The organism is Brucella oryzae, from assembly GCF_041929965.1.
In the GTDB taxonomy this organism is placed as follows: domain Bacteria; phylum Pseudomonadota; class Alphaproteobacteria; order Rhizobiales; family Rhizobiaceae; genus Brucella; species Brucella oryzae.
This window is the reverse complement of the sequence record NZ_JBHEEO010000001.1, coordinates 113758-170098: the sequence shown is the minus strand read 5'-3', so window position 1 is coordinate 170098 and position 56341 is coordinate 113758. Positions and strand designations below refer to the sequence as shown.

Here is a 56341-nt window from a genome sequence, read left to right as displayed (position 1 = left end):
TATGACCAGCATAGAGCACCACAAGACGGTCTGCCATGGTCATGGCCTCCATCTGGTCATGAGTGACGTAGACGCTGGTGGTGCCGAGTGAACGTTGCAGACGCTTGATCTCCACGCGCATCTGCACGCGCAGCTTTGCATCGAGGTTGGAAAGGGGCTCATCGAAGAGGAAGGCCGCAGGCTCGCGCACGATGGCGCGGCCCATGGCGACGCGCTGGCGCTGGCCACCAGAAAGCTGGCGCGGCTTACGCTCAAGAAATTGTTCAATTTCGAGAGCCTTCGCAGCCTTCGCTATGCGACGTTCTATTTCGTCTTTTGGCGTTTTGCGGTTCTTCAAGCCGTAGGCAAGATTTTCGCGGACCGTCATATGCGGGTAGAGCGCATAATTCTGAAATACCATGGCGATATCGCGTTCAGCAGGTTCAACATCGTTGACCACGCGGCTGCCGATGGAAATGGTACCGGATGTAATACTTTCGAGACCGGCAATCATGCGCAGGAGTGTGGACTTGCCGCAGCCCGATGGGCCTACCAGTACCACAAATTCGCCGTCGTTGATCTCCAGCGATACGCCTTTGATGACTTCGACATTGCCGCCATAGCTCTTGCGGACGTTATCAAGAACGATTTTACTCATTACTTTTCCGTTTCAACGAGACCTTTGACAAACCAGCGCTGCATCAACACCACGACGAGGATCGGTGGGATGATGGCCAGAATGGCTGTTACCATGACGTAGTTCCAAGGCGTGGACGCATCGGCCCAATCGACCATACGGCGCAGACCGATGATGATCGTGTTCATCTTGGCATCATTTGTAACGAGCAGTGGCCACAGATACTGGGTCCATCCGTAAATGAAGAGAATGACGAAAAGCGCTGCAATATTCGTCTTTGAAAGGGGGAGCAGGATATCCCGCATGAAACGGAATGGTCCGGCGTTGTCGATACGCGCTGCTTCAACCAGTTCACCCGGAATGGTGAGAAAGAACTGACGAAACAGGAAGGTTGCCGTCGCTGACGCCATCAGAGGCAGGGTCAGCCCGGCATAGGTGTCGATCATGCCGAGATCGACGATCACCTTGTATGTCGGCAGGATGCGAACCTCCACTGGCAGCATCAACGTTATGAAGATCATCCAGAAGAAAAACATACGTAGCGGGAAGCGAAAAAACACAATCGCGAAAGCTGACATGAACGAGATGATGATCTTGCCGACCGCGATTGCCATGGCGACCACGAACGAGTTCCATAAAAGCCGCTCTAGACTGACGCCGACAACGCGCTCCACGCCACCGAAGATAGCCTCGCCGTAGTTTTCGACGAAATGATCGCCGGGCAGCAACGAAATTGGTGGGCGAATGATCTGTGTCGAAGTCATCGTCGAAGCGACGAAGGTATAGTAGATCGGAAAGGCGACGATAATAATGCCTACGATCAGGATGAGGTGGCCGATCAGGTTTGAGACTGGGCGTTTTTCTATCATTGTCGCCTCACTCACGAATAATGTACGCGCTTCTCGACGAAGCGGAACTGGAAGGCGGTCAAGGCAATAACGATTGCCATCAAAATGACGGACTGTGCCGAAGAGGAGCCCAGGTTGAGATTGACGAAGCCGTCGTTGTAAACTTTGTAGACCAGGGTTTCGGTAGCTTTGGCAGGTCCACCACCTGTAACAGCATGGATGATGCCGAACGTATCGAAGAAGGCGTAAACCGTATTCACGACCAGCAGGAAGAAAGAAGTTGGCGCAAGAAGCGGAAATACAATAGACCAAAATCTCCGCGATCCGCGCGCGCCATCGATGGCGGCTGCTTCGATCAATGATTTAGGAATCGCTTGCAAACCCGCAACAAAGAACAGAAAATTATATGAGATCTGTTTCCATGCCGCGGCAACAACGACCAAGCCCATGGCTTGATTGCCATCAAGCAGTGGATCCCATGCAATACCATTGCGCCGCAGTATATAGGCAAAAGTGCCCATCGCGGGATTGAACATGAAGAGCCACAACATGCCTGCAACGGCTGGAGCCACGGCATATGGCCAGATCAGAAGCGTACGATAAAATGTCTTTCCGCGGATGACGCGGTCCGCCGCCGTTGCAAGCAATAATGCTGCGCCCATGGCCAGCAGCGCGGTCAGAATGTTGAAAACTATCGTCACTCTGAATGAATGTAGATAGTTGGGGTCGGCCAGAACGGTTGTGAAGTTAGCAAGTCCCACGAAGGTGGACTTTAGCCCGAACGCGTCTTCACGCATGAAGGATTGATAAATTGCCTGACTGGCTGGCCAAAAGAAAAACACCACAGTCAGAATGATCTGTGGGGCCAGCAGGAAATAGGGCAAGATTTTATTCGGAAAGGTAACTTTCTGCACGGGGAGCTTCCTCGTGGGGCAACAGGGCCGCCCGCCAAGAAGGCAGGCGGCATCGTGTCAATTGGTCAATTATTGCTGAGCTGCGGCAATCGCGTCATTGGCGCGTTTGACACCGTTTTCGAGTGCGGTTTTCGCATCCTGCTTGCCGCCGAGCATGGCTTCGAACTCTTCGTTCAGAATATCGCGAACCTGCGGCAGGTTGATAAGACGAACACCCTTTGAATTTTCAGTGGGTGCCTTGCCCATCATCTGGAGAATAGGTGTTTCACGGCCTGGGTTTTTTTCATAGAAATCCGATTTCTTGGTTTCCTCGTACGCAGCCAACGTCACAGGCAGGTAGCCGGACTTTTCGTGCAGCTTGACCTGAATTTTGGTCTGCGAGAGGAAGTTGAAGAATTCTGCGACGCCTTTGTACTGTTCGTCGCTGAGACCGGCGAAGACCCATAGAGCTGCACCGCCCGGGATCGTGTTCTGCGGACCGTGACCTTCATAATAAGGCAGCTGGCCAATGCCGTAATTGATGCCCGACTTTACAACGTCTCCGAGACCGCCGGAGGATTCGGTCAACATTGCGCATTCACCGGAGGTGAAAAGCTGTTTGGCTTCCGATGTGCGGCCACCGTAACGGAACGTACCGTCTTTCGCGAGGTCAGCAATAGACTGGAAGTGCTGAATGTAAAGCGGTGAATTGATTTCAAGCTTCACATCGGTACCGCCGAGACCGTTTTCATTCGTTCCGTAAGGAACGTTGTTCCAGGCAGCAAAGTTTTCGGTCTGAATCCAGGTCAGCCATGTGGAGGTGAAACCGCACGGTGCCGCGCCGCTGGACTTGATCTTCTTGGCTGCTTCGAAAACTTCCGGCCAGGTCTTTGGCGGATTTTTTTCATCGAGGCCAGCCTTTTTGAAGGCGTCCTTATTGTAATAGAGTATTGGCGACGAGGAATTGTACGGGAAGGACAGCATGGTGCCATCCGGCTTGGAATAATAAGCCACGATGCCCGGTAAATATTGCGACTTGTCGAACTTATAGCCGCCCTTTTCGAGCACCTCGGCAGCCGGGACTACTGCGCCTTCGGCAGCCATCATGACGCCGCTACCGGCATCGAAGACCTGAAGGATTGCAGGCGGCTGCTTGGAACGGAACGCGGCAATGCCGGCATTCAACGTTTCAGGGTAGGTTCCCTTATAGACGGGAACGATCTTGTATTCGCTCTGGCTTTCGTTGAACTCTTTCGAAAGCTCATTGACCATTTCATTGTTGGCACCGGTCATGCCGTGCCACCATGCCAGTTCCGTCTGGGCGAATGCCTGCGAACCGATGGTGAGGGAGAGGGCGCCGGTCAGCGCTGAAGTCGTGATCAGACGGATAAGCATGTTTCCTCCTCGAGTGTGAGAGTACGTGAACATTTGAGCTCCTTCGTAATGGTCTCAAAGTTCCGACATCTGCAATATATTCATTGCACTTATATGAATGCAATTTTTGCCAAAGGATCAACCTTCGAATCTTCCAATGGCAGAATAAATTCGAAAACGATAGCGTTCTAAATGAAAAAAAGTGAAAGGCGGGCGACAATGATGGGGAGAGCATGTGAAAAATAAAACATTGGAGAATACCTCCTAATCTCATTTTCTCACGATGGTTCGAGGTTCTGCGTCCAGCGGATTGACCAATTCATAAGTATCAATTGATTATACGCGCTTCGAATCCGGTCGACGGGTCTTGTCGAATTTTATCTTTAACCGGATCGGATATTGCTCAACTTGCTGACAGGTGAAGTTATGTCGAGTGACGATCGCAGGAAAAGTCGCGTTACGCTACTGGATGTGGCACGCCACGCCAATGTATCGCGCGCGACAGCTTCCCTTGTCATCCGCAAAAGCCCGTTGGTGGGAGCGGCGACGCGCGAAAAGGTGGAAAAAGCCTTAAAGGAATTGGGCTATGTTTATAATATGGGGGCCGCTAGTCTCCGGGTAGAGCGGTCGAATACGGTTGGTGTCATCGTGCCTACCCTCGGCAACCCGTTTTACGGCGAGTTGCTTTCAGGAATAGACAGTGTTGTGGGTGAAGCTGGGCTGGTCGTTCTTCTGGCAAACAGTCACGAGAATTTCGCCAACCAAAGCACTCTTATGCAACGCATGCGTGAACATGGCGTTGACGGCGTGATCATGTCGCCGACAGCAGAAACTGCACCGGAATTCATCGAACAAGTCGCTGACTGGGGCTTACCCGTGGTGCAGGTCCTACGTCATGTGAGTGATCGAATCGACTATGCAGGCGTTGATTACGCGGGTGGGATGCGGCAGGCGGTCAATCATCTTGCCAGGCTTGGGCATAGGACAATCGCATTTGCTGTGCACGGTCCGGTTCATTCCGCATATCGCGAGCGCGTGGAGGGGTTTCGCGATGCGATGCAGCAACGAGGCCTCGACCCCGAAATGATTGTTCGCTTTCCGCATACGATGCCGGAAATTGCCAAAGCTGCTCCGATACTCTTTCAGGAAGGTCGTGAGCCGACAGCGGCAATCTGCTTCAATGACGTGATTGCGTTAGGCCTTTCGGCTGGCCTTTATGATTGCGGGAGAAAAATAGGTGAGGATTTTTCTCTGATAGGCTTTGATGATGTAAGCGATGCCGAAGCGACGCGTCCGCGCTTGAGTTCTGTATCAACTCGGCCTGTTACAGTGGGCCAGAACGCTGCTAGATTGCTTCTATCCCGTTTGGCAAACCCAAAAACCGAAGCGCAACGGATTGTTAGTGAAACATATCTGCAGGTAAGGCAGTCCTGCGGTCCGGTAAAAGCGTCCGTCATCTAGTCCGAATTAATGATTGACGAACGAGGTTAAACGCATTTAGATCGATCTAAATTTATTGCCGCCAGGAGGAAAAGTCGGCATAGTTCGTGTACCGGGAGGTTCAGCATTGTATAATTTCAACTTCGCGCCTGTTTTCGCGTCGATGGACAAGCTGCTTGTCGGCGCATGGCAGACAATTGAGCTTTCCTGCGCTGCTATGGTGCTGGGCCTCATCGTCTCGGTTGTCTGCGCGGTCGGCAAGACGTCTGGACCAAAGCCGGTTCGCTTTATCATCGACACCTATATCGAAATTATCCGTAACACACCGTTTCTGGTGCAGATTTTCTTCATCTTCTTTGGGTTGCCGTCTGCCGGTTTGCGATTATCGCCCAACAGCGCGGCGCTTCTCGCGCTGGTGGTGAATTTCGGCGCCTACGGCACGGAAATTATTCGCGCCGGTATTGAATCTATTCACAAAGGCCAAGTGGAAGCGGGGACCGCGCTCGGTCTCTCCAAACTGCAAGTCTTTCGCTATGTCATCATGAAACCGGCCTTGCGGACGGTTTATCCGTCACTGACCAGCCAATTCATCTATCTGATGCTGACCTCTAGTGTCGTTTCGGTCATATCGGCGAATGAGCTTGCGGCTGCCGGTAACGATCTGCAATCCGCGACTTTCGCGAGTTTCGAGGTCTATATCGTTATCACGCTCATGTACCTTGTCATGTCCATCGGTTTCTCGGCCATTTTTGCGCTGATCGAGAAGATGGCATTTAAATATCCGTTGAGCCGATAGGAGCGGGCCATGATCAGACCTTTCGGCTGGAACGAATTCCTCATTATCGTCTATGCAGCGCAATGGACTATCGCTCTTTCCGCTATTGCTTTTGTCGGTGGGGGAATCGGTGGGTTGCTTGTCGCGCTGATGCGAGTCTCTGATGCTCGCGTTCCACGTTACGTCGCACTCGGCTTCATACGGCTGTTTCAGGGTACGCCGCTTCTGATGCAGCTATTCCTGGTGTTTTTTGGCCTGAATATTTTTGGTCTGGGTATCAATCCGTGGATTGCTGCGACGATTGCACTGACATTGCATGCGAGCGCGTTTCTCGGTGAGATTTGGCGCGGTTGTATCGATGCAGTGCCGCCTGGCCAACGTGAAGCAGCTACGGCGCTGGGGCTACGCTACTATAACCGCATGCGCTACGTGATCCTGCCGCAGGCCGCTCGCATTTCTGTCGCGCCGACCGTGGGCTTTTTAGTGCAACTCATCAAGGGCACGTCGCTTGCCGCGATCATCGGTTTCACAGAACTGACGCGACAGGGACAGATCATCAACAATGCGACGTTCAGCCCGTTCATGGTGTTTGGCACAGTAGCGGCTGTCTATTTTGTCCTTTGCTGGCCGCTATCTATTTTAGCGCGTCGCATGGAAACGAGGTTTTCTCGCGCTACAGCTCGGTAACTGGGGGGGCTTGGGAAAGACGAACGGCGCTTCCGACTGAATGTGGCACGATACTGCATCAGCGAATTTGCCGAGATAATGAAACGATGCCGGTGAGGAGATCGGCTATTAATAGGGAAGGAATAAGCATGACTATCACCAGACGTTTGGCAATGGCCTTGATTGGTGCGGGAGCTCTCGCGACGGTGTTGGCACCGACAGCTTTTGCACAGACTGTTGACGGCATTAAGTCTGCCGGAAAAATCAAGATCGGTATGCTGGTCGACTTTCCGCCGTTTGGCATCATGAACACTAGCAATGAACCGGATGGCTATGACGCCGATGTAGCAAAGCTGCTGGCGAAGGAACTGGGCGTTGAAGCTCAGATCGTACCGGTTACCGGTCCAAACCGGATCCCATATCTGCAGAGCGGGCAGGTCGATGTTCTAGTTGCCTCGTTGGGCATCACCGAGGAACGCGCCAAGAGCGTTGACTTCTCGCAGCCCTATGCGGGCATTTCGATCGGCGTGTTTGGGCCAAAAGATATTGCTGTTGCAAAGCCGGAGGATATTTCCGGTAAAACCATCGGCGTCGCGCGCGCGTCCACACAGGACACAGCAGTAACTAAGGTAGCACCACAGGACGCAAACATTCGTCGCTTCGATGATGACGCAAGCGCTGTGCAGGCTCTGCTCTCGGGGCAGGTTGAGCTTATCGGTCTTTCCAATGTCGTGGCTGCCGAAATCGAAAAGGCTGCGCCGGGCCGTTATGAGCAGAAAATTCAGCTCAGCCAGCAGGTGCAGGGTATCGCTGTTCGTAAAGGTTCGACGGAAATGCTCGAATTCGTCAACAAATTCATCGAAAAGGTGAAGAGCGACGGCGAATTGAACAAGATTCATGAGAAGTGGCTTGGTACGCCGCTGCCGGATTTTGTTTCTCAGGCAAAGTAAGCTCTCGAATTTTGTCATGCCCGCCGAATGGACGGGCATGACGACCCAGTCCACGAAAGTGAGTTTCTCGACATGAACCAGATGGCTCAGGGAAGAACGAACCGGCTTCCGCAGGATGTTTCCGATCCTGCAGTACTCATGCAGGGAGTGAACAAGTGGTACGGTAAGTATCACGCACTCAGAGATATCAATCTGACAGTGGCTCGCGGTGAGCGTATCGTGATTTGCGGTCCGTCTGGCTCGGGAAAGTCGACCCTTATCCGCTGCATCAATCAGCTGGAGACCATTCAGGAGGGCCGCATCGTTGTCGACGGCCATGACCTGACTGCAGGTGGAAAGAACGTGGATATTGTCCGACAGGAAACCGGCATGGTTTTCCAGCAGTTCAACCTCTTTCCGCATATGACGGTTCTTGAGAATTGCACTTTGGCTCCGATGAAAGTGCGTGGTGTTTCCAAGTCTGAAGCCGAAAAGACAGCACGCAAATATCTGGAGCGCGTTCGCATTCCTGAACAGGCGGATAAATATCCGGCACAGCTATCCGGCGGTCAGCAACAGCGTGTGGCGATTGCACGTGCACTCTGCATGAATCCCAAGATCATGCTTTTCGATGAACCGACTTCGGCACTTGATCCTGAAATGGTCAAGGAAGTTCTCGATACCATGATCGATCTCGCCAAGGAAGGTATGACCATGCTTTGCGTTACCCATGAAATGGGCTTCGCACGACAGGTGGCAGACCGTGTCATCTTCATGGATCAAGGGCAAATTCTCGAGATGGCGGAACCGGAGGAATTCTTTGGTAATCCGAAGCATGAGCGCACGAAGGCATTTATTGGTCAGATTTCCTGATCATCTCCAATAGTTTAGTAATGGAGTTTGAAGTGACGAACGAAGTTCTGCTCATAGAACCGATGATGCCGCTGATCGAAGAACGATTGGATGCATCATACAAGGTTCTTCGGCTGTACAAGCCGGAAGACAAGGCGGCAATCGACGCAGCCCTCGGCACGATCCGCGCCGTTGTTACCGGCGGCGGAACCGGGCTTTCCAACGAGTGGATAGAACGTCTGCCGTCCCTCGGTTTGATCGCTATCAACGGGGTTGGAACGGATAAGGTTGACCTCGCCTTTGCACGGGATCGCAAAGTGCATGTCAGTACTACACCGGGTGTTTTGACCGATGATGTTGCCGATATTGGTATTGCCCTTATGCTTGCGGTGATGCGCCATGTTGGTGCAGGTGACCAGTTTGTGCGGCAAGGCAAATGGGCCCGCCGGGAAGCATTTCCTCTTGGGGTTAGCCCAAAGGGCAAGCGGGTTGGCATTCTGGGGCTTGGCCAGATCGGAAAGTCGTTTGCACGACGGGCAGAAGCATTCGGTATGGAAGTGCATTACTGGAATCGCTCGCCTGTCGCTGGCACAGACTGGATTGCGCACACGACTCCGGTGGAGCTCGCGCGGGAAAGTGACGTGCTCGCAGTCTGTGTTGCGGCTAACCCATCAACGGCCAATATCGTCAACTCGGATGTTCTCGCAGCGCTTGGAAACAGGGGCTATCTGGTCAATGTCGCCCGCGGCAGTGTCGTTGATGAAGAAGCGCTTCTGGCTGTATTGAATAACGGAATTATCGCTGGAGCTGGTCTTGACGTCTTCGTGGATGAACCGACGATACGCGAAGACTTCCTGACCGCGCCAAATACGGTGCTGATGCCGCATCAGGGCAGCGCAACTCTAGAAACACGTGTCGGAATGGGCGAACTCGTGCTCGTCAATCTCGCAGCATATTTTTCAGGCGATATTCCGCCGACCAAGGTAAACTGAGTTATTCCCATGATTGTCAGACAAGCCTTTTTTGAAGGTGCTATTCATGCTGGGCGCGAGAATGCGTTCAAAGCCTATGTGGCTGATATCCTTATGCCGATGTGGCTTGATTTTCCGGGCATCAGGGAAGTTCGTGTCCTTTACGCTGTCGAGCGCGACGAAGGTGCGCCCGCGTACCCGATGGTTCTCTGGACCAAATATGACAGTAGAGAGACTTTGGCGGAAGCGCTTGCTTCACCTGTTCGATATGCAAGTCGGGAGGCCACGAAGGGCCTCCTGGAAATGTTCGACGGGCATATACATCATCATGTTTTTGATCTCACCCCTGAGGGGTGAGATCTTTCTTGTTTAGGCGCCCCATGTCCGTTCAAGCACATTGATCCAGTTCGCATGAGCCAACTTGACGATGGAAGCATCGTCATAACCGTGTTTACGGAAGGCCTCTATGACGAGCTGAAGATCGCCGACATCGCGAAGAGTAGAAGAAATTGTGGTGCCGTCAAAATCGGAACCCAGAGCCAGATGGTCGATTCCGATGCGGTTGACGATGTAATCAGCATGGCGAACGAGTTCGCTCAGATCGGTATTCGGATCGCGCTTTCCGTCTTCACGCAGGAACGAAACGCCAAAATTAAGCCCGACGAGGCCGCCAGTATCACGAATGGCATCGAGTTGTTTGTCGGTCAGATTTCGGCTTTGCTGGCAAAGCGCGTGAGCATTGGAATGCGACGCCACGAGGGGTGCATCGGAAATTGCTGCGATATCCCAGAACCCTTTTTCGTTCATATGGGAAAGGTCAACCATGACTTTAAGTTCATTGCAGGCGCGAATGAGTGCCTTGCCATGATCCGTGAGACCGGGGCCGATATCAGGCGACGCTGGAAACCGGAAAGGTATGCCGTGGGCAAAAATATTTGGGCGGCTCCAGACAGGTCCCAGCGTTCTCAAGCCGGCCTCATGCAAAACATAAAGGGCATCAAGGTCTTCGCTAAAAGCCTCCACACCTTCGATATGATAGACAGAAGCGAAAATGCCTTTGGCAAATGCATCGCGAATATCGGCTGCCGTGCGGCAGATGCGGACGTTGCCCTCTGACGCTCGTTCGATCTTCAGAAGAATGGCCGACATAGCGAGCGTTGCCTTCATCGCATCCGTCTGGCTTGGCGTTGCGAGGTTGCCATTGGCGTCCAGTTCTCGTGAAGGTGAGGGCACGTATACTGCGCACAGACCGCCGCCGAGCCCCCCTTTCTGGGCACGTGGAAGATCAATGTGCCCGACATTCTCTCCTTCAAGAAAGCGCTTTTCCGGCTCGGAAGCGTCAGATGACCATAGGCGCAGTAGCACGTCGTTGTGGCCATCGAAAACGGGGATCTTCTGTTGTGTCGCCATGGGGAAGCCTTTTCAAATCAAATCCAGGATTTCAGGGCGGTGATGGACCCAAGTGAGAAGAATTGCAAATGCGATTTCGGACGCTTGATATGACTGCCCTGCATGAACAGCGATTCTTTCAAGCAAAAGGTCTCTTTTAGTTTGTCCTCATGCAAACTCTGCATAGGGAATGCAAAATTCTGCATTGGCCCCTGCCTCCGCTGACGTGATAGCGGGAAGCTGGAAAAATGTATCCAGAGATAGAACGCTGTCTATATGGTTCCCGATAACAGGAAGCCTTTCAGAAAGCGTTGCAAGAGGAGCTCTCAATGATTTCAAGACGTGGTTTTCTGGCAGGCGCTGCTGCCGTTCCTTTCCTGTCCTATGCAAGCATTTTGCCTGCAATAGGAGCCGGGCGTCAGGACATTCTGGTTGTGGCCCAGCAGCTCGACAATATGACCAGTCTTGATCCGCATGAGAGCTTTGAAGCTGTCGGCAGCGAAATCTGCAACAACATGTATCAGCGTCTGGTACATCCAAGTCTTTCCAATCCGGATCAGGTGGAAGGCGGCGTTGCTGTTTCCTGGGAAGCCGACGCTGATGGAAAAGCCTTCACCTTCAAGATCGATCCGAATGCAAAATTTGCAAGCGGCGCACAGATCACAGCTGATGATGTTGCCTTCTCGCTGCAGCGCGCGATCAAGATGAACAAGGGCCCAGCTTTCATCATTGGCCAGTTCGGTTTCACGCCTGAAAATGTGGAGAAGAACATCGTTGCAACTGATCCGTCGACATTGACTCTGACGGTTGAGCAGTCAACGTCGCTGCCTTTCCTGCTGTATTGCCTGTCGGCCAGCGTCGCCAGTATTGTTGAAAAGAAGGCCGTTCTGGAAAATGCCTCCGGTGACGATCTCGGTAATGGCTGGCTTCAGAAAAACAGCGCCGGTTCGGGTGAATGGGTTCTCGTTTCCTGGAAGCCGAGCGAAAGCATTATGCTGAACGTTAATCCGCATGGCGCATACAAGGGCAATGTGAAGCGCATCCTTTTGCGTCACGTTGCGGACCCGTCCTCGCAGCTTCTCATGCTCCAGAAGGGGGACGTCGATATTGCACGTAACCTCACTACCGAGCAGCTTCGTGTTCTGGATGGCGATGAAAGCTATAATCTGGTGCGCAAGGGTGTCGGCGGTTTGATGCTGATGTCGCTCAACCAGAGCGTGGAAGTTCTTGCCAAACCGAAAGTCTGGGAAGCAATCAAGTGGGCTGTAGACTATGATGGCATCCAGAAGAATATCGTGCCGCTGAATTACAAGGTTCACCAAAGTCTCGTTCCTGAAGGTTTTCCGGCAGCGCTGAATGAGAATCCGTTCAAGAAGGATATTGCTAAGGCGAAGGCTCTGCTCGCCGAAGCTGGTGTTCCCGATGGCTTTTCTATCAAGATGGATCACTATTCGGCACAGCCGAGCCCCGATATCGCACAGGCGATTCAGGCAAGCCTTGCCGAAATCGGTATCAAGGTAGAGCTGCTGGCTGCTGAAAATCGTCAGGTTCTGACGAAGATGCGCGCTCGTGAACACCAGATGGCATTGACTGTATGGGGGTCGGACTATTTCGATCCGAACACCAATGTCGATGTCTTCTGCAACAATCCGGATAATTCTGATGATGCGAAAACGAAGCCTTTTGCATGGCGCTCGCACTTCCAGAATGAGGATTTCTCCAAGAAGTCTCTTGCTGCGCGTGATGAACAGGATCCGGCAAAGCGCGTGAAGATGTATGAAGATCTGCAGCGCGAATTCATGAACAACAGCCCGTTCATCATCATGATGCAGAAGTTCGAGACGGCCGCCTGCCGCAAGGATGTTACCGGAATGCGTCTTGGCGTCCTGTCCGATTCTCATTCCTATGCAGGGATCGCCAAGGCGTGAAGAAAAGCCTCAAGAACCTGACCGGTATCCTGAGCAGCGTGTTGATCACGCTGTTCGGGTTGATGGTCATTACTTTCATGATCGGTCGTGTTATGCCGGTCGATCCTGTTATCGCTGCGGTTGGTGACAACGCACCTGAGGCTGTTATCCAGCGTGTCCGTGCGGAGATGGGCCTTGATCAGCCGCTCGTGGTCCAGTTTGTGCACTATGTTGGACAGGTGCTGCACGGTGATTTCGGCAATTCCATCCTGACCCGAAATCCGGTGACGCAGGATATCGCTCGCTATTTTCCCGCGACATTGGAACTGGCAACGGCGGCACTTCTTGTTGCGGCGCTTGTCGGCATTCCACTGGGTGTTTGGGCTGCTGTCCGACAGGGTTCCGTTATCGACCAGACGATCCGCGTCATATGCCTTGCCGGTCATTCTGTTCCGGTCTTCATGCTGGCTCTGATATCGCTTCTGGTCTTCTATGCGACGCTCGATATCGCACCGGGACCCGGACGTCAGGACATCATCTATGAGGGCATGATCCCCCACGTTACCGGTCTGCTCACGATCGACAGTCTCCTTGAGGGGGACTGGGATGCGTTCTGGGACGCGGTCTACCATATGGTGCAGCCGGTCCTGATCCTCGCATATTTCAGTATGGCGTATATCACGCGTATGACCCGCGCCTTTATGCTTGATGCGCTCAAGGGTGAATTCGTGATTACGGCACGTGCGAAAGGCCTGTCTCTCACCTCCGTCATCTGGAAACATGCTTTCCCGACCGTTGCCGTGCAGCTGGTGACAGTTCTAGCGCTCACCTATGCAGGTCTGCTGGAGGGGGCTGTCGTGACCGAGACCGTCTTCAGTTGGCCCGGCCTCGGCCAGTATCTGACCGTGTCGCTGATGAATGCCGATATGAATCCGGTTGTGGGCGCTACGCTGCTCATCGGCGTCATTTATGTCGGGCTTAATCTGCTCGCCGATATCCTCTATAAAGTTCTGGATCCGCGTGTCCGATGATATTTGCTAATTTTCATAATTGGGCGCTGGATGAATCGCCCGCCTCCCGCTCTCAGGCGAACTGGGGCAGGCGCTATCGCATCTGGGTGAACCTTCGGGCCAATCCGCTCGCGATGATTGGTCTTTTTATAATCGTCGCTTTCGTCGTCCTGTCGCTGGCCGCGCCATTGCTGGCGCCGTACGATCCGAGTGTTCAGAATCTCGGTAATCGCCTTTCTGTTCCAACTGCGGCGCATTGGTTCGGGACTGATGAACTTGGCCGCGATATTCTTTCGCGCATTCTTTACGGCGGTCGCGTTACCCTTGGGATGGTCATCGCTGTCGTTATTCTGGTTGCGCCGATTGGCCTTTTCATTGGTTGTATCGCCGGGTATTTCGGTGGGATTGTTGACACTGCGTTAATGCGCGTCACGGATGTTTTTCTGGCGTTTCCGCGCTTGATCCTTGCGCTCGCTTTCGTGGCAGCACTTAAGCCTGGCGTTGAGAGCGCTGTGCTTGCAATCGCATTAACCGCTTGGCCCCCTTATGCTCGTCTTGCACGCGCGGAAACCATGACCTTGCGCAAAAGCGACTTCATCGCGGCAGCCAAGCTGACCGGTGCATCGTCTTTCCGTATCATTCTACGCCACATCATGCCGCTTTGCGTGCCGAGCGTCATTGTGCGCATTACGCTCGATATGAGCTCGATCATCATCACTGCAGCAAGCCTCGGTTTTCTCGGAATGGGCGCGCAGCCGCCATCACCGGAATGGGGAGCAATGATTGCCACCGCCAAACGCTTTATTTTCGAGCAATGGTGGGTTGCCACTATCCCCGGCATCGCGATCTTCCTCGTCTCGCTGGCGTTCAATTTCCTTGGCGACGGTCTGCGTGACGTGCTCGATCCAAAGCAGAATTGAGAGAACAGATGCTGGTTGATATCAAAAATCTGCAGATCAGCTTTGAAACGCGCACCAGTCGTTTCGACGCCGTGCGCGGGATCTCCCTTCAGCTCGGTCGTGAAAAACTGGGCATCGTGGGCGAAAGTGGTTCGGGTAAATCTTTGACCGCGCGAGCCCTCATGAAACTGCTGCCGCCAATCGCTGAAGTGAAGGCCGACAAGCTTTCATTCGATGGCATCGACATTCTGTCAGCCACCGAGCGCGGTATGCGTCAGATACGTGGCAAGCGTGCAGGCTTCATCCTTCAGGACCCCAAATATTCGCTTAATCCGGTCAAAACCATCGGCGTGCAGGTAGCCGAAGCGTGGCGTACCCATAAAGGTGGTAGCAAGCGTCAAGCGATGGATGCCGCGGTTGATCTTCTCGATCAGGTCATGATCCGCAATCCGCGTGAAGTGGCAAAGCTTTACCCGCACGAAGTTTCTGGTGGCATGGGGCAGCGTGTCATGATCGCCATGATGCTTGCGCCCGATCCGGAACTGCTCATCGCCGATGAACCAACATCGGCATTGGACGCCACTGTGCAGGCGGAAATTCTGCGCCTGATTGATGACCTGGTCTCTAAGCGTGGAATGGGACTTCTCCTCATCAGCCACGATCTGCCACTCGTGTCGCATTTCTGCGACCGCGTCATGGTCATGTATATGGGCCGGGTCATGGAGGAATTGAAAGCTTCCGAGCTTGTGCGCGCAGAGCATCCCTATACGAAGGGACTTCTCAATTGCATTCCGTCGCTCACACACCCCCGCGATCGGTTGCCGGTTCTCAATCGTGAAGAAAGCTGGCTGAACTCATGATAGTTATTGATCAACTCCGCATCAGCTTCAATGAACGTGAAGTCGTCAAGGGTGTATCCTTCAATGTCGAGAAGGGGGGAAGCTTTGGCATTGTTGGGGAAAGCGGCTCCGGCAAATCGACCATCCTGCGTGCAATGGCTGGCCTCAACGAACAATGGGGCGGCCGTATTGCGTTCGATGGCAAGGACGTTGCCCAAAAGCGTACGCCCACTTTTTTCCGTCAGGTGCAAATGGTTTTTCAGGATCCGTTTGGATCGCTGCATCCACGTCAGACTATTGATCGCATCCTGAGCGAGCTTCTGCTGGTTCATGGGACCGGAAATATAGACAAGCGTATTGAAAAGGTGCTTGACGAAGTCGCGTTGCCCAAGGCAGCACGTTTTCGTTTTCCGCATCAGCTTTCAGGCGGCCAACGCCAGCGCGTAGCAATTGCTCGCGCTCTGATTGCGGAGCCGGAGGTGTTGCTACTGGATGAGCCGACATCGGCGCTTGATGTCTCGGTACAAGCTGAAATTCTTAATCTTCTCGCGGACTTGCGCGCGGAAAAGAATCTCACTTATGTGCTGGTGAGCCACAATCTCGCGGTGATCGCACACCTCTGCCCACAGGTTGGGGTTATGCAGCATGGTGAGCTGGTGGAGCAACTTAGCGCCGAGGATTTGCGTGCCGGGCGAACGGCACACCCGCATACCACAGAATTGCGCGCCCTAAGCGTCAATCTGGAAGAACCTGCCTGACGGAGTTTTCATGTCAACGCGTGCAGACTGGAATGCGGCGTCGCTTGCCGCGAAAGTCTTTTCGAGAAGCTGGGCCAAGGATGAACCGGGCGGCGTCATTATTGGATTCGATCCTGATGGCGTGAAGTTTGCCTATGCGGGCGGGCTCGAAAGCCTGTCTACCGGCGTGCCGTTCACGGCCAATACGGTCGTTCGCTATGCGTCAGTCACGAAACATGCATTCTGTGCGATGGTTCTCAAGCATAGTGACGTTATCGGCCTTGATGATCGGCTGGGCGATCATCTGCCAGAGTTACAAAGCCCGCTTGCGGATGTCACGGTCGGTCGCGCGCTGGACATGACGGGTGGTCTGCCAGATACACGGGAATGCCTGACACTTTTGGGGCTGTCCGTTTATACGGAGACGGACTCCGATCAGCTTCTGGATTATCTGGCCTCACTCAACCGCCTCAATTTCGATGCGGGATCGGAAATTTCCTATTCCAACACAGGCTATCGTCTGGTGGAAGCTGTGCTGGAGCGGAAGGGGTTTCGTTTCAATGATTTCGTGAAGTCGGATATTGCTGCACCTCTCGATGTTTTCATGGAAGCACCGGATGTCTGGAATGATCCGGTTGTAGGTCTTGTTCCCGGTTACTGGAAATCCGGTGAGAAGTGGCAACTCAGTTCCGCTGGCCTGCATATTTCGGCATCTGGTAGCCTGGCCGGCAGTGGCATGGCGCTGACCAAATGGGCGCAGGCGCTCGTCAATGGCGAGGATCCTTTCAAAGGCTTGCTCGATAAGCTGTCAGCCGATCGCCATCTTGCTGACGGACGGATGACCGGTTACGGGCTTGGATTGCGGTGGAACGAAGTGGCTGGCAAGCGCTTTGTTGGACATGGTGGCTCGCATCCTGGCTACAAGAGCTACTTTTTGCTCGATCCAGCCGCGAAAACCGGCATGATTGTTGTTTCAAATCGTGAAGACGCCAACACTTATAAGATGGCGCGCGATTGCATGGCCGCACTCAACGATTTGTCGCTGCCGGAGACCAACTGTACGATTCCTGATGGGCTGTATGTGACGGATAGCGGGCCGTTCTGGCTCGAAATGCGCAACGGTATAGCCAACTGGCTTGATTCCGAGGATACGCTTTACGATATCGGCGATGGCTGGTTTTCCTCCTTGTCATCATCGTCTCCGGTTGAACTTCGTTGGACAGGTGTTGAGCTGGAAGGCGAAATTGGCTATGTGCCTCGTCGATTGAAGCCAGTGGCACCGAACCCGGTGTGCAAGGAACTCGACGGCCATTGGCGGGCATCGCCTTATGGCGCGAGTTTTGATATCAAGGACGGGCATTTGATCATGGGCATAGGCCCCACGCGTCGTGCTATGCCGTTGGAAAATCTCGGCGGGGGGCGTGCGCTCTTCACGTTGCAGGACGGTCCCTGGACCAAGCGCGTCTGTTTGCATAAACTGGATGATAATCGTGTTGAACTGGTTTTAAGCCGCAGCAGGATGATTGAATACGTCCGTTAAATTTGGACATCCGAACGTTATAAATGCGGCGGAAGGGTGACCTTACCGCCGCATCTTGCATTGTGATAACTTTCGGCAACTGATTCCGAATGTGAGGTGATGTGATGCTGGAACGGATGATCGATCAAGGTGTAGGTCGGGAGCCGGCCGACATCGTGCTCAAGGGCGGGCGCTTCTTCGATCTCGTAACCGGTGAGCTTGTCGAAAGTGACATTGCAATCTGCGGTGACCGGATTGTTGGAACTTTCGGCAACTATCAGGGCAACCATGAAATCGATATTTCGGGCCGCATCGTCGTGCCGGGATTTATCGATACGCATCTTCATATCGAATCCTCGCATGTCACGCCGCATGAATTCGACCGCTGCGTGCTGCCGCAGGGTATAACGACTGCTATTTGCGATCCGCACGAGATCGCCAATGTGCTGGGTGCAGAAGGCATCAAGTTCTTTCTCGACAGTGCGCTTGAAACGGTAATGGATATCCGCGTGCAGCTTTCAAGCTGCGTCCCGGCCACGCATATGGAAACATCCGGCGCTGAACTTCTAATCGATGATCTGCTTCCTTTTTCCAATCATCCCAAGGTAATCGGTCTTGCCGAATTCATGAATTTTCCGGGTGTCCTGGCAAAAGATCCCGAGTGCATGGCGAAGCTTGAGGCATTTCAGGGCAGGCATATCGACGGCCACGCGCCACTTCTGCGTGGACTTGATCTCAACGGCTATATTTCAGCAGGCATTCGCACTGAGCATGAGGCGACGAGTGCGGAAGAGGCGCTCGAAAAGATGCGCAAGGGTATGCATGTGCTGGTGCGTGAGGGGTCCGTTTCCAAGGATCTGAAAGCGCTCATGCCGATCATTACCGAGCGGCATGCGCAGTTCTTGGCACTATGCACGGATGATCGTAATCCGCTCGATATCGCCGATCAGGGTCACCTCGATTACCTTATCCGTACGGCTATTGCAGGCGGCGTGGAGCCGGTTGCCATTTATCGCGCTGCCAGCGTCTCTGCAGCGCGCGCTTTCGGCTTTTTCGATCGCGGTCTAGTTGCTCCGGGCCAGCGCGCTGATCTCGTTGTGGTGGACAGTCTTGAAGGTTGCCATGCTGAAATCGTGCTGTCTGCGGGCAGGGTGGTTTCCGAGGATTTGTTTGCGACCCGCAACACCGTTGCTCCTGTTGGGCGCAACAGCGTCAAGGCGCCCAAAGTCAGCGCATCCAGCTTCCGCTCTCATTCCAATAGCGGAAAAACACGTGCTATCGGCATCATTCCCGGCAAGATTATAACGAAAAGCCTCGAATTCGATCTTAAGGTTGGACTGAATGGCGTTGAGCCGGATTTTGAAAAAGATGTCGTCAAGATTGCTGTTGTCGAACGTCATGGCAAGAATGGGAATATTGCTACCGGCTTCGTGCATGGTTTTGGGTTGAAAGCAGGCGCAATCGCTTCAACCGTCAGTCATGACAGCCATAATATCTGCGTGATTGGCACTTCAGACGAAGATATTGCTGCAGCTGCCAACCGATTGGGCGAAATTGAAGGTGGTTTCGTCGTCGTGCGAGATGGCAAGGTGTTGGCTGAAATGTCTTTACCTATTGCAGGATTGATGAGCGTCGAGCCATACGAAACTGTCCGCGACCAGCTTCGTATCCTGCGGCACGCAGCCGAAGAACTGGGTTCAGTTCTGGAGGAGCCATTCTTGCAACTGGCCTTCATTGCCTTACCTGTGATCCCGCATCTCAAGATTACCGACCGCGGCCTCGTAGACGTTGACAAATTCGAGTTCGTTGGCAACTGATCAATGCAAGCCGCCAACACCGAGCAGTTCTTCGACAATCTGCTGGTTTTCGGCGAGTTCTGCTGACGTGCCAGACCATGCGATGCGCCCACGTTCCAGTATGATGACGTGATCGGCAAAGTCGAGTGCGCTCTGGATGCGTTGTTCGACAAGCAGGATCGTCATGTCACCCTTCTGCGCCAGTGTCGAGAAAGCAGCCATCAGCTCTTCGCAGATGACAGGAGCGAGTCCTTCCAGCGGTTCATCGAGCAGCAGCACCGACGGCTGTCCGAGAATGCTGCGCGCGGTGGAAAGCATTTGTTGCTCGCCGCCGGAAAGCTGCGATCCAAGATTACGGCGTCGCTCCTTCAGGCGCGGAAACATTACATAGGCTTCGTCAAGCACATCCTTTGGCCGGTTCTTGAGGCCGACGAAGAGGTTTTCTTCGACTGTGAGCGTCGGAAAAACATCGCGGGTTTGCGGTACATAGCCAAGACCGGCAATTGCGCGCGCGGCTGATGGAAGCGTGGCAATATTCTTGCCATCCAGCAGAATTTCACCGCCATAACGGCGGGTTTGACCTGCGATGGTAGCCAGGAGACTGGTCTTACCGACGCCGTTGCGGCCCAGAATGGCAAGTCGCGATCCCGGTTCCGCCTTGAGCGAGACGTCCTCGATGACACGGGTTGGGCCGTAACCGGAGGAGAGATTGCGGACTTCAATTGAGGCGGCACTCATTGCGCATAGCTCCCGAGATAGGCTTCGCGGACACGGGTATCTTGCACCACATCTTCCGGCAATCCGTCGAAAATAACTGTTCCGGCGGCGAGTACGACGACCCGTTTTGCAAAGCGGAAAACGAGGTCCATATCGTGCTCGATCATGAGTACTGCCAGATCGGCCGGTAATCGGTCGAGAGCTTCTTCAATGCGACTCGTGTCGCTCTGCGGAACACCCGCGGCAGGTTCATCAAGCAGCAGCACTTGGGGACGCAGTGCCAAAGCAAGGGCAATTTCCAGAAGCCGCTGTTGGCCATATGCGATCTCGCTTACCCGCAATTGTGCGAGCGGCAGCAGGCCCAGCGTGCCGAGAATATCGCGTGTTTCGTCCAGAATATCCGGCATCTTGCGATAATTGCCGAGAATGCGGCCTGTTTTTCCCTCGCGCTGAAGGATGGCGAGCGCCACGTGCTCTTCCGGTGTCATGTCAAAGAAGAGACGAGTAACCTGAAAGGAGCGCACCAGTCCTCGTCTGACGCGCTGCATGGCATTGAGCTTCGAGACATTCTCGCCACCGAGCGTCACCGTGCCGGACGTGGCTGGAAGATTACCGGTCACCAGATTGACGAAAGTGGTCTTGCCCGCACCGTTAGGACCAATGAGTGCGACACGGTCGCCTTTCGCCAGGCTAAGCGATACATCGTTCGTGACCGCCAGACCGCCGAAATTCTTGCGCAGTTTCGTTACTTCAAACACGGTGCTCATTTGCGATGCGCCTTCTTTTCGAAGTAATAGGCTACAGTTCCGTACAGCCCGCGCGGGGTGAACAAGACCACTGCGATCAGAAGTGCACCGACCATCGTGAGCCAATGGAACGGATTAGCTGCGGACACTAGGTCTTCGAACCACATGAAGACAACCGTGCCTATCAGCCCACCGAAGAGCGATCCTGTCCCTCCCAGAACCAGCATGACAAGTGCTTCCGCTGACATGGTGAAGCTGAGGCTATCGAGGCCCACGACCTGAGTGGAGATTGCGTTGAGCGCGCCACCGACACCGGCAACCGCACCGGAAATAACATACATGCGAAGCTGCGCACCTTGCACCGAAGCACCCATCGCATGGACGCGGACTGGGTCCTCTTTCACACCCCGGCATAGCATGCCGAAGGGTGAACGTACGACATAACGCAGGAAGATGAACGAAACGAGCAGCAGGACTACGGAGTAGATATAGACTGTGTGTCCGTAAAGATCGAACTCGAATATGCCGAAGATCGGATCGGGAGAAATGCCGCTCAGCCCGTCACTGCCGCCGGTCCAGCTTGATGCCTTGTTTGCAGCTTCGTGGAACAGATGGACAACGGCAATCGATAAGACGAGTTGAGCGAGACCGTGGGCGCGCAGAATGACTGTTCCGGAAACAAGCCCGGTGATAGCACCCGCAACAAGGCCGATAAGCGTCATCAGGATCGGGTCGTTTATGCCGAAATGGGCGGCGGCAATACCGGCACCATAAGCGCCTGCGCCGAACAGGGCAGCGTGACCAAGCGTTGCTATACCACAATAGCCTGTCACGAGATCGAGAGACAAGACGAGGAGGGCGATTGCAATGATACGTGTCAGCAGCGCAAGATTGTCGGGGAACAGAAACCAGCCGACGATACTAGCCGCAATAATGGCCGCAATACCAATGAAACCTGCATAAGAATGACGGCTATGGGAGAGAGTGTGTGTCATATCGGTCATTTCCGAGCCAGCCTTCCTGCAAGACCGCGCGGGAACAAAGTAACAATGACGATCACCGCCAGATAAAAGAAGAACTCACCATATTCCGGGGCCAGGTAACGGCCAGTTGTATCAATTGCGCCGAGCAGGAGGCAGGCAATCAGCGCACCGGGTATGGAACCTGCACCGCCGACTGAGACGACAACCAGAAATGTCACCATGTAGCGGAGTACATAATAGGGTTCTACCGGCAGAAGTTCAGCGCCGACAACGCCGCCGAAAGCTGCGAGCCCGATGGCAAGCGCAAAGCTGATGGCGTAAACGACTTCCGTTCGCACGCCGAGGGCTGCGGCCATGTTGGCATTGTCGACAGCAGCACGCAGTTTTACGCCGAAGCCAGTGCGTTCAATGATATACCAGAGACCAAGGGCTACCGCGAATCCGCACCCGATTGCAAAGATGCGATGCTTGGCAATTGCCCGAAAGCCTAGATCGACCGATCCGCGCAACATTTCTGGCAAAGGAATGGTTTTCAACGTCGGTCCGAATATGTAGTTGGTGAGGCCGATGATGCAGAAAGTGATACCGATGGTCATCAGCACCTGTGTTAGTTCAGGCGCTCCATAAATGCGTCGATAGAGCAATCTTTCCACGGGAACGGCGATGATCATCGTGCCGATAACGGCGATGATGATTGCAAAGCCGTAATTGAGACTAAGCTGCTGGGCTGCATAGGATGCGAAATAGCCGCCGATCATTGCAAATGCGCCGTGAGCGAGGTTGACGACGCGCATCAGGCCCATGGTGACCGAAAGGCCAATAGAAATGACGAAAAGCACCATGCCATAGGCGAGAGCATCGACGGCAATGCTAAGCACAGTCTGCATTGAGTGGTCCTGTTAGGCGTATCCCGAAAAGCAGGAAAGGGCTTTCGGGGTAAGCGTTAAAATAAGCGGTTATGAGCCATGAGCGAGCACGCTTTATGCCTGTCCGGGCATTCAAGGTGCGTCAATTCTTGAATACCAGGGCTATTGGGCTTTTAGACCGGGATCACCCTGTTTCTCGAAGGTCTGGATTTCCTTGTTATAGTAAGTACCGTCATCAGCCTTGGCCACTTCGCGCAGATAGATGTTCTGCGTCATATGGCGGCTTTCGGGGTCGATGGATACGGGGCCGCGAGGGCTGATCCATTCCATGCCTTTCACGGCCTCTACTGCTTTTTCAGCATCTTTTTCACCGCCAGTCGCTTCGATCATCTTGTAGATGACATGCATACCGTCATAAGCGCCGACCGAAGGGAAGGACAATTCTACAGGATTGCCGATAGCCTTTCGAGCTTCCTCGACAAACTTCTTGTTCTCTGGCGAGTCATGCGAAACCGCGTAGTGGAAAGTCGTAAGGACACCGAGAGCATTTTCTCCGAGGGCCGGAAGATCGGATTCCTGTGTCAGATCACCAGGAGCGAAAAGCTGGATGCCCGAACCTTTCAATCCGTTGTCGACATAAGATTTCATGAAGCCGAGGGTGGTTGGTCCGGATGGCAGAAAAGCAAATACGCCTTGCGCGCCGGAGTCTTTGATACGCTGCATGATCGGGCTGAAATCATTCGTAGCGAGCGGCATTCGAATAGCTTCGACCACTTCGCCCCCAGCCTCTGTGAACGCCGCCTTGAAAGCGTTTTCCGCATCTACGCCCGGTCCATAATCGCTCACAACCGAGATGACTTTCTTCACCCCTTTGTCGAGTGCGACCTTTGCAATCGGGGTTGACGTTTGCCATGTGGTGAACGACGTGCGCACCACATAAGGGCTTTTCGTTACGATGGAAGAGGTGGCGGCATTCATGACCACCATTGGCACATTGCCTTGTTTGAGAATGGGTGTAACCGCCATGGCGTCAGGTGTGAAGTAAAAGCCAGCGAGATATTGCACGCCTTCCTTGACCACGAGTTCCTGTGCTAGCGCCTTGGACTGCGCTGGGTCGGCTTGCGGCACGTCACGATAAACGATCTCGACGGTGTCATCGCCGATCTTGTTGCTGTGCTCGGTCATATAGGCGTCGATGCCTGCCTTGAAGTTCTTGCCCTGAAGGGCAAACGGACCTGAAAATGGACCAATGACGCCGACCTTCACCACATCGGCATAAGCTTCAGATGCCGTGAGTGAAAAGACCGCAAGCGCGGCTAATGTGATTTTATTCATGTTCTCCTCCCTATCGCCCACCATTCCCGCGCGTGACCGTCTCGTCGCAATACGGAATGTCCTGATTTCAGCATGCCTATCTAATTGGTCATGTAAAATGAAAAATTCCTTATAAATGATACTCAGGTGGTTATATATCGGAAGGGTGTTTGTTTCCGATCCGAACGATCTTATCAATCAAAATGGAAGCAATATTGAGAGCGCCGCCTGCTGATGCCACGATTTGCGGCAGGATCAGCCATTCAAGCATCCAGGCCGCACCCGAACGCTCCTGTTCATGCACCATTGCTTGATGCAAACCACCCATCTGGACAGCGTTGAAACGAGCAAGGCTTACCAAGGTTTCTGCCGCTACCGGATTTTGCTTATGAGGCATGGCGGACGATCCACCGCCGCCTGTAAACGACAGTTCCGCGCCAAGTTCAGCCAAGAGCGCAATATCTTGCCCGAACTTTCCAAGAGTACCCGTGATGAGCGAAAGCAGGTTGCCAAATTCGACTATGAAAGCCCGCTGGCTATGCCATTGCGGGCTATCGTGCAATCCAAGCTTATCAGCCAGCAGGGCACGCAGAGTCGGCGCCTGGTTTGCGAATTTTTCAAGCGTTCCGGCTGCTCCTCCGAACTGCACGGGAAAAACGATGGTATTCAGTTTTGCACCGTAAGCGCCGAGCGGACGTTTCCAGCTTGCGACACGGTCCGATACGGTTATTGGCATAGCGGGCTGCATACGTGTATAGCCGGTCAGGGTATTCTTTCCAAACGTCGCATCAAGCCGGTCGAAACGCTGCGTGAGTTGCTGAATTCGCCTATAGAGAATTGTACTTGTACGCTTCAACCGCAAAATCAGGCTTGTATCGATGACATCCTGGCTCGTCGCGCCGAAATGAACATATTTGCCATAATCCGTTCCGACAGTTAGGCGCAGTTCCTTCACGAATGAAGGGATGACAACGCCATCCCGCGCAGTCGCTTTTGCCAAATCGGATAGATTGGGCTCAAATGTATCTATGGCTTGACTGATTGCTCGTCCCGCTTCGACGGGTATGAGACCCAAGCTGGCTTGAGCATCGGCCAGAGCCGCTTCGAAGCGCAGCATTTCCATGATATCAGCTGCTGCTGTGAAAAGGCTTAATATCTCTTCGTCGTCGCCGAAAAGCTGTGCCAGCAATGGATGTTCAAAGACAGAGATGCTCATGCGTCAAATATCGAAAAAGACGGTTTCTTTCTCGCCCTGCAAGTGAATATCGAAGTGATAGACGTTTTCCTCGCGCTGACCGATCAGGGTTTGCACCCTGCTGAGATGTTCGATGCGGGCAAGAATAGGGTCCTCTGCATTGGCATCGGCTTCATCTGAAAAATACATCCGCGTTTGCAAACCGAGATTAATACCGCGGGCCACGATCCACAAGGTGACGTGCGGAGCCATGGGGCGTCCATCTTTGAAAAGAACGCGACCGGGCTTGATAGTCTCAAAGGTGAACTCACCTGTGTCCATATGGCTCGGACATCGACCCCAGCCGCGAAAAGCAGGGTCGGCCTTTCCGCAGGTTTCGGAAGGGCTGTTATAGAGGCCCTTCGCATCAGCCTGCCAAATTTCGATGAGCGCATCACGAAGCGGCGCGCCCATTCCGTCAATCACATGGCCCTTGATCGTGATGCGTTCGCCAACTGCTTTCTCATCATAAAGAGGTCCGGAACCGAGATCCTGCTCAAATACATCACTGATGCCGACAAAATTGGGCGTTAGTCCGATATGAACATAAGGGCCCGCTGTCTGGGAGGCCGTTTCTTTCAGATAGTCGAGAGGTTGCACCATATCAGTTGCCCTCCGGGCGATTTTCAAAGACGGTCGAACGGCGTCCACGTAACACGATGTCGAACTTGTAAGCGAGCATATCCATCGGCAAACTAGCGTTCATGTCCAGAGGTGCTACCAGCCGCTCGACAGCCGATTTATCCGGAATAGTTTTGACGATCGGGCAAATCCAGATCAGCGGGTCGCCCTCGAAATACATCTGGGTGATAAGGCGCTGCGCAAAACCATGACCGAAAACAGAAAAATGGATGTGCGCTGGGCGCCAGTCATTCACGCCATTCGGCCATGGGTATGGACCGGGCTTGATGGTTTTGAACCAGTAATAACCATTTTCATCCGTAATCGTGCGGCCGACACCGCCAAAGTTGGGATCGATAGCTGCGAGATAGGTTTCTTTCTTGTGACGATAACGCCCGCCAGCATTGGCTTGCCAGAACTCCAACAATGCGCCTGGAACAGGACGGTTGCTTTCATCCAGAACGCGGCCATGAACAAGGATGCGCGGACCTATCGGCATTTCGCCGGAACGCGCATAGTTGAGGATGAGGTCGTTATCCAGTTCATGCAGCATATTGTGCCCAAATACCGGGCCTGTGATTTCGCTTTTGGTGCCTTCGAGCGAAAGCAGCGCGCGGGTAGGCGAGCGGAGGACAGATGTCTTGTACCATGGCGTATAAGCCGGCGGATGCATGGATAGATCTCTCGCAAAGAATGGAGTTGTCTCCGGCAGACTGTTCTTCATTTCTCAGCCTCCTCTGCTTCCATCTGCAAATAGGTCTGCTTGGCGATCTTGAATGCGTGGTTCGATGCCGGAACCCCCGCATAGATTGCGACATGCATCAATGCTTCGCAGATGTCCTCCTTTGTCGCGCCTGTATTTTTTGTGGCCCGTATATGCATTGCGACTTCGTCGTCTTGGCCGAGCGCCGCAAGGAGCGCTATCGTCACGATGGAACGTTCCCTTTTGGTCCAGCCAGGCCGTGACCAGACGGTTCCCCATGCGGCTTCCGTTATAAGCTCCTGAAACGGTGCATCAAGCTCAGTCACACCGTTCGAAACGCGATCCACATGGGTGTCACCCAGAACCGAACGACGTACATTCATGCCGATCTTATAGCGTTCCGACTGCACGGCATTATCAGCCATGGTTATTCTCCATGCTCAAATCTGTTTGAAAGAAAATTACGCAACAGCGTGACGTAGGCATCGGGCTGTTCAACGCAGGGGATATGGCCGCTTGCTGCGATTTCTGAGAAGTCTGCTCCTGGAATGAGGCTCGCTAATTCGCGCACAAGGGTGGGTGGCGTGGAGCCATCCTGATCGCCGACCAGACAAAGTGTCGGCACCGAAATATGCTTGGCTACTTCGGTTAAGTCAGCTTCACGTAGCGCAGCACAGGTGGCCATATAGCCGCTGAGTGGTTGCCGAACGAACATATTGCAATAGGCCCGATAGGCAGGATTATCTGGGCGCCGATAAGCCGGGGTGAACCAGCGTGGCATTGTCGTGTCGAGGATGCTTGCGAGACCGTCCTGCTGAATAGCAGCTATACGCGCATCCCACATTTCTGCGGTGCCGATTTTATGCGCGGTATTTGACAGTATGAGCCCAGTCACAAGGTCAGGTCGTGCTGCATAAATACTCTGCGCAATAAGTCCACCGACAGAAAGGCCGCAAATGATCGCCCGCTTTATCGACAGCCTCTCGAACAGGCCAATGAGATCCGCAGCGAGCAGTTTGATTGTATAGGGAGTATTTCCGATATCGGAAAGGCCGTGACCGCGCTTGTCATAAACGAGTGTCGATGTGTCGTTGTGCAGACGCGTGCGAACTTCATCCCATATGCGGAAATCGGTTCCAAGCGAATTGATGAAAACCAGAACGGGTTTTTCGTCTGCTACCCGTTGAAAATCATAATGAACAACGATGTCGTTTAGGGATGCAAATTGCACGGCTTTCTCCTCCCGCCTACCACTGTCGTTCTTTAAAATGGTTAAGTAAAATGATATTATTGCCTTAAATCATAACTGTAGGGTTATAAATAAATGATTGGGAATAGGGTCAAGTTTCGTCATCTGCATACGTTTGTTGAAGTGGCGCGACAGAAAAGTGTAGTCAAAGCCTCCGAAATCCTGAGCATCAGCCAGCCGGCTGTGACCAAGACGATGCGCGAGCTGGAGGAAATTTTAGGTGTTCCTGTAGTGGAACGCGAGGGTCGCGGCATAAGGATAACGCGGTTTGGTGAAGTATTCCTGCGCCATGCGGGGACGGCGCTGACGGCATTGCGGCAAGGGCTGGATTCCGTGTCGCAAGAATTGGATGGATCGGGACCACCCATCCGTATCGGTGCATTGCCGACAGTCTCGACCCGCATTATGCCGAAAGCGATGAGCCTGTTCCTTAAGGAGCAAACCTCCAGCCGCGTCAAAATCGTTACGGGAGAGAATGCTATACTTCTGGAACAATTGCGGGTTGGGGAGCTGGATCTGGTTGTCGGTCGGCTCGCTGCACCAGAAAAGATGACCGGGTTTTCATTCGAGCATCTTTATTCGGAGCAGGTTCGGTTTCTGGTCCGAGCCGGGCACCCTCTAACAGATGGACGCGCGGTCTTTGAGCACTTGGCTGGTTATCCAGTTTTGATGCCGACGCGTAATTCAATCATTCGCCCATTCGTGGATCGGTTGCTGATTACAAACGGTATAGGTGTCTTGCCTGTTCAGATTGAGACCGTATCCGATGCTTTCGGACGCGCCTTCATCCGCGACAGTGATGCTGTATGGATTATCTCGGAGGGCGTTGTGGCCAGAGATGTTTCCGAAGGCAAGCTCGTCGCACTTCCTATCGATACAAGCGAGACGACAGGACCGGTAGGGCTCACGATGCGCACGGAGATGATTCAAACAGCTGCCATGCAGATTATGATCCAGACATTACGCGAGGCTGCGGGTTTGAAGTCTTAGAGCCTGAATCAAAAAGTGGCAGGCCGTGGCGAAAATGGTGATTTTCGAGTACCGGAGCGCAATGTACTTAAGGTACATGAGCACCGGAACGCAGATAAACGCCATTTACAGACCGGCATGGCGACTTTTGGAACAGGCTCTTAAGCAACGCGGTCAGCTACCCGAATGGGGTGGCTGACCGCGCTGGATGCGAGAAGTTCTGGCCGGAACTTCTCGCCGGGGGTCTAAAGGTAATTTGAATTCTACATCAATTCTAAAATAAAGCATCAGTTTTATTGAATAAAGTAACAATAATGTTGGGTATAATCATTTTATATTAGCCCTTTCTTAATTGTTGCAGATGCCGTCAAAACGGTAATCCAACATAATTTTCCGCAAGCGCGGTAGAAGCAGCTTCGGAATTGCAGAAATATTCAAGTTCTGCTTCCTGCACCTTCTGGTCAAACGGAACCATATCCGGGAACCGGTGCAACATCTTGGTCATGGACCATGAAAAGCGCTCGGCCTTCCAGATACGAGCAAGTGCATTGGCTGAATAGGCGTCGATACCGGCTTCGGACTTTTCCAGATAGAACTCTCTCAATCCTTCATAAAGATAGTGAACGTCACTTGCAGCGAGGTTAAGCCCTTTTGCCCCCGTCGGAGGAACAATATGTGCGGCATCTCCAACAAGGAACAGCCGCCCGAAACGCATCGGTTCGGCCACGAAGGAACGTAAGGGGGCAATCGACTTTTCGAAAGACGCTCCGATTAGCATGGTTTCGGCATGATGTGCTGGTAGACGTCGCCGCAGTTCATCATAAAAGCGCTGATCGCTCCAGTCTTCGATTTTTTCATCCAGCGAACATTGGATATAGTAGCGGCTGCGCGTGAGAGAACGCATCGAGCAAAGCGCGAAGCCACGTTCGTGGTTGGCATAGATCAGTTCGTGAGCGACCGGCGGAATATCGGCCAATATACCGAGCCAGCCGAAGGGATAAACCTTTTCGAAAATGTCGATTGCCTTGTTCGGTACAGATTTGCGGCTTATGCCGTGATATCCGTCGCATCCGGCGATGAAGTCGCAATCGATACGATGGGTTTTCCCGTCTTTTTCGTAGGTGACGTACGGCGATACCGTATCGAAATCGTGCGGTGTTACATTGGAGGCTTCGTAAATGCTGGCAGTGTTCGCCTTTCGCCGTTCATCCATAAGATCATGCGCCATTTCGGTCTGACCATAGACCGTAACGCGCTTACCGGTCAGCTTGTACAGATCGATACGATGATCCTGCCTGTCAAAGGCGAGTGAGAAGCCGTCATGCGGTAGCCCTTCGACGTGGAGGCGCACCGACGCTCCGGCTTCATCCATCAGATTGACCGTGCCTTCTTCCAAGACGCCGGCGCGCACTCGCCCTAGGATATAATCCGCGCTGACGCGATCCAGTACGACATTGTCTATCCCGGCTTTCGTCAAAAGTTGGCCGAGGAGCAGGCCAGATGGGCCTGATCCGATAATTGTGACCTGAGTGCGCATATATTCCTCCCGATGCAAGTCCCCTCTATTCTTTAGCGAACCTCCAATCTGGCAATGGATAATTCCGCCCATTTATTGTACAAATCGAACATGATCGGAGGGCAAGTGTCGGATAATTTTATTCCAACATACGAGCTTTATGGAGAAGAGAACGAGCTGAAGCCGGATTTCTGGCTACACTGCGAGACGCTTTTCTCTCGATCAAGTTTGCACAATTTCGAGATTTCGCTGCATCGTCATGAGAGCTTCTTTCAGCTTTTATATATTGAAAGCGGTACAGGGCAGGCAAATTTCGATGGTGTCGTCCGCACCTTCCAGACGCCATGCGCTATCCTGGTGCCACCCGGTTTCAATCATGGGTTTGCATTCTCGAGAGATATAATCGGGCATATCGTCACGATTTTGAGCCCTCATATGCCGTTTGTCGGAAAAGGCGCCGGAGGTGCGACGGCGGAATGGTTGATGCAGCCGCAACTCATATCGATGACAGGTGCAAGTGATGAGGAATTGATCCTGCTTTCCTCTCTTCTGCGGCAAGTTCTAGATGAGTTTCACACGAGAAAACCATATAAAAACAGCTTGCTGGAATCTCTGGTTCAAGCTGTATTTGTTTATATTATGCGGTATGCATATTCTTCAAATCCCGCGAAGCAAGAAGACCGCCAGATATATGGGCATGCTCGAATCGAACGCTTGCAGGAATTGATTGACCGATATTATCGAGAACACAAGCCCGTTTCGTTCTATGCGAAATTACTGGGTATTTCATCGACGCATCTCAACCGGACTGTCAAACAGTTGACGGGAGCAACGACACAAGACATGATTGTAAAAAGGCTGATTGAGACGGCCAAACGCGATTTGATAGCTATGCCATCGTCTGTGCAGCATATCGCCTACAGTCTTGGATTTTCAGATCCCGCATATTTCTCACGGTTTTTCCTGAAAATGACAGGAGAGACCCCGCGTTCGTTCCGCTTGAAAGCACGCGAAAATCTGGCGGATCAGACTGCATCGCCACAAGATTAAATTGGATTTTTCGGTCTCAAGAGTTTATCTCAGCAAGCCGCGTAAATCCGACTGGACTTGAAGCATCTCAGGTAACAAGCGTTCCACCAGAACACTTGCTTCAAGATGAGCTACAGGCACCCCGATGTTGAGCGCTGCGGCCACCAAACCCTTATGATTGAAGATAGGAACTGCGATGGAGCGCAGTCCGAGCTCCAGTTCCTGATCGTTGATTGCATAACCTTGACCACGAATAATGGAGAGTTCTGCCATGAGTGAGCAAATTTCCACTTTCGTAAATGGCGTCAACGCTTTCCGTTCAGTACGCTCCAGAAGCGCCTGTGCCTCCGCTTCATGAAGCCAAGCCAGAAGTACGCGCCCCATCGAAGCGCAGTAGGCTGGAAGCCTGCTTCCAGCCATCAGGTTGATGGACATCACACGCATTTGTGAGGCGCGTGCGATGTAAACGATTTCCGTTCCATCCAAAACGGATGCGGACGCACTCTCTCCGACGGCATCGGAGAGCCGGTCCAGATGAGGCTGGATGATAGTCGGCAATGGCGTTGAAGAGAGATAAGCATGTCCGAGACGAAGTATTTTCGGCAAAAGCATGAAAAACTTGCCATCATATTCGGCGTAACCAAGCTCAGCGAGTGTCAGCAGGCAGCGCCGCGCCGTTGCCCGATCCAGACCCGTAATCTTTGAAACGTCCGATATCGAAAGACGCGGCTGGTCTTCCCCGAACGCTTCAATGACCTTGAGCCCTTTGGCAAAGCCGCCGATGAAATCTGTTTCACGCATGAATTTTCCTCAACTAGATAATAGTTTGTGCGATAATTGAACAAATGTCAAATATCGCACAAACTGTTTGACCCATTTCAGATGAAGTGGCTAACTCCAGCACGATTGAGGCCGGAAATGTTCAGGCGCGAGACTCGCTCGTTCCGGTAAGGAGGTGAAATGGACAAGACAATCGCAAGTCTGGCGGAATCTGTTGCCGGAATATGTGACGGTGCAACCGTCATGATCGGTGGATTTGGCGGCTCTGGTGCGCCAATCGAACTCATCCATGCCCTGATTGATAAGGGCCCCAAGAACCTGACGGTCATCAACAACAATGCAGGCAATGGGCGTATCGGTATTGCGGCCATGATCGATGCGGGGATGGTTCGCAAGATGATCTGCTCGTTCCCTCGGTCTTCAGATCCGCGTGCTTTCACGGACAAATATATTGCCGGTGAAATCGAGCTCGAACTCGTGCCGCAAGGAACTCTCGCTGAGCGTATCCGGGCAGGCGGTGCTGGTATTCCCGCTTTCTATACACCAACGGCCTATGGCACCGAGCTTGCCGAAGGCAAGCTCATAACCGAGTTCGATGGGCGACCTTACGTGCAGGAACGCTGGCTGAAAGCTGACTTCGCGCTTATCAAAGCGCATCTTGGGGATACACACGGCAATCTGACCTATCGCATGGCAGCACGGAATTTCAATCCGCTCATGTGCATGGCTGCGGCCAGGACAATCGTGCAGGTATCTGAAATCGTTCCGCTCGGTGGCATCGAACCGGAAAACGTCATCACACCAGGCATTTTCGTGGACAGTGTTGTTGAAGTCGCAAATCCACAACAGGAAGAAGAACTCATTCGGGCGGGAGCGACCTACGCATGATTATCGACACTCATGAGGATATCAAGCTGTCCAATGCGCAGATCGCATGGCGCGCCGCACAGGATATTCAGGACGGAGCCTATGTAAATCTTGGAATTGGCTTTCCAGAAATGGTTGCTCGATATCAGCCGGAAGGACGCGAAGCAATTTTTCATACCGAGAACGGCATTCTGGATTTTGGTGAGGCGCCACCCGAAGGTGAGGAAGATTGGGACCTTATCAATGCTGGCAAGAAGGCCGTCACGCTGAAGCCCGGTGCAGCCTTTTTTCATCATGCCGACAGCTTTGCAATGGTTCGTGGTGGGCATCTGGATGTTGCGATTCTCGGAGCCTACCAAGTTGCCCAGAACGGCGATCTCGCAAACTGGCGGGTGGGCGCCAAAGGTGTGCCAGCGGTCGGCGGCGCGATGGACCTTGTTCATGGCGCGAAACAGGTCGTTGTCATAACAGAGCATATGACCAAGAAAGGCGAGCCAAAGCTGGTCGAACAGTGCACTTTTCCGCTAACCGGCGTCGCATGTATTACTCGCATCTATACCAGTCATGCGGTGATCGACATCGACAAGGGGCGTTTCGTGCTGCGCGAAAAACTGGCTGCCATAACACTTGATGAACTTCAGGCCATGACTGGCGCGAAGCTTCATATTGATGGCCCAGTTGCCGATCTCGTTGTTCCCGAATTGTGAGACCCTGCCATGAGTGAAGCCTATATCTGCGATTATATCCGCACTCCCATTGGTCGTTATGGCGGCGTGCTTTCATCTGTGCGTGCTGATGATCTCGGGGCCATTCCACTGAGAGCGCTTATGGAGCGTAACGGTTCCGTCGATTGGGAAGCCGTCGATGATGTGATTTTCGGCTCGGCCAATCAGGCGGGGGAAGACAACCGCAACGTTGCACGTATGTCGTTGCTTCTGGCCGGATTGCCAGTAGGAGTATCGGGAACGACGATTAACCGTCTTTGCGGTTCCGGAATGGATGCAGTCATAACAGCTGCACGGGCTATCAAGTCTGATGAGGCAGAGTTGCTCGTCGCTGGTGGTGTGGAAAGCATGAGCCGTGCTCCCTTCGTCATGCCGAAGGCTGACAGCGCATTTTCACGCAAGGCGGAAATTTTCGATACGACGATCGGTTGGCGGTTCATCAATCCCCTGATGAAAAGGCAATACGGCATCGATTCCATGCCGGAAACGGGTGAAAATGTCGCCGAAGATTTTGCCGTCTCACGGCAAGATCAGGATGCTTTTGCACTTCGCAGCCAGGAAAAGGCGGCTGTCGCGCAAGCCAATGGACGCCTTACAAAGGAAATCGTGCCTGTCACGATTCCGCAACGCAAGGGTGATCCGGTCTTGATCGATAAGGATGAACACCCACGTTCCACCAGCTTGGAAGCGCTTGCAAAGCTTGGTACGCCCTTCCGCGAAGACGGTACCGTGACAGCAGGCAACGCTTCCGGCGTCAATGATGGAGCGGCAGCACTCCTCATCGCGTCTGAAGCCGCCATCAAGAAATACGGCCTCACACCCATTGCCCGTATTATTGGCGGTGCCACGGCGGGCGTTCCTCCACGTATTATGGGGTTTGGTCCAGCTCCCGCGACAAAAAAGCTTTCTGCACGCATCGGTGTGGCGCCTGAAGCATTCGATGTGATCGAACTGAATGAAGCGTTTGCATCGCAGGGGCTTGCAGTGTTGCGCGACCTTGGAATTGCCGACGATGACAAGCGCGTCAATCCGAACGGTGGCGCGATTGCGCTCGGGCATCCGCTCGGCATGTCGGGCGCGCGTATTGCGGGCACGGCAGCACTCGAACTCTCGCTCAACGGCGGAAAATATGCTCTCGCAACGATGTGCATCGGTGTGGGGCAGGGAATTGCCGTCGCATTGGAACGTGCTTGAAATAAATGAAGATCAGATCCGGGTGTTTTCGCCCGGATCTATCAATATTTGACAGGGCGGATACTACTTTTGCATCGTTGAGCGACTACAATATTGCCCGCGTCTATCGATCAAGTTAGCATGACCTCATTACAACAACGGCGGGGATAACCCGTCGAACCAAAATGGGGAACATGTCGATGAAAATTGCTAGCCTAGCCCTGATGGGTGGACTCTTCGCAACAGCATTTTATACGAGCTCCGCTGCCGCCCGCGACTTGACCGTCGTTTCCTGGGGTGGGAACTATCAGGACGCCCAACGTGAAATTTACTTTAAGCCTTTTTCCGAGAAGACCAGCAAGCCTTTGCTGGATGAATCCTGGGATGGTGGTTACGGCGTCGTTCAGGCGAAGGTGAAAGCAGGAAAACCTAACTGGGATGTCGTGCAGGTAGAGGCTGAAGAACTCGCTCTCGGTTGTGCGGACGGTCTTTACGAGAAGATTGACTGGGACAAGGTTGGCGGCAAGGATAAGTTCCTCGACAGTGCGGTCAATGATTGCGGCGTGGGTGCGATCGTGTGGTCGACGGCAATTGCCTATAATGCCGACAAGCTGAAAGATGGCCCGCAGTCCTGGGCTGATTTCTGGGATGTGAAGAAGTTTCCAGGCAAGCGCTCGTTGCGCAAGGGTGCCAAGTATACGCTTGAATTCGCGCTCCTCGCCGATGGGGTCAGCAAGGATGAAGTTTATGACGTGCTCTCGACACCGGAAGGAGTGGATCGCGCATTCAAGAAACTTGATGAATTGAAGCCGAACATTGTCTGGTGGGAAGCGGGGGCACAACCGCTGCAATTGCTGGCTTCGGACGAAGTTGTGATGGCTTCGGCCTATAATGGACGCATCACGGGCATAAACAGGAGCGAAGGCAAGAACTTCAAGGTGGTCTGGCCGGGCAGCATTTATGCTGTCGATAGCTGGGTGATCCTGAAAGATGCCGAGAACAAGGATGCGGGGCTGGATTTCATTGCTTTTGCCAGCCAGCCTGACAATCAGGTGAAATTGCCGAAATATGTCGCTTACGGTCTGCCGAACAAGGAGGCTGCAAGCAAGGTGCCTGCAGAATTCGCATCGGATCTTCCAACGGCGGAAGCCAATTTGAACGACGCTCTTCCGCTCAACGTCGATTTCTGGATCGATAATTCCGAAGAGTTGACGAAGCGCTTCAACGCCTGGCTGGCGCAATAATTCACAGTCATAGCCCCGTCGGTGCAATATCGGCGGGGTTTCCCTGTTTTCCGGAAGATGGAGTGATTCATTGACGGACTGCCGCATCCGCTTCGAGAATATCAGCAAATCCTACGGTGATTTCAAAGTCATAGATGGTCTGAACCTCGATATCGATCGAGGTGAATTCGTGAGTCTTCTTGGCCCTTCCGGTTCAGGCAAGACGACGCTTTTGATGATGCTTGCCGGTTTTGAAAGTCCAAGCAGTGGAGCAATCCATGTGGATGGCAGGGCAATCAATACGGTTCCTTCGTACAAGCGCAATATGGGCGTGGTCTTTCAGAACTATGCTCTGTTTCCGCATATGACAGTTGGCGAGAATGTCGCCTTTCCGCTTCAGATGCGAGGTATCGGAAAAGCCGAGACCGGCAAGCTGGTGGATAAGGTGCTCGATATGGTGCAGCTCTCCACAATGCGCGAACGTAAGCCATCGCAACTCTCCGGTGGGCAACAACAGCGCGTGGCGCTTGCCCGTGCACTGGTTTTTGAACCGGATGTGGTCTTGATGGATGAACCGCTCGGTGCGCTTGACAAGCAGCTGCGTGAGCAGATGCAACTCGACATTCGTGCGCTGCACAGCCGGTTGGGATTGACGATTGTTTTCGTGACTCATGACCAAAGCGAAGCGCTGACCATGTCGGATCGGATTGCTGTTTTCAACAAAGGAAAAATTGAACAGATAGGAACACCGCGTGCGATCTATGACGAGCCGCAGACGCGGTTCGTCGCCGAATTTATTGGCGAAACTAATCTTGCTGAAGGGACAATCGAACGGGTGGAAGGCACCAACGCTTTTATTCGCTTGGAGGATGGGGGGATCCTAACCGCATCATCAAAGGGAACGCTGGCGACGGGACAGAAAGTTCTCCTGTCCATCCGGCCTGAGCGCATTGAACTGAGCCGCGAGGGGGCTTCAGACAATATTCTTAAGACGCGCGTGATTGATAGCGTTTATCAAGGGGATCATCTCCGTATCCAGCTTGACGGTAACGCTCATGATTTTATCGTGCGCCTCGACAGGAAAGCGCGCGAATGGGCGCCCGGAACGGATGTTGTGGCCGGATTCAGTGCTGCTGATTGTTGGACCATCGCAATATGACGCTCCTCTCAGGCAAAACTGTCCAAGCGATGTTTTTGATCGCGCCTCTGCTTGTTTTCATCGTCTTGTTTTTTCTGTGGCCACTTGGTGTCATGATGACACAGGCCGTTTCCGATACGGCGGTTTTGCGTGTTCTTCCTCGAACTGCTGAAGTCGTAAGCATGTGGGATGGGCAATCAGGACCATCGGCGGATATGAAACAGGCTTTTGTGGCGGACCTGAAGGCATCGACCGACCAGCAGGCTGTAGGCGATATGGTTCGCCGTTTGAACAGTGCTCAATCGGGTTTTCGGACACTGATGAGTAAAACACTTTCAGCCATCGAGAAGGGCGATCCTGTTCCAGATATTGAAACGATTGACAAGCGATGGAGCAAGCCGGAATTCTGGCAGGCAATTGCAAATGCGCTTTCTCCGACGACTGATCGCAATCTGCTTGCGGCTGTGGATATGGAGCGTGACGCGTCCGGAGAGATTGTTTCGATGGCGCCCGGCACATCGGCCAATCGGGCGATCATGCTGCGCACTTTCTGGATCGCCGCGCTGGTGACAATGGCCTGTGCAGCGATCGGCTATCCCTATGCTGTGCTGCTTGCATCATCCAAGGGCTGGGTCAGAAACGTGCTTTTTGCGGCTGTTTTACTACCACTCTGGACCTCATTGCTGGTGCGAACTGCTGCCTGGTTCATCCTTCTGCAGGATAAGGGGCTCATCAACGATATGCTGATCTGGCTTGGTATTACCGATGCACCTTTCCCCTTGATTTTTAACAGAGCCGGTGTGGTGATAGCCATGACCCATGTGCTTTTACCATTCATGGTCCTTCCTATTTATAGCGTACTTGTATCGATCCCAGGGAATCTAATGCCCGCCGCTGCATCTCTTGGTGCACCGCCGTGGAGAGCTTTCCTGCGAGTACTGCTGCCGTTGAGTATGCGCGGCATCCTGTCCGGAATGCTGCTCGTGTTCATGAGTGCCATTGGCTACTACATCACACCAGCATTGATTGGTGGGCCGAGCGACCAGATGATAAGCTCGATCATTGCCTATTACGCAACCGGTTCGGCCAACTGGGGTATGGCTGGCGCATTAGGGCTCGTGCTACTCGTCGCCTGTCTCGTACTCTATGCCGTTTACGGACGGCTCACCGCCGATGAGCAAGGGAGAGCGTGACGATGGGGCACTTCGCTAAAATCCTGTTCGGTGTGGCGGCGGTGTTCTTCCTGATCGCGCCTTTGTTCGCAATTATTCCATTAGCTTTTACATCCAGCGTATTCCTGACCTATCCGGTGCCCGGCTGGTCGGTGCGCTGGTTTGAGGAACTTGCAACAGCGGACGTCTGGCGGCGCGCAATCGTCAACAGCTTGATTATCGGATCAGGAACGACGATCTTGGCAACTGTGCTGGGAACCATGGCCGCACTTGGCTTGCGCAGCAGGATTTTGTTTCTTTCCGGCCCGATTAGAACTCTATTCCTCTTGCCCATGGTCGTTCCTGCCGTGGTTATGGGCGTCGGTATGCAACTATTGTTCGTCCGGCTCGGAATAGCGAATTCCTATCTCGGTGTGATTGTTGCACATACCGTGATTTCGATACCCTTTGTTCTGGTGAGCGTTACGGGCGCTCTGGCAGGTATAGACCGGCGTGTCGAACTGGCAGCCGAAAGTCTTGGCGCATCGCCTCTGACAGTTTTTCGTAAAGTTACACTTCCTCTCGCTATGCCGGGCATTGTGTCAGGTGCGGTGCTGGCGTTCGCTACGTCGCTGGATGAAGTTGTGCTGACCCTGTTCGTAGCTGGCCCAAACCAGCGCACCTTGGCGCGCCAGATGTTTTCGACAATTCGAGAAAATATCAGCCCGGCTATCGCTGCCGCTGCTTTTCTGTTCATTGGGGGCACGGTGTTTTTAGGCCTGGCGGCGATGCTCTTCCGCCGAAGGCGTGGGGCAAGAATGGCTTGAGTCCTTCTTTTCTGTCAGTGTCAATATCGGACGGTACAAAACAATTTTTGAACAAGAGCTTCGTTATGGTCTCCCGCAGTATTGCTATTTTAAATGCTGATTAATTGAGTTAGGTTAATGGTTGAATTATACAAGTGTTTTATTTTCAATGAGTTGGAATAGTTTTGCCCATAGATAAAGCAAAGCTCATACGGCTGGGCGCCGCTCCACGCGGTTACAGAGGCTTTATTCATCACATTGAGTCCGATGCTGGTTCATCTGGCCTGCCTCCTGAAGAAATCGAGCGGCGTTTGCTGGAGTTGGGTTTCATCGAGGGCGCGGAGGTTTCCATACTTCATGAGGGCCCCCTGCGGCGCGATCCCATAGCGGTACGTATAAATGGGGCAACTGTGGCGCTTCGTCGAAAAGAAGCCATGGCAATTTTAATTCACGAAAGTCATTATGATGCTCAATTCAAGTCGTTCGAAGATGCGACGGATAGCCCTGGTTGGCGCGCCTAATTGTGGCAAGACTGCCGTGTTCAATGCACTGACAGGTAGTCGTCAGAAAGTTGGCAATTACGCCGGAGTGACTGTCGAGCGAAAGACAGGCATGGCTTATACACCCGATGGTCATGCGTTGGAAATCATGGACTTGCCTGGGACATACTCTCTCAGAGCTCGCAGTCCCGATGAAGAAATCACACGTGACATTGTACTCGACCGGGAAGGGGAGAATACGTGCTGCCAAATGCTTCTGGTGGTTGCTGATGCTACCAATCTGCGTGCTGCTCTCCGGCTTGTTCTTGAATTGCAGCAGACCGGCCGGCCATTGGCATTGATATTGAATATGATCGATATCGCGCGCCATCGTGGTATCGAAATAGATACGGGAAATTTATCCCATTTACTGGGCGGTATACCGGTCGTCTGTACAAGCGCGGTCCGCCGTTCGTTGATGAATGACTTATGGAAAATGCTTGATGAACTGTCCGAAAACGGCGTGAGTATTGAGCGTGACAATAATTGGCGAGAACCTTCAGCCTCAGATTTGCGTGCCATGCAACGACAAGCGGATGGATTGATAGCGCATACTGTGCGATTCCCAGCCAAGCTACCCACGATGACCAATCGGATTGATGCTGTGTTACTGCACCCTGTGGCTGGAATCGGAGCCTTGCTCCTATTGCTGTTTCTCATGTTTCAGGCTGTATTCGACTGGGCTCAGCCTGTCATGGATCTGATATCGAGTGGCTTCGATGCGCTCGCCGGTCTTATCCAACAAAACTTGCCATCGGGGCTATTCGAAAGCTTTCTTGTTGATGGTGTCATTGCCGGTGTTGGTAGTGTGATTGTGTTCCTGCCGCAGATATTGATTATGTTCCTTTTTATTCTCCTGTTGGAGGATTTGGGTTATATGGCACGGGCAGCATTCCTGATGGACCGGCTGATGGGGGGAGTGGGGCTTCACGGGCGAGCCTTCATTCCACTGCTTTCCAGTTTCGCCTGCGCCATTCCCGGTATCATGGCTGCACGCGTCATCGATAATAGACGGGATCGCCTCACGACTATTCTGGTTGCGCCGCTGATGACTTGCTCGGCGAGAATTCCTGTGTTTACACTTATTATTGCCGCTTTCATTCCGGCGAAGCGTGTTGCGGGTGTGTTCAGCCTGCAGGGACTGATCATGTTCGGCCTTTATGCGACCGGAATTCTCAGCGCGCTTTTTGTGTCGTTTCTCGCGAAGTTTTTCTTATGGCGACATGAAGCCGCTCCGCCTTTCATGCTGGAATTGCCCGACTACAAACTGCCACGGCTGCGTAACGTGCTGATCGAATTGATGACGCGCGCGAAGATGTTTCTTTATCGTGCCGGCACAACGATTTTCTTCATGGCTATATTGATCTGGTTTTTGGCTTCTTTTCCGCAAGCCCCCGGGAATGCTACCGAACCGGCTATTTTCTATAGTTGGGCGGCGACCATCGGCCGACTGTTGGAGCCGCTCTTGGCGCCTATCGGTTTCAGTTGGCAGATGAGTGTTGCGCTGGTGCCTGGAATGGCAGCACGCGAAGTGGTCGTTGCGGCCCTGGGCACCGTTTATTCCATACAGGGAGGAGCGGATGCTGCCTTGCAGGTAGGGCAGGCGTTGGCGCAGAACTGGACACTTCCAACAGCGTTGTCGTTTCTAGCCTGGTATGTGTTTGCGCCTCAGTGCACATCGACGCTGGCGGTCATAAAACGCGAAGCGGGTGGCGCACGATGGATGTGGCTCACCTTCTTCTATATGCTGGTGCTGGCATACATCTCATCCTTTATCGTTTATCGTCTTGCACTCTTCCTGTTTTGAAGGCTTTAACGATCAATCCGTGTTGAGAGGATGATAGACGACATAGTCCGCTCAACGCCTTCCAGCGCTCCTATGCGATCGAGAACGGCGTCGAGTTCTTGTATGGACGGAGCTTCGACAACGACTATCATATCGAAATGTCCGCTGACGGAATGAAGCGAACGGACAGCCATCATGCCACGCAATGCTGTTTCTACTTTCGGGGCGAGCTTGGGCAGGGCTGTTACCAGCACATGGGCGCGAACTAGATCACGCTCGAATTCCGGTGCGATTCGAACCGTGTACCCCTCGATAACCCCGCGTTTTTCAAGCTTTTCTATACGACTTTGCACGGTGGTTCGGGAGACACCGAGGCGTCTTGCAAGGTCCGCTGTTGTGGCCCGGGCATTTTCGCGAAGGAGAGCGATAAGTGTAAGATCGGCTTCTGTCGTCATAATGCATATTGAATACGTGAATATGCATAAACAAACAACGTCATATCGTCGATTTGTATGCTTCTTTTTGCATGGAACTATGCGATTCTTGCATATCCGAATTGCATTCCAAGGGGAAAGTTACATGAAAGAGATCGTTGTTGTCGGCGCAGGCAAAATCGGCGCCACCATTGCCGATCTTCTCGCTTCCACGGGCGAGTATGCCGTTACCGTTGTCGACCGCTCTCAGGCGCAGCTCGATGCACTGGAATCGGGTGTCGAAGTCAAGACGCAGGCGCTTGATATCGAAGATGCCAAGGCTCTTGAAGCTGCCCTGACCGGCAAGTTTGCCGTACTTAGCGCCGCTCCATTCCATCTGACGACCCGCATCGCGGAAGCTGCAGCCAAGGCAGGCGTTCACTATCTCGATCTGACCGAAGATGTTGCCAGCACACGTCGTGTCAAGGAGCTGGCGAAGGAAGCCAAAACGGCTTTCATTCCGCAGTGTGGCCTTGCTCCAGGCTTCATCTCCATCGTTGCCTATGATCTGGCGAAGCGTTTCGATAAGCTCGACAGCGTTCGTATGCGCGTCGGCGCTTTACCACAGTATCCTTCGAACGCTCTGAACTACAATTTGACCTGGAGCACCGACGGCGTCATCAACGAATATATCGAGCCGTGCGAAGCCATTGTGAATGGCGAACTGACAGAAGTTCCTGCTCTGGAAGAACGCGAAGAATTCTCGCTTGACGGCGTTACCTACGAAGCTTTCAACACCTCCGGTGGTCTCGGCACGCTCTGCGAAACGCTGGAAGGCAAGGTTCGCACGCTCAACTACCGCACTATCCGCTATCCGGGTCACGTTGCATTGATGAAGGCGCTCCTAAACGATCTCGGCCTGCGTCATCGCCGTGAAGTGCTCAAGGACATCTTCGAAAATGCCCTGCCGACGACCCTTCAGGACGTCGTAGTGATTTTCGTGACCGTCTCGGGTACCAAGAATGGTCGTCTGGTTCAAGAAACCTACGCGAACAAGGTCTACGCTGCTCCGGTTGGCAAGATCGTTCGTTCGGGCATCCAGATCACGACGGCTTCGGCAATCTGCGCTGTGCTCGACATGCTCGCCAAGGGTGACCTCCCGCAGCAAGGCTTCATTCGTCAGGAAGATATCACGCTCGAAAAGTTCCTCGCGAACCGCTTCGGCAAGGCCTATGCACAGGAAGATCATTGCGCACGTATGGTTGCTTGATAGCTCCTTCTGCATGAATGCAGGGCCTGTTGCATTTGTGTGCAGCGGGCCTCTTTTGCGTTTTTGGTATTCGGCAAGTCAGCCCTACCAAAGTTGCAATTGAATAGGATCGGATTTAAGCGCATTGCCCGATCCAAACCAGCGGATGGATCTGTTCATCCGCTTGATATCTGGCTGCACGTGTACCGATGGATGTGCGTTAAAAGAAGTAGGAAAGTCATGTTGAAATCAGTTTTGCTGGCCGGTCTGGCCTCCGTCTTCCTTGCCTTGCCTGTTCAGGCAAAGGAATGGAAAGAGATCCGCATCGCCAGCGAAGGTGCGTATCCTCCATTCAACTACATGTCTCCAGACGGCAAGCTTGAAGGTTTCGATCTCGATATCGCAAATGCGCTTTGCGAGGCGATGGAGGCCAAGTGTACGATTGTCGCCAATGATTGGGACGGGATGATCCCTGGCTTGCAAGCCAACAAGTTTGACGCAGTCATTGCTTCGATGGCTATTACCGAAGAACGCGAAAAACAGGTTGCCTTCACTGATCGTTATTACACGACCCCGCTTGCAGTAGTCGTGCCGAAGGATACGGATATGACCTCGCTCGATCCGTCGGCATTCGATGGAAAGACGGTTGGCGCGCAGGCTGGCACCACGCAGGGTAATTATGCCGATGATGTCTACGGCAAGGCAGGCGCAGACGTTAAGCTCTATCCGACCGCTGACGAGGCGAACGCTGACCTTGAGAGCGGTCGTCTGGACGCAATCGCTGCCGACAAGTTCCTCGCCGCCGATTGGCTCAAGAAACAGGGTGCGAACTGCTGCAAGTTCCTTGGCGATATTCCAGGTTCCGAAACGAAAATCTCAGTTGCGCTACGCAAGGGTGATGACGACCTGCGTGAACAGTTCAACGCCGCGATCAAGAAAATCCGTGACGACGGCACTTACGAAACGATCCGCAAAAAGTACTTCGATTTCGACATCTATTGATGTGACAATATTCACTCCGGACGCCTTCAAAACCTGCTTGCAGTGGACGGCGTCCGGTGCTTCAGTCTAGGTAAGCGCAGGAAAAAATGAGCGCTACCGCTCGCAGGGAATACTCTGCCAATCACAATGATAACAAAGTAGTAAGGGGAATGATCATGTTGAAAGCCATCCTATTTGCAGGTGTAGCATCCGTAATCGCTGCATTGCCAGCGCAGGCCAAGGAGTGGAAGGAAATACGCATTGCGACCGAAGGTGCGTATCCGCCTTTCAATTTTGTGGCAGCCGATGGTTCGTTGCAGGGGCTTGATGTCGAAATAGCCAATGCTCTGTGCAAGGCGATGGACGCCAAGTGCACGATTGTTGCTAACGACTGGGACGGGATGATTCCCGGCCTGAAATCGAACAAGTTTGATGCGGTCATTGCGTCGATGAGCATTACGGAAGAACGTAAGAAGGAAGTTGCCTTCACCGACAAATATTATTCCACGCCGCTTTCCGTTGCTGTTCCAAAGGATAGCCCGATCACATCTGTTGATGCTGAGGCTTTCAAGGGAAAGTCGGTTGGTGCTCAAGGATCGACAACCCAGAGCATGTATGCGGAAGACGTCTACGGGAAGGCTGGCGCTGACGTTAAACTTTACCCGACTGCCGATGAAGCGAACGCTGACCTGAAGAATGGGCGGCTTGATGCGGTCATTTCTGACAAGTTTCCGATCTCTGACTGGATCAAGGGTGATGGTGCAGATTGCTGCAAGCTTATCGGCGATATTCCCGGCACGCAGACTGATACTGGAATTGCGCTTCGTCAGGGGGATGACGATCTGCGCGAGCAGTTCAATGCGGCAATCAAGAAAATTCGCGACGATGGAACCTATGCCACGATCGTGAAGAAATATTTCGACTTCGACATCTACTGATTGCTTGTAAAAGACACAGCTCTTTGCTGTAAGCAACAACGCGCCGGCAGCAATCGGCGCGTTTATTTGTTTGGTTTTGTGGATGCCGGAAATGCCGATTCAGCAACAAGATGTCATCGTTCTGGGCGCGGGTATTATTGGTGTATCCACAGCACTACATTTACAAGCTCGAGGCCGTTCGGTTTGCCTGATCGATAGGAACGAGCCTGGCAGCGGTACCAGTTTTGGCAATGCCGGTCTGATCGAGCGGTCAAGTGTTATTCCTTATTCCTTTCCACAAGGCTTCTGGACGCTTGTGCGTTACGGCATGAATCGTCGCTCCGATGTTCGCTACAACCCGTTCTACATACCGAAGATGGCTCGCTGGCTGGTTCAATATTGGCGGGAATCATCGCCAGAACGATTGAAAATTGCCACAAATGCGATGTTGCCTTTGATTGAAGCGAGTATCCATGAGCATGATGCGTTGGTCGTCCAGTCCGGCAGTGAACGATTGATCCGGTCTCAAGGATGGATTGAAGTGTTCAGGACATCTTCAGCATTTGACACAGCGATACGTCGTTTGCCCGATCTGCAACGCTTCAAACTATCCTATGACATTTTGGATGCAGCAGCCCTGCGTCAGCGTGAAACGTCGCTTGGCGATGTGGCAGGCGGCATCCACTGGCTTGATCCCAAGACCGTTGTGAACCCGGGCGGATTGGTTGAAGCCTATGCCGATCTATTCCGTAGGAATGGTGGCGTCTTCGTTCACGGAGATGCGGCGACCTTGGCGCCGAATGAAAGCGGCTGGCAGGTGACGACGGAGGAGGGCGTTGTCCATGCTCATGACGTTGTCGTGGCGCTTGGTCCGCAATCCGGCCTTGTTTTCAAGAAATTCGGCTACCCAATCCCGCTTGGCATCAAGCGCGGCCATCATCTTCACTTCACCATGAAGGATGGTTCGCGGCTCGGTCATACGGTGGTGGATGAAGAAGCAGGTTATGTTCTTGCCCCAATGGTGCAGGGTGTGCGGCTGTCGACAGGCATAGAGTTCGCTTCGCCTGACGCGCCCGCAAATCATATACAGCTCAAAAAGGATGAGAAAATCGCGCGCCTGCTTGTGCCTCAGTTGGGAGAGGCCATCGAAACGGTGCCATGGCTTGGATTGCGCCCCTGCCTGCCTGATATGCGCCCGGTCATTGGTGCCGCACCACGGCATAAGGGACTGTGGTTTAATTTCGGTCATGCCCATCACGGCTTGACACTTGGACCAGCGACAGGGCGTCTGCTTGCTGAGATGCTTGTTGGGGAAGAGACCTTCGTTGACCCGAAGCCGTATTCAGCAGAACGGTTTCTATAATTTGATCTAAATGTTTGGTGACCGGCTTGTCAGTCACGGCAGAGCGGGGCTATCAATTGGTCCCGTTCTCATATCGGGCAGTCGCGAACAATCGATCCGGAAAATTCTCGTGAAAATGAAGTCTTTGGGGCGTACCGGCCTTACTGTCACTGAAATTTGCCTCGGCACTATGACTTGGGGCGTACAGAATACCGAGTCTGATGCTCATGAGCAGCTCGACATTGCTCTCGATGCCGGTATCAATTTCATTGATACGGCTGAGGGATACGCCATTCCAATGAGCCCGGAGAGCTATGGCAAGACAGAGACCTACATCGGTAATTGGCTCAAGAAATCTGGAAAACGTGACAAGATCGTGCTGGCAAGCAAGATTGCTGGTGGCGGCCGACAGAAGTGGATTCGTGATGGCGCCAGACCAAGCCGAGCCAGCGTTCGTGAGGCGGTGGAGAGTAGCCTGAAACGGCTTCAGACAGACTATATTGACCTATATCAGGTCCATTGGCCAATGCGTGCGCACTACCATTTCGGCCAGAGCTGGAGCTTCGATCCGTCCAATACGGATGGGGCGGCAGAAACCCAACTGATGCATGATGTTCTGCTTGGGCTTGGAGACATGGTTCGGGATGGAAAGATCAGGCATATCGGTCTTTCCAATGAGACAGCCTGGGGAACTATGCAGTGGCTTCGGTTGGCGGAGCAGCACGGTCTGCCGCGCATCGCCTCAATCCAGAACGAATATAGTCTTCTGCAGCGCCAGTTCGATTTTGACATGGCGGAACTGGCGCTCTGCGAAGACGTTGGATTGCTTGCCTATTCGACGCTTGCAGCTGGTGTGCTGACCGGGAAATATCTGGGCGGCAAGCTGCCGGCCGGTTCTCGCGCAGCCATTTCCGAAGGCGGCATCTGGCGGAACAGTGTTCACTCAGAACCCGCAATTCGCGCCTATATTGATGTTGCGAAGAAGCACGGTCTCGACATTGCCCAGATGGCGATTGCCTTCACACTGACACGTCCGTTCATGACCTCGACCATCATCGGCGCCACGACCGTTGGCCAGTTGAAGACCGATATCGCGGCCCATCAGGTCAAGTTGTCTGATGATGTTCTGAGCGACATTGAGAAGGTCTATCGACAGTATCCACGTCCGCTTTAAGCCAATTAAAAATGCATGATAGAAAGCCCGCCAACTGGCGGGCTCAGATTGATTACAAACCCCTCGATTTTTGGAAGCAGTCAAAAACGAGGGGTTTTGATTCCGATTTGTTCACGTTCTGAATCTGGGACGTTCCGTGAATCTGAGGTCATTTTGACCCTGCCGGAGGTTTGTCAGCAGCCTGAGCCCGCCAACTGGCGGGCTTTTTCTATCCGGCGAGATAAATTTCGTGTTTGACGATCCATTGATCGATTGGCGTCTCGCTTGAGGAACTGACGATCACCATCCGGTCGAAGCGCAGATGGCGACCAGCGAGTGATCTTGCCAGGCGAGCCATCTCTGTTGCACGCAAAGCCTTATCGATAACGCCATAGGCAAGCGAAACATGTGGGAGGAAAGTCGAGATGTCTTTCTCTCCCGATATGCCCAGTGAATCCTGTTTCAGTGCCATTAGTGCAGGCGTTTTATGCAGTTTGACGTAGAAAGAGCGGAAATAAGCCTCTGTTCCTGTCACGTCCTCAATAAGAACATCCAGAGGTTTGCGGCCGACCGCAAGGCTAAGCACCAGCGGCAGCAATTCGTCTGCCGAGCGTTTCATATCGGGTACGAGTGTCGCATGTGGTTCAAATACGGGCGAAGCAAAGCGACCTGCCAGTTCTGCAACGATGGATTCAAGAAATCTGAGGTCATTGCGTGCAGGACGCAACCAGATGGAGTGGAAAGTCATTGATTTGGCATCCCCCGAATGCCGCGTTCGTTTTTAGGTGGCCTGACGCTGTTCCGCAGAATGAGTGGTAGTTCGAGTACAACTGTCTGAGGCGGCGCATTTGGCGCAGCCTGCCTCTCATCGAGCAGGCGGATGATTTCGGCAGAGAGGCGTTCCGCATTCTGGTCGAATGTTGTTAGCCGATAGGCCCCCCAGCGTGCTTCTGTGACATTGTCGAAACCAACGACTGAAATATCGTCGGGAATGGAGAGATTGAAGACGTCGCGTGCGCAGTCCATCAGGCCGAAAGCCATAAGGTCGTTCACACAGAACACCCCTTCGACGCGTTCTCGCTCGCCGAGCAGAAGAGAGGCTGCTCTGTAGCCGCCGTCATAATCGGTCAGGTTGCCGCGCTGTACACTGACGCTCAATTCGAGGCTCTTGCCTTTGGCGATGAAAGCTTCCTCACGTTCAACCAGATTGAGGCTGCCTACATTCGACGTTATGAGGCCGAGCTTTTTCATGCCTCGTGCCGCGAAAATTTCGACAGCCGTTTCAGCGGCAAGTCGATTGTTGATATGAATATGATCGGCTCCATCTTCGGTTCGCCCGACGAGGATCAGGGTCTGACCATTTCGTTGGGCGAGCTCGACAAATGAGGAGGAAGGCATGCCGGAAAGAACCACCGTTGCTTCGGCACGATAGCGCAGTAGCGTTTCGTGGGCGGCAGAGAGGTTTTCTCCATGCTGGCCAGTTGGGATCAGCACCGGCACACTACCACGTGCTGCAAGCCGGCGGGAAAGTGCAGCAATTTGGCGGGAGCGAAAAGGACTGTCCGGATCTGCCGCAATCATTCCGACGATACGGCTGCGATTCGCAAGGAGACCGCGTGCAAGGTCGTTAACCTGATAACCCAGCTTTTCAGCGGCTTTCAGCACCTTTTCGCGTGTCGCAGGCGAAACACTGGCGCCTGGCGTAAAAGTGCGGGATACGGCAGAGCGAGACACGCCTGCCTCAAGCGCGACTTCATGTGCACTGATGAACCGTGGTTGGTTATCCACGTTGTCCTGTTCTCGCTGCGTTTCTTTATCTGGCATTTTATCGCCCTACTTTTGAAAGGACATCGGCTCTGAGGAAGCGCTCGACCACGAACATGAAGGCAATTGATGGTACCAGCAATATCAATGCGCTGATCGATGCGATTTGATAATTACCGCCGGAGCTTGCTGTATAAAGCAGCAAGGGCAGGGTGGAAATGTCAGGCGCGCCGACGAAATAAGTGCCGGTAAATTCGTCGAGCGATTCAAGAAAGACAAAGATCGCGCTTGCAAGCAGGCCGGGTGCGGCTATCGGCAGGGTGATGTCGAAGAATGTCTTGAGGGCGGAAGCGCCCATTGAACGCGCCGCTTCTTCAAGCTCGCGGTCAATTGCCGAAAACGCGGCCGTAGCGATCCATACCGCATAGACCAGACCATGGGTGACGTGTACCAAAACAACTCCGGTGATCGTACCATTCAGGCCGAACGAGTAGAACATCTGTGCGATATTCACGTAAACGGGCAGGTTCGGAAAAGCCTGCGGGATCAGCAGCGTGAGCAGAATTAAGCCGCGAAACGGCAGTTTCAGTCGTGCGAGAGCATAACCGGCGGGAATGGCGAGGCCCAGTGAAACGATCACTGTCAGGCCTGCAATAAGGACGCTTGTACCAAGTGATGAGAGCGCATTGCCGCGAGGCGAAAACACATTCGTCCAGAATGAAAATCCATACTGAAGCGGCAGTGTATGCGGGAAATACCAACGCTCAGCTACAGCCCACAGAAGCAGGTTTGCAAGCGGCCCGAAAATCGCGAAAGCAAGCAGACCAAGCAATATGCCGCGTGGTATCCAGCGCCAGTCGATGATGTTGCTCATTGGCCGTGCTCCTTCATGGTCTGGCGGAGGTAAACCCAGGCGACGAGGCTGGTCATGAGAAGGGAGATCGTGCCCAGTGCATTTGCGACACCGTAATCCCCATAAGCATTGATACGGAACGCCATATTCGCCGTGATCATCGTCGGTGATTGAGCGTTGATCATCAAAGGCACGGACAAAACAGACATCATGGTGACAAAGCTCAGTATCAACCCAACGAGCAATGTCTGGCGGACTTGAGGGAGGACGATCTCGATGAGAATGCGCAGCCGCCCAGCGCCAAGATTGCGAGCGGATTCGATTGTGCTGCGATCAATGGATGCCATGGCACCCGCCAGCAATAACGTGACAAATGGCGTCTGTTTCCAGACGAATGCGATGACGATCCCACGCCAGTCGAGAAAGCTCATGACCTGCAGAGGCGTGAGAAGCCCTGTTTCGATAAGCAAGCTGTTCATCAACCCATTCTTGGCAAGGAAGGTGCGAAGTATCTGGCCAACGACGATGAAGGGGATGAAAAGCGGCCACCGGTAAAGCCAGCGCAGAACAGTGACAGCGCGCGGGTTGGAGCCAAGTGTCAGATAGCCACCGATAGCTATAGAGAATAAAGCAATTAGCAACGACGACAGCGTGACGATGACAAAAGTGAAGATGATGTCACTGGAATACAGTTCGAATGCTTTGATGAAGTTGCCGGTTCCCCATTCACCGGAAACGTAGAAAGCTCCGGTGATCGCTCCGAAAAGCGGTACGATGAACAGCAGCAGGACGATCGCCAGTGCGGGCGCGACAAGAAGAATACCCGTCAGTCGATGCGACATTCGAAACCTCATGACAATGTGGAGCGCCGGACACGCTTGTGGTGCCTTGATTGCATATCCGGGATCAACATCGGAGCACTTTGCATGGAACCAAGTTCGTCAAAGCGCCCCGATAGAAAGCAGGATTGTCGGGCCTAATTACCGACCTGGCGCTCATAAGCTTCCAGAATCGCGGTGTTATAAGGTGCGATCGGGAAGGGCTTACCGTATTTCGCAAGGTCATCCGGCGAAATATCGGTGAAGAGCTTGTTCCAGGTTTCACCGTCAAGCTCTGCCTTGACGTGATCGGCATCGATGCCCGGATACCAGTTGAATCGCTTCACAATACCTTCGGCCTGTACTTTCGGGCTCGTCGCCAATGCGACGAATTTTTCGGCCAGTTCCTTGTGTGCGCTCTTTTCCGGGATCACATAGTGCATCGGCTGACCCGGCATGCCGGGGGCAGGCAGGACAAGCTTCATTTCTGGCGGAAGCTGACCATTCGCTTTCCACGAATAGAACATGTCTACCCAGACTGGTCCCATCGCGATTTCGCCGCGGCTCAACATGTCGAGTGTGCCAGCATTGCCGGGGGTGAGGGTGGCATTCTTCGTGAAGTCCTTGAGCGAGGCGAATGCCTTGTCCCAGTTCTTCGCTTCGCTCTCTTCGAATGGCCCCTTCATCAGCTTGTCTGCGTCGCCGCCATAAGCATAGATCCAGCCCATGACAAAGCTCACGCCCGACGCGCCGCCCTTAATGCCATTATAACCGAATTGCTTCGGGTTGTCCTTGGCCCAGGCGACGAGTTCGTCATAGCTCTTCGGAGGATTAGCAACGAGAGCAGGGTTGTAAGCAAGTGCGGTCTGGCTGTTGAACATCGGCATGACGTAACCATCGACGTCGGTGCCGAGCGCCATTTTCGCGTTCTCGCGTGTAACCAGCTTGCCACTGTCGATTTTGCCGCGATAATTTTCGAGAAACTTTGCCGTTACCATCGGTCCGACGAATTTCTCGTGGACAATAGCGACGTCGGTGTCCCAGTTTTCCACGCCGGCCTTGGATTGAGCTTCAAAACGTTCGAGAATCTTCTGCGAGCCTGCATCGCCGGGACCTGTCCCAACAACACGAACGGTCGTCCCAGGGTTCTCTTTCTCGAACAACGGTCCAAGATATTGATTGATATAATCGACCATATTCTGGTCGCCTGCCGTGATGACGGTAAGCTCATCAGCAGCGGCGGGAGCAACGCTAAGGCCGATTGCTATCGCCGCGTTCAGGATAGTTCTCATGAAAAGGACTCCTGTCTGGAACCGGAATTTCCGGTCTTATGATTGAAAGCAGATGCAGCGCATCAGTGGTGTTTATCGGGAACGGTGGCATCCACGGGCGAAATTGCCCGGAGACGAATTTGAACGGAGTTTTCCCCGTATTGGTGCACAGCAGAGATCGGGCATAATGTGCACAGCTGTGCATTTTGTGATTTAACCAAATACTGTATTCCATTCTCTGGCCTCCTCAACTCAATGATGCATGATCAATGCATTCACGAAAAAGCCGACGGCGCCTGACTATTTGTCGAATAGAAACAAGGCATGCTCGGGTATGCGGATTTCTACATTGGCTCCGGGCTGGTGGCTTTCCTGAGCGTCGACCATGATGTGTCTATCCCCAACGCGGATCATATGCCTCCAAAGGCCGCCGGGATAACTGGTTTGCTCGACCGTGCCGTTGAGAGCTAATTCGGACGCTGGGGAGTTATGATCAGCTCCTGGCTTGGTGAGACGGGCTGCCTCGCTGCGGAAGCGCGCCGATGCCAAGCCGTCGGACAGATTTCGACGGTCTGCCGAAATGGTGCTGGCTTTGTTATCAGCGCCTGCCGCGATCTCTATGCGATCAGCCTTGATTTGGATCGGTACTTCGATCAGATTTTCAGCGCCCATAAATGCCGCGACGAAATCCGAAGCGGGGTGATTGTAGACCTCTTCCGGAGCGCCGGCCTGGGCGATTTCACCATTATTGAGGATGACGATGCGGTCGGCCATGACCATGGCTTCTTCCCGATCATGCGTTACATGAACCGCAGTAATGCCAAGACGGCGCTGCAAGGCGCTGATCTCATGACGAACCGATAGTCTGATGCGCGCATCGAGATTGGAGAGTGGCTCATCGAGAAGCAGGATGTCGGGCTGAATAGCGAGGGCGCGCCCAAGTGCGACACGCTGGCGCTGTCCGCCGGAAAGCGCGATGGGTTTGCGCTCTAGTAAAGAGTCCAGCCCCAGCAAGCGAGCAACTTCTTCGACCTTTTGTTTGATGGTCTCCTTCGCGGCGCCGCGAATACGCAGGCCATAACCCATGTTCTGCGCAACAGTCATATGCGGCCAGAGTGCGTAAGACTGAAAGACAAGTGCCATGCCGCGTTTGTCAGGAGGCAGTTTGGTGACATCTCTGCCGTCTACCCGGATTGCACCGCCGGATGGCATGTTGAAGCCCGCAATCGCGCGCAGCAATGTTGTTTTACCGCAACCGGAGGAGCCGAGAAGCGCAACGAACTCGCCTTTCCCGACGGATAGGTTCACTCCTTTGAGAACTTCATTATTCCCATAGCGAACGCGCGTGTCCGCCACCTCCAAAAACGCTGGCATAGGCGTCTCCTCCCCAGGATCGCCGGCTGATTTTATTTTTTCTGCACAGCCGTGCAAATCGGATTGAAGCATCTTTAAACAACCTCGACAAGCCGCAAAATTGAAATTGCGCGGGAGAAACTGTCTTGAGTTCCATTATGGAACGTCATTTGAAGGCTATTTAACGAGATTTCATAACAGCTGTATGACGTAAAGACGAAGACGTGGACAGCTTTGCAAAGCTGTCCACGTCGCACGCAAGCAGGTCTGACGGAGAGTGTACAGGAACCGGCTTGTTATCAGTCGTCAGTCAAACTTCTTCTGCGCGCTCTTCGAATTTGGCATTTTGCCGGGAAGAGTAGATGAACGCGGCGAAGAACATAACAGTCATCAGCAGAACGATTGTTGGAGCGGGTGCGCTGTCGATGAAAAAAGACAGGTAGACACCAAAGAAAGATGCGCTGACTGCAATTGTCACGGCAAGCAGCATCATGGTGCCAAACTTACGCGTGAGCAGAAATGCAATTGCACCTGGCGCAATCAACATGGCGATGGCCAAGATGATACCTACGGCTTTCAGAACGCCGACAATCGTCAGCGAAATCAGACAAAGCAAACCGTAATGCAGAAGACGGACCGGTAGGCCGACCGCTCTGGCTTGTGCCGGATCGAAAGCGTGCAGCAGGAAGTCGCGCCATTTGACGACAAGAATGCCGGCGGTCAGTGTGGCGATAATGGCCGTTTCGATCAGATCGGACAATGTTATACCGAGCATGTCGCCGAACAGGATATGATCGAGATGTACTGTCGAGCGGATCGCAACATAAAGAACCAGACCGAGGCCGAACATGCCGGAGAATACTATGCCCATCACCGTATCCTGCTTGATACGGCTGTTTTCGGTGAGGTAGCCGGTTGCAAGAGCACAGGCCATGCCTGCCACAAATGCTCCGATGCCGAACGGTATTCCGATGATGTAGGCGACAACTACTCCTGGGAGAACGGCATGGCTGATCGCGTCGCCCATCAATGACCAGCCCTTGAGGACAAGAAAGCATGACAACAGTGCTGTCGGGATCGCGATGAGTACGGAAATGGCCAGTGCATAGCGCATGAACTCGAACTGAAAAGGGGAAGTCAACATTTCAAGAATGGTCATTGCTGAACCTCCCTAAGAGCGACTGCTGCCTTACGGCGTGCAGCCAGCAGTCCGTGTTTTGGAGCAGCTAAGAATACACTGAGGAAAACCAGCGTCTGGAGAACCACGATGATGCCGCCGGTCGCACCGTCCAGAAAATAGCTCACATAGGCTCCAATGAAGCTTGTGATGGAGCCGATCGTGACAGCAATCCAGAGCAGTCGCGAAAACCGATCCGTCAGCAGATATGCGGTTGCACCGGGCGTTACGACCATGCAGATGACGAGAAAGGCTCCGACCGTCTGCATGGCAGCGACAGTCGATGCCGACAGCAATGTGAAGAACATGATTTTTAACAGATTGGGCTTGAGACCAATCGAACGCGCATGGTTCTCATCGAAAAACACCACCATCAGGTCTTTCCACTTCAAAAGAAGCAGCGACAGCGACACGAAGCCGATAATTGCCAGCTGTAGTGTGTCCTCCGGCGTGATGGCGAGAATATTACCAAGAACGATGGTTTGAATGCTGACAGCCGTCGGCTTCAGTGAGATCATGAAGAGGCCAAGCCCAAAGAACGACGAGAAAATCAGGCCGATGATTGCATCTTCCTTCAGCTTTGTGCGCTGGTTGAGAAAAAGCATGGCCGCTGCGGCCAGGCCGCCTGAAAAGAACGCACCGATGGAAAAAGGCAAGCCGAGCATATAAGCGCCCGCGACACCAGGAACGATGGAATGTGAAAGCGCGTCGCCGATGAGCGACCAACCTTTCAGCATGAGATAAGCGGAAAGAAAGGCGCAGACACCGCCAACTAATGCCGAAACCCACATCGCGTTCAGCATGTAGCTGTAACTGAATGGCTCAAGCAGTAAGGTCATTGTTCCTGGCTCCGTTTGCGGGGGGCAGGGTCCTCGTTTTCATAAACAACAAACGGGCGTTCGTCGTCGGTTATAACGCTGACTGCAGCTCGACCTGAACAGTCAGTCTCCCCGAGCACGAGATGACGCAGCACGCCGCCGAAAGTTTTTTCGAGATTTGCCTGCGTGAACACTTCGGGGGTCAGTCCATAGTCAAGAACCGTGCGTTTCAACAACACTGTTCGGTCGCAGAATTCAGGAACACTGCCGAGATTGTGGGTCGAAACCAGCATCACGCGCCCCTCATCTCGCAAACTGCGAAGGAGGGTGATGATCGCTTCTTCGGTCTTCACATCTACACCGGTGAAGGGTTCGTCCAGAAGAATGACGCGACCGTCTTGCGCGAGCGCTCGCGCAAGGAATACCCGTTTCTTTTGTCCACCCGAAAGCTCACCGATCTGGCGATGGCGAAACTCGAGCATATTCACACGGGCGAGCGCTTTGTCTACGGCTTCCTTATCGGCGCGCCGCGGAATACGCATAATGCCCATATGGCCGTAGCGGCCCATCATGACGACATCTTCGACGAGAACCGGGAAGTTCCAGTCGACGTCCTCACTTTGTGGGACATAAGCCA

General features: G+C 53.2%; 57 protein-coding genes and 2 pseudogenes (2 of these 59 running past the window's edge). 31 read left to right on the top strand and 28 right to left on the bottom strand.

Features of this window, described 5'->3' with window-relative positions:
• From JNC70_RS00835 to ugpB, 4 genes are all read right to left on the bottom strand, one after another.
• On the bottom strand, positions 1-637 hold the 5' portion of the coding sequence (locus tag JNC70_RS00835) for a sn-glycerol-3-phosphate import ATP-binding protein UgpC (RefSeq protein WP_104754894.1). Its footprint begins 416 nt before the window's first position; only the first 637 of its 1053 coding nucleotides appear in the window; it begins with the start codon at positions 635-637; the stop codon falls past the left edge of the window.
• Positions 637-1485: a sn-glycerol-3-phosphate ABC transporter permease UgpE gene (ugpE, locus tag JNC70_RS00830; RefSeq protein WP_104754895.1), complete on the bottom strand. Its 849-nt coding sequence runs from the start codon at positions 1483-1485 to the stop codon at positions 637-639. Before ugpE ends, JNC70_RS00835 begins: the two co-directional genes overlap by 1 nt.
• Before the next feature lie 11 nt (positions 1486-1496).
• Positions 1497-2378, bottom strand: a complete 882-nt coding sequence (gene ugpA, locus JNC70_RS00825; RefSeq protein WP_104754896.1) for a sn-glycerol-3-phosphate ABC transporter permease UgpA — start codon at positions 2376-2378, stop codon at positions 1497-1499.
• Between the two features lie 69 nt (positions 2379-2447).
• Positions 2448-3752, bottom strand: a complete 1305-nt coding sequence (ugpB, locus tag JNC70_RS00820) for a sn-glycerol-3-phosphate ABC transporter substrate-binding protein UgpB (RefSeq protein ID WP_167394034.1) — start codon at positions 3750-3752, stop codon at positions 2448-2450.
• A gap of 405 nt (positions 3753-4157) precedes the next feature.
• Between ugpB and JNC70_RS00815 the strand changes: the two genes are divergently transcribed.
• From JNC70_RS00815 to JNC70_RS00785, 7 genes are all read left to right on the top strand, one after another.
• Positions 4158-5192 carry a LacI family DNA-binding transcriptional regulator gene (locus JNC70_RS00815; protein ID WP_104754897.1) on the top strand — a complete coding sequence of 345 codons (1035 nt, stop codon included), beginning with the start codon at positions 4158-4160 and terminating at the stop codon, positions 5190-5192.
• Between the two features lie 106 nt (positions 5193-5298).
• Complete coding sequence (locus JNC70_RS00810) at positions 5299-5967, top strand: amino acid ABC transporter permease (RefSeq protein WP_104754898.1); 669 nt, start codon at positions 5299-5301, stop codon at positions 5965-5967.
• A gap of 9 nt (positions 5968-5976) precedes the next feature.
• Entirely contained in the window at positions 5977-6633 is a 657-nt protein-coding gene (locus JNC70_RS00805; protein ID WP_104754899.1) for an amino acid ABC transporter permease, read from the top strand.
• A 128-nt stretch (positions 6634-6761) separates the two neighbouring features.
• Positions 6762-7562 (top strand): transporter substrate-binding domain-containing protein, encoded by an 801-nt coding sequence (locus JNC70_RS00800; RefSeq protein ID WP_167394035.1) that lies wholly within the window; start codon positions 6762-6764, stop codon positions 7560-7562.
• A 72-nt stretch (positions 7563-7634) separates the two neighbouring features.
• Positions 7635-8414, top strand: coding sequence for an amino acid ABC transporter ATP-binding protein (locus tag JNC70_RS00795; protein WP_104754948.1), 780 nt, complete (start codon positions 7635-7637; stop codon positions 8412-8414).
• 20 nt (positions 8415-8434) lie between these two features.
• Positions 8435-9385 (top strand): 2-hydroxyacid dehydrogenase, encoded by a 951-nt coding sequence (locus JNC70_RS00790; protein ID WP_104754900.1) that lies wholly within the window; start codon positions 8435-8437, stop codon positions 9383-9385.
• A 9-nt stretch (positions 9386-9394) separates the two neighbouring features.
• Positions 9395-9721 (top strand): hypothetical protein, encoded by a 327-nt coding sequence (locus tag JNC70_RS00785; RefSeq protein WP_104754901.1) that lies wholly within the window; start codon positions 9395-9397, stop codon positions 9719-9721.
• Positions 9722-9733: 12 nt separating this feature from the next.
• Here JNC70_RS00785 and JNC70_RS00780 read toward each other — a convergent pair whose 3' ends face one another.
• Positions 9734-10774, bottom strand: coding sequence for a dipeptidase (locus JNC70_RS00780; protein ID WP_104754902.1), 1041 nt, complete (start codon positions 10772-10774; stop codon positions 9734-9736).
• Positions 10775-11082: 308 nt separating this feature from the next.
• Here JNC70_RS00780 and JNC70_RS00775 point away from each other — a divergent pair, with 308 nt between their 5' ends.
• The 7 genes and pseudogenes from JNC70_RS00775 (at position 11083) to ade (ending at position 19481) form a co-directional block, all read left to right on the top strand.
• Entirely contained in the window at positions 11083-12681 is a 1599-nt protein-coding gene (locus tag JNC70_RS00775) for an ABC transporter substrate-binding protein (protein WP_104754903.1), read from the top strand.
• Positions 12678-13691 carry an ABC transporter permease gene (locus tag JNC70_RS00770; RefSeq protein WP_104754904.1) on the top strand — a complete coding sequence of 338 codons (1014 nt, stop codon included), beginning with the start codon at positions 12678-12680 and terminating at the stop codon, positions 13689-13691. The genes JNC70_RS00775 and JNC70_RS00770 overlap by 4 nt, the downstream gene beginning before the upstream one ends.
• Positions 13688-14590: a nickel transporter permease gene (nikC, locus tag JNC70_RS00765; protein WP_104754905.1), complete on the top strand. Its 903-nt coding sequence runs from the start codon at positions 13688-13690 to the stop codon at positions 14588-14590. The genes JNC70_RS00770 and nikC overlap by 4 nt, the downstream gene beginning before the upstream one ends.
• Positions 14591-14598: 8 nt before the next feature.
• On the top strand, positions 14599-15429 hold the full coding sequence (locus JNC70_RS00760; RefSeq protein ID WP_104754906.1) for an ABC transporter ATP-binding protein: 831 nt from the start codon (positions 14599-14601) through the stop codon (positions 15427-15429).
• Positions 15426-16166 (top strand): ABC transporter ATP-binding protein, encoded by a 741-nt coding sequence (locus tag JNC70_RS00755; RefSeq protein ID WP_104754907.1) that lies wholly within the window; start codon positions 15426-15428, stop codon positions 16164-16166. Before JNC70_RS00760 ends, JNC70_RS00755 begins: the two co-directional genes overlap by 4 nt.
• Before the next feature lie 10 nt (positions 16167-16176).
• Entirely contained in the window at positions 16177-17685 is a 1509-nt protein-coding gene (locus JNC70_RS00750) for a serine hydrolase domain-containing protein (RefSeq protein WP_104754908.1), read from the top strand.
• A 52-nt stretch (positions 17686-17737) separates the two neighbouring features.
• Positions 17738-19481, top strand: a pseudogene (ade, locus tag JNC70_RS00745) (adenine deaminase).
• Here the strand turns inward: ade and JNC70_RS00740 are convergent.
• The 10 genes from JNC70_RS00740 to pcaD all read right to left on the bottom strand — a co-directional run bounded on the left by JNC70_RS00740 (position 19482) and on the right by pcaD (position 27875).
• A complete protein-coding gene (locus tag JNC70_RS00740; RefSeq protein ID WP_104754910.1) occupies positions 19482-20198 on the bottom strand; it encodes an ABC transporter ATP-binding protein in 717 nt (238 codons plus the stop codon). It lies immediately after the preceding pseudogene.
• A complete protein-coding gene (locus JNC70_RS00735; RefSeq protein WP_104754911.1) occupies positions 20195-20944 on the bottom strand; it encodes an ABC transporter ATP-binding protein in 750 nt (249 codons plus the stop codon). The genes JNC70_RS00740 and JNC70_RS00735 overlap by 4 nt, the downstream gene beginning before the upstream one ends.
• On the bottom strand, positions 20941-21927 hold the full coding sequence (locus JNC70_RS00730; protein WP_104754912.1) for a branched-chain amino acid ABC transporter permease: 987 nt from the start codon (positions 21925-21927) through the stop codon (positions 20941-20943). The genes JNC70_RS00735 and JNC70_RS00730 overlap by 4 nt, the downstream gene beginning before the upstream one ends.
• Complete coding sequence (locus tag JNC70_RS00725) at positions 21924-22793, bottom strand: branched-chain amino acid ABC transporter permease (RefSeq protein WP_104754913.1); 870 nt, start codon at positions 22791-22793, stop codon at positions 21924-21926. Before JNC70_RS00725 ends, JNC70_RS00730 begins: the two co-directional genes overlap by 4 nt.
• Positions 22794-22934: 141 nt before the next feature.
• Positions 22935-24107, bottom strand: coding sequence for an ABC transporter substrate-binding protein (locus JNC70_RS00720; protein ID WP_104754914.1), 1173 nt, complete (start codon positions 24105-24107; stop codon positions 22935-22937).
• 130 nt (positions 24108-24237) lie between these two features.
• Positions 24238-25302, bottom strand: a complete 1065-nt coding sequence (locus JNC70_RS00715; protein ID WP_104754915.1) for a 3-carboxy-cis,cis-muconate cycloisomerase — start codon at positions 25300-25302, stop codon at positions 24238-24240.
• 3 nt (positions 25303-25305) lie between these two features.
• Entirely contained in the window at positions 25306-25923 is a 618-nt protein-coding gene (gene pcaG / locus JNC70_RS00710) for a protocatechuate 3,4-dioxygenase subunit alpha (RefSeq protein WP_104754916.1), read from the bottom strand.
• A gap of 1 nt (position 25924) precedes the next feature.
• Entirely contained in the window at positions 25925-26665 is a 741-nt protein-coding gene (gene pcaH, locus JNC70_RS00705; protein WP_104754917.1) for a protocatechuate 3,4-dioxygenase subunit beta, read from the bottom strand.
• Positions 26662-27069, bottom strand: coding sequence for a 4-carboxymuconolactone decarboxylase (pcaC, locus tag JNC70_RS00700; RefSeq protein ID WP_104754918.1), 408 nt, complete (start codon positions 27067-27069; stop codon positions 26662-26664). The genes pcaH and pcaC overlap by 4 nt, the downstream gene beginning before the upstream one ends.
• Positions 27070-27071: 2 nt before the next feature.
• On the bottom strand, positions 27072-27875 hold the full coding sequence (gene pcaD / locus JNC70_RS00695) for a 3-oxoadipate enol-lactonase (protein ID WP_104754919.1): 804 nt from the start codon (positions 27873-27875) through the stop codon (positions 27072-27074).
• A gap of 93 nt (positions 27876-27968) precedes the next feature.
• On the opposite strand from pcaD, the gene pcaQ reads away from it, so the two are divergent.
• Entirely contained in the window at positions 27969-28883 is a 915-nt protein-coding gene (gene pcaQ, locus JNC70_RS00690; protein ID WP_104754920.1) for a pca operon transcription factor PcaQ, read from the top strand.
• Here pcaQ and JNC70_RS00685 read toward each other — a convergent pair.
• Positions 28878-28988: pseudogene (locus JNC70_RS00685) on the bottom strand (flagellar basal body P-ring protein FlgI); the annotation flags it as partial. The gene pcaQ and the pseudogene JNC70_RS00685 overlap by 6 nt on opposite strands.
• 241 nt (positions 28989-29229) lie before the next feature.
• Positions 29230-30399, bottom strand: a complete 1170-nt coding sequence (gene pobA / locus JNC70_RS00680) for a 4-hydroxybenzoate 3-monooxygenase (RefSeq protein WP_104754921.1) — start codon at positions 30397-30399, stop codon at positions 29230-29232.
• A 90-nt stretch (positions 30400-30489) separates the two neighbouring features.
• Here pobA and JNC70_RS00675 point away from each other — a divergent pair, with 90 nt between their 5' ends.
• Entirely contained in the window at positions 30490-31428 is a 939-nt protein-coding gene (locus tag JNC70_RS00675; RefSeq protein WP_104754922.1) for a helix-turn-helix domain-containing protein, read from the top strand.
• A 24-nt stretch (positions 31429-31452) separates the two neighbouring features.
• Here the strand turns inward: JNC70_RS00675 and JNC70_RS00670 are convergent, their stop codons facing one another.
• Entirely contained in the window at positions 31453-32208 is a 756-nt protein-coding gene (locus tag JNC70_RS00670) for an IclR family transcriptional regulator (protein WP_104754923.1), read from the bottom strand.
• Positions 32209-32367: 159 nt separating this feature from the next.
• On the opposite strand from JNC70_RS00670, the gene JNC70_RS00665 reads away from it, so the two are divergent.
• The 9 genes from JNC70_RS00665 to feoB all read left to right on the top strand — a co-directional run bounded on the left by JNC70_RS00665 (position 32368) and on the right by feoB (position 41616).
• Positions 32368-33075: a 3-oxoacid CoA-transferase subunit A gene (locus JNC70_RS00665; protein ID WP_104754924.1), complete on the top strand. Its 708-nt coding sequence runs from the start codon at positions 32368-32370 to the stop codon at positions 33073-33075.
• On the top strand, positions 33072-33761 hold the full coding sequence (locus JNC70_RS00660; protein WP_104754925.1) for a CoA transferase subunit B: 690 nt from the start codon (positions 33072-33074) through the stop codon (positions 33759-33761). The genes JNC70_RS00665 and JNC70_RS00660 overlap by 4 nt, the downstream gene beginning before the upstream one ends.
• 9 nt (positions 33762-33770) lie before the next feature.
• A complete protein-coding gene (pcaF, locus tag JNC70_RS00655; protein ID WP_104754926.1) occupies positions 33771-34973 on the top strand; it encodes a 3-oxoadipyl-CoA thiolase in 1203 nt (400 codons plus the stop codon).
• Between the two features lie 179 nt (positions 34974-35152).
• Positions 35153-36196, top strand: a complete 1044-nt coding sequence (locus tag JNC70_RS00650; protein ID WP_104754927.1) for an ABC transporter substrate-binding protein — start codon at positions 35153-35155, stop codon at positions 36194-36196.
• Between the two features lie 70 nt (positions 36197-36266).
• Positions 36267-37334, top strand: a complete 1068-nt coding sequence (locus tag JNC70_RS00645) for an ABC transporter ATP-binding protein (protein ID WP_104754928.1) — start codon at positions 36267-36269, stop codon at positions 37332-37334.
• Entirely contained in the window at positions 37331-38506 is a 1176-nt protein-coding gene (locus JNC70_RS00640) for an ABC transporter permease (protein WP_104754949.1), read from the top strand. The genes JNC70_RS00645 and JNC70_RS00640 overlap by 4 nt, the downstream gene beginning before the upstream one ends.
• Positions 38507-38508: 2 nt before the next feature.
• Complete coding sequence (locus JNC70_RS00635) at positions 38509-39291, top strand: ABC transporter permease (RefSeq protein ID WP_104754929.1); 783 nt, start codon at positions 38509-38511, stop codon at positions 39289-39291.
• 158 nt (positions 39292-39449) lie between these two features.
• A complete protein-coding gene (locus JNC70_RS00630) occupies positions 39450-39791 on the top strand; it encodes a FeoA family protein (RefSeq protein WP_104754930.1) in 342 nt (113 codons plus the stop codon).
• Positions 39736-41616 carry a ferrous iron transport protein B gene (gene feoB, locus JNC70_RS00625; protein WP_104754950.1) on the top strand — a complete coding sequence of 627 codons (1881 nt, stop codon included), beginning with the start codon at positions 39736-39738 and terminating at the stop codon, positions 41614-41616. Before JNC70_RS00630 ends, feoB begins: the two co-directional genes overlap by 56 nt.
• A gap of 5 nt (positions 41617-41621) precedes the next feature.
• On the opposite strand, the gene JNC70_RS00620 is transcribed toward feoB, so the two are convergent.
• Positions 41622-42050 carry an Lrp/AsnC family transcriptional regulator gene (locus tag JNC70_RS00620; protein ID WP_104754931.1) on the bottom strand — a complete coding sequence of 143 codons (429 nt, stop codon included), beginning with the start codon at positions 42048-42050 and terminating at the stop codon, positions 41622-41624.
• 124 nt (positions 42051-42174) lie between these two features.
• On the opposite strand from JNC70_RS00620, the gene JNC70_RS00615 reads away from it, so the two are divergent.
• From JNC70_RS00615 to JNC70_RS00590, 6 genes are all read left to right on the top strand, one after another.
• Positions 42175-43278, top strand: a complete 1104-nt coding sequence (locus JNC70_RS00615; protein ID WP_104754932.1) for a saccharopine dehydrogenase family protein — start codon at positions 42175-42177, stop codon at positions 43276-43278.
• A gap of 219 nt (positions 43279-43497) precedes the next feature.
• On the top strand, positions 43498-44259 hold the full coding sequence (locus tag JNC70_RS00610) for an ABC transporter substrate-binding protein (protein ID WP_104754933.1): 762 nt from the start codon (positions 43498-43500) through the stop codon (positions 44257-44259).
• A 155-nt stretch (positions 44260-44414) separates the two neighbouring features.
• Positions 44415-45176, top strand: a complete 762-nt coding sequence (locus JNC70_RS00605; protein WP_104754951.1) for an ABC transporter substrate-binding protein — start codon at positions 44415-44417, stop codon at positions 45174-45176.
• 91 nt (positions 45177-45267) lie between these two features.
• Entirely contained in the window at positions 45268-46518 is a 1251-nt protein-coding gene (locus JNC70_RS00600) for an NAD(P)/FAD-dependent oxidoreductase (RefSeq protein WP_104754952.1), read from the top strand.
• A gap of 115 nt (positions 46519-46633) precedes the next feature.
• Positions 46634-47671 (top strand): aldo/keto reductase, encoded by a 1038-nt coding sequence (locus JNC70_RS00595; protein WP_104754934.1) that lies wholly within the window; start codon positions 46634-46636, stop codon positions 47669-47671.
• Positions 47672-47686: 15 nt separating this feature from the next.
• Positions 47687-47908, top strand: a complete 222-nt coding sequence (locus tag JNC70_RS00590) for a hypothetical protein (RefSeq protein ID WP_374788517.1) — start codon at positions 47687-47689, stop codon at positions 47906-47908.
• Here JNC70_RS00590 and JNC70_RS00585 read toward each other — a convergent pair.
• From JNC70_RS00585 to JNC70_RS00545, 9 genes are all read right to left on the bottom strand, one after another.
• On the bottom strand, positions 47880-48398 hold the full coding sequence (locus JNC70_RS00585; RefSeq protein WP_104754936.1) for a haloacid dehalogenase: 519 nt from the start codon (positions 48396-48398) through the stop codon (positions 47880-47882). The genes JNC70_RS00590 and JNC70_RS00585 overlap by 29 nt on opposite strands.
• Entirely contained in the window at positions 48395-49474 is a 1080-nt protein-coding gene (locus tag JNC70_RS00580; RefSeq protein ID WP_104754937.1) for a LacI family DNA-binding transcriptional regulator, read from the bottom strand. Before JNC70_RS00580 ends, JNC70_RS00585 begins: the two co-directional genes overlap by 4 nt.
• A 1-nt stretch (position 49475) precedes the next feature.
• Positions 49476-50288, bottom strand: a complete 813-nt coding sequence (locus JNC70_RS00575) for an ABC transporter permease (protein WP_010658892.1) — start codon at positions 50286-50288, stop codon at positions 49476-49478.
• Positions 50285-51109 (bottom strand): ABC transporter permease, encoded by an 825-nt coding sequence (locus JNC70_RS00570; protein ID WP_104754938.1) that lies wholly within the window; start codon positions 51107-51109, stop codon positions 50285-50287. The genes JNC70_RS00575 and JNC70_RS00570 overlap by 4 nt, the downstream gene beginning before the upstream one ends.
• A gap of 134 nt (positions 51110-51243) precedes the next feature.
• Positions 51244-52377, bottom strand: a complete 1134-nt coding sequence (locus JNC70_RS00565; RefSeq protein WP_208623438.1) for an ABC transporter substrate-binding protein — start codon at positions 52375-52377, stop codon at positions 51244-51246.
• Positions 52378-52656: 279 nt separating this feature from the next.
• Positions 52657-53730: an ABC transporter ATP-binding protein gene (locus tag JNC70_RS00560; RefSeq protein WP_104754939.1), complete on the bottom strand. Its 1074-nt coding sequence runs from the start codon at positions 53728-53730 to the stop codon at positions 52657-52659.
• A 289-nt stretch (positions 53731-54019) separates the two neighbouring features.
• A complete protein-coding gene (locus JNC70_RS00555) occupies positions 54020-54868 on the bottom strand; it encodes a metal ABC transporter permease (protein WP_104757549.1) in 849 nt (282 codons plus the stop codon).
• Positions 54865-55725, bottom strand: a complete 861-nt coding sequence (locus JNC70_RS00550) for a metal ABC transporter permease (protein WP_104757550.1) — start codon at positions 55723-55725, stop codon at positions 54865-54867. Before JNC70_RS00550 ends, JNC70_RS00555 begins: the two co-directional genes overlap by 4 nt.
• Positions 55722-56341 carry the 3' portion of a manganese/iron ABC transporter ATP-binding protein gene (locus JNC70_RS00545; RefSeq protein ID WP_280952389.1) on the bottom strand. Its footprint extends 286 nt past the window's final position, so the window shows 620 of its 906 coding nt (coding positions 287-906); its start codon lies off the right edge, out of view; its stop codon occupies positions 55722-55724. Before JNC70_RS00545 ends, JNC70_RS00550 begins: the two co-directional genes overlap by 4 nt.

What these genes read in the sequence shown, in the direction of transcription:
- JNC70_RS00715 (WP_104754915.1), bottom strand. Translation starts at nt 25,302, where the DNA reads ATGAGCATCTCTGTCTTTGAACATCCATTGCTGGCACAGCTTTTCGGC.
- JNC70_RS00760 (WP_104754906.1), top strand. Translation starts at nt 14,599, where the DNA reads ATGCTGGTTGATATCAAAAATCTGCAGATCAGCTTTGAAACGCGCACC.
- pcaF (WP_104754926.1), top strand. Translation starts at nt 33,771, where the DNA reads ATGAGTGAAGCCTATATCTGCGATTATATCCGCACTCCCATTGGTCGT.
- JNC70_RS00785 (WP_104754901.1), top strand. Translation starts at nt 9,395, where the DNA reads ATGATTGTCAGACAAGCCTTTTTTGAAGGTGCTATTCATGCTGGGCGC.
- JNC70_RS00620 (WP_104754931.1), bottom strand. Translation starts at nt 42,050, where the DNA reads ATGACGACAGAAGCCGATCTTACACTTATCGCTCTCCTTCGCGAAAAT.
- nikC (WP_104754905.1), top strand. Translation starts at nt 13,688, where the DNA reads ATGATATTTGCTAATTTTCATAATTGGGCGCTGGATGAATCGCCCGCC.
- JNC70_RS00585 (WP_104754936.1), bottom strand. Translation starts at nt 48,398, where the DNA reads ATGACTTTCCACTCCATCTGGTTGCGTCCTGCACGCAATGACCTCAGA.
- JNC70_RS00815 (WP_104754897.1), top strand. Translation starts at nt 4,158, where the DNA reads ATGTCGAGTGACGATCGCAGGAAAAGTCGCGTTACGCTACTGGATGTG.
- JNC70_RS00805 (WP_104754899.1), top strand. Translation starts at nt 5,977, where the DNA reads ATGATCAGACCTTTCGGCTGGAACGAATTCCTCATTATCGTCTATGCA.
- JNC70_RS00675 (WP_104754922.1), top strand. Translation starts at nt 30,490, where the DNA reads ATGATCGGAGGGCAAGTGTCGGATAATTTTATTCCAACATACGAGCTT.
- JNC70_RS00795 (WP_104754948.1), top strand. Translation starts at nt 7,635, where the DNA reads ATGAACCAGATGGCTCAGGGAAGAACGAACCGGCTTCCGCAGGATGTT.
- JNC70_RS00755 (WP_104754907.1), top strand. Translation starts at nt 15,426, where the DNA reads ATGATAGTTATTGATCAACTCCGCATCAGCTTCAATGAACGTGAAGTC.
- pcaQ (WP_104754920.1), top strand. Translation starts at nt 27,969, where the DNA reads ATGATTGGGAATAGGGTCAAGTTTCGTCATCTGCATACGTTTGTTGAA.
- pcaH (WP_104754917.1), bottom strand. Translation starts at nt 26,665, where the DNA reads ATGAAGAACAGTCTGCCGGAGACAACTCCATTCTTTGCGAGAGATCTA.
- JNC70_RS00570 (WP_104754938.1), bottom strand. Translation starts at nt 51,109, where the DNA reads ATGTCGCATCGACTGACGGGTATTCTTCTTGTCGCGCCCGCACTGGCG.
- JNC70_RS00555 (WP_104757549.1), bottom strand. Translation starts at nt 54,868, where the DNA reads ATGACCATTCTTGAAATGTTGACTTCCCCTTTTCAGTTCGAGTTCATG.
- JNC70_RS00550 (WP_104757550.1), bottom strand. Translation starts at nt 55,725, where the DNA reads ATGACCTTACTGCTTGAGCCATTCAGTTACAGCTACATGCTGAACGCG.
- pcaC (WP_104754918.1), bottom strand. Translation starts at nt 27,069, where the DNA reads ATGGCTGATAATGCCGTGCAGTCGGAACGCTATAAGATCGGCATGAAT.
- JNC70_RS00800 (WP_167394035.1), top strand. Translation starts at nt 6,762, where the DNA reads ATGACTATCACCAGACGTTTGGCAATGGCCTTGATTGGTGCGGGAGCT.
- feoB (WP_104754950.1), top strand. Translation starts at nt 39,736, where the DNA reads ATGCTCAATTCAAGTCGTTCGAAGATGCGACGGATAGCCCTGGTTGGC.
- JNC70_RS00610 (WP_104754933.1), top strand. Translation starts at nt 43,498, where the DNA reads ATGTTGAAATCAGTTTTGCTGGCCGGTCTGGCCTCCGTCTTCCTTGCC.
- JNC70_RS00615 (WP_104754932.1), top strand. Translation starts at nt 42,175, where the DNA reads ATGAAAGAGATCGTTGTTGTCGGCGCAGGCAAAATCGGCGCCACCATT.
- JNC70_RS00650 (WP_104754927.1), top strand. Translation starts at nt 35,153, where the DNA reads ATGAAAATTGCTAGCCTAGCCCTGATGGGTGGACTCTTCGCAACAGCA.
- JNC70_RS00605 (WP_104754951.1), top strand. Translation starts at nt 44,415, where the DNA reads ATGTTGAAAGCCATCCTATTTGCAGGTGTAGCATCCGTAATCGCTGCA.
- JNC70_RS00720 (WP_104754914.1), bottom strand. Translation starts at nt 24,107, where the DNA reads ATGAATAAAATCACATTAGCCGCGCTTGCGGTCTTTTCACTCACGGCA.
- pcaG (WP_104754916.1), bottom strand. Translation starts at nt 25,923, where the DNA reads ATGGTGCAACCTCTCGACTATCTGAAAGAAACGGCCTCCCAGACAGCG.
- JNC70_RS00730 (WP_104754912.1), bottom strand. Translation starts at nt 21,927, where the DNA reads ATGACCGATATGACACACACTCTCTCCCATAGCCGTCATTCTTATGCA.
- JNC70_RS00635 (WP_104754929.1), top strand. Translation starts at nt 38,509, where the DNA reads ATGGGGCACTTCGCTAAAATCCTGTTCGGTGTGGCGGCGGTGTTCTTC.
- JNC70_RS00750 (WP_104754908.1), top strand. Translation starts at nt 16,177, where the DNA reads ATGTCAACGCGTGCAGACTGGAATGCGGCGTCGCTTGCCGCGAAAGTC.
- JNC70_RS00725 (WP_104754913.1), bottom strand. Translation starts at nt 22,793, where the DNA reads ATGCAGACTGTGCTTAGCATTGCCGTCGATGCTCTCGCCTATGGCATG.
- JNC70_RS00665 (WP_104754924.1), top strand. Translation starts at nt 32,368, where the DNA reads ATGGACAAGACAATCGCAAGTCTGGCGGAATCTGTTGCCGGAATATGT.
- JNC70_RS00595 (WP_104754934.1), top strand. Translation starts at nt 46,634, where the DNA reads ATGAAGTCTTTGGGGCGTACCGGCCTTACTGTCACTGAAATTTGCCTC.
- JNC70_RS00580 (WP_104754937.1), bottom strand. Translation starts at nt 49,474, where the DNA reads ATGCCAGATAAAGAAACGCAGCGAGAACAGGACAACGTGGATAACCAA.
- JNC70_RS00735 (WP_104754911.1), bottom strand. Translation starts at nt 20,944, where the DNA reads ATGAGCACCGTGTTTGAAGTAACGAAACTGCGCAAGAATTTCGGCGGT.
- JNC70_RS00670 (WP_104754923.1), bottom strand. Translation starts at nt 32,208, where the DNA reads ATGCGTGAAACAGATTTCATCGGCGGCTTTGCCAAAGGGCTCAAGGTC.
- JNC70_RS00740 (WP_104754910.1), bottom strand. Translation starts at nt 20,198, where the DNA reads ATGAGTGCCGCCTCAATTGAAGTCCGCAATCTCTCCTCCGGTTACGGC.
- ugpB (WP_167394034.1), bottom strand. Translation starts at nt 3,752, where the DNA reads ATGCTTATCCGTCTGATCACGACTTCAGCGCTGACCGGCGCCCTCTCC.
- JNC70_RS00640 (WP_104754949.1), top strand. Translation starts at nt 37,331, where the DNA reads ATGACGCTCCTCTCAGGCAAAACTGTCCAAGCGATGTTTTTGATCGCG.
- pobA (WP_104754921.1), bottom strand. Translation starts at nt 30,399, where the DNA reads ATGCGCACTCAGGTCACAATTATCGGATCAGGCCCATCTGGCCTGCTC.
- JNC70_RS00560 (WP_104754939.1), bottom strand. Translation starts at nt 53,730, where the DNA reads ATGCCAGCGTTTTTGGAGGTGGCGGACACGCGCGTTCGCTATGGGAAT.
- JNC70_RS00660 (WP_104754925.1), top strand. Translation starts at nt 33,072, where the DNA reads ATGATTATCGACACTCATGAGGATATCAAGCTGTCCAATGCGCAGATC.
- JNC70_RS00775 (WP_104754903.1), top strand. Translation starts at nt 11,083, where the DNA reads ATGATTTCAAGACGTGGTTTTCTGGCAGGCGCTGCTGCCGTTCCTTTC.
- ugpE (WP_104754895.1), bottom strand. Translation starts at nt 1,485, where the DNA reads ATGATAGAAAAACGCCCAGTCTCAAACCTGATCGGCCACCTCATCCTG.
- JNC70_RS00790 (WP_104754900.1), top strand. Translation starts at nt 8,435, where the DNA reads ATGGAGTTTGAAGTGACGAACGAAGTTCTGCTCATAGAACCGATGATG.
- JNC70_RS00780 (WP_104754902.1), bottom strand. Translation starts at nt 10,774, where the DNA reads ATGGCGACACAACAGAAGATCCCCGTTTTCGATGGCCACAACGACGTG.
- JNC70_RS00565 (WP_208623438.1), bottom strand. Translation starts at nt 52,377, where the DNA reads ATGAGAACTATCCTGAACGCGGCGATAGCAATCGGCCTTAGCGTTGCT.
- JNC70_RS00590 (WP_374788517.1), top strand. Translation starts at nt 47,687, where the DNA reads ATGATAGAAAGCCCGCCAACTGGCGGGCTCAGATTGATTACAAACCCC.
- JNC70_RS00575 (WP_010658892.1), bottom strand. Translation starts at nt 50,288, where the DNA reads ATGAGCAACATCATCGACTGGCGCTGGATACCACGCGGCATATTGCTT.
- JNC70_RS00600 (WP_104754952.1), top strand. Translation starts at nt 45,268, where the DNA reads ATGCCGATTCAGCAACAAGATGTCATCGTTCTGGGCGCGGGTATTATT.